At 43.0% G+C, this 55,089-nt stretch carries 68 protein-coding genes (2 of these 68 running past the window's edge); 39 read left to right on the forward strand and 29 right to left on the reverse strand.

Translation table 11 applies throughout. From position 1 onward, the window contains the following. Positions 1–236 carry the 3' portion of a DUF2753 domain-containing protein gene (locus L1076_RS06645; RefSeq protein WP_005439686.1) on the forward strand. The gene continues 199 nt to the left of window position 1, outside the view, so the window shows 236 of its 435 coding nt (coding positions 200–435); its start codon lies off the left edge, out of view; its stop codon occupies positions 234–236. A 112-nt stretch (positions 237–348) separates the two neighbouring features. Here L1076_RS06645 and L1076_RS06650 read toward each other — a convergent pair whose 3' ends face one another. Continuing rightward, positions 349–1,230 carry an OmpA family protein gene (locus tag L1076_RS06650; RefSeq protein ID WP_237303403.1) on the reverse strand — a complete coding sequence of 294 codons (882 nt, stop codon included), beginning with the start codon at positions 1,228–1,230 and terminating at the stop codon, positions 349–351. 307 nt (positions 1,231–1,537) lie between these two features. Here L1076_RS06650 and rnt point away from each other — a divergent pair, with 307 nt between their 5' ends. Together rnt and L1076_RS06660 are read left to right on the forward strand one after the other, a co-directional pair. Continuing rightward, complete coding sequence (gene rnt / locus L1076_RS06655; RefSeq protein WP_038869335.1) at positions 1,538–2,182, forward strand: ribonuclease T; 645 nt, start codon at positions 1,538–1,540, stop codon at positions 2,180–2,182. Positions 2,183–2,210: 28 nt separating this feature from the next. Further along, positions 2,211–3,536 carry a Na+/H+ antiporter family protein gene (locus L1076_RS06660; RefSeq protein ID WP_038869333.1) on the forward strand — a complete coding sequence of 442 codons (1,326 nt, stop codon included), beginning with the start codon at positions 2,211–2,213 and terminating at the stop codon, positions 3,534–3,536. Positions 3,537–3,642: 106 nt separating this feature from the next. Here the strand turns inward: L1076_RS06660 and L1076_RS06665 are convergent, their stop codons facing one another. After that, positions 3,643–4,272, reverse strand: coding sequence for a DsbA family protein (locus tag L1076_RS06665; protein ID WP_038869332.1), 630 nt, complete (start codon positions 4,270–4,272; stop codon positions 3,643–3,645). Between the two features lie 891 nt (positions 4,273–5,163). Between L1076_RS06665 and L1076_RS06670 the strand changes: the two genes are divergently transcribed. The 19 genes from L1076_RS06670 to L1076_RS06760 all read left to right on the forward strand — a co-directional run bounded on the left by L1076_RS06670 (position 5,164) and on the right by L1076_RS06760 (position 20,684). After that, complete coding sequence (locus L1076_RS06670; protein ID WP_197072695.1) at positions 5,164–5,325, forward strand: hypothetical protein; 162 nt, start codon at positions 5,164–5,166, stop codon at positions 5,323–5,325. Between the two features lie 5 nt (positions 5,326–5,330). Then, a complete protein-coding gene (locus L1076_RS06675) occupies positions 5,331–5,513 on the forward strand; it encodes a TraY domain-containing protein (RefSeq protein WP_237303404.1) in 183 nt (60 codons plus the stop codon). A 48-nt stretch (positions 5,514–5,561) separates the two neighbouring features. Then, positions 5,562–5,921 carry a TraY domain-containing protein gene (locus L1076_RS06680; protein WP_237303405.1) on the forward strand — a complete coding sequence of 120 codons (360 nt, stop codon included), beginning with the start codon at positions 5,562–5,564 and terminating at the stop codon, positions 5,919–5,921. Beyond that, positions 5,911–6,513, forward strand: coding sequence for a lytic transglycosylase domain-containing protein (locus L1076_RS06685; protein ID WP_237303406.1), 603 nt, complete (start codon positions 5,911–5,913; stop codon positions 6,511–6,513). The genes L1076_RS06680 and L1076_RS06685 overlap by 11 nt, the downstream gene beginning before the upstream one ends. Before the next feature lie 14 nt (positions 6,514–6,527). Continuing rightward, positions 6,528–6,845, forward strand: coding sequence for a conjugal transfer protein (locus L1076_RS06690; protein ID WP_237303407.1), 318 nt, complete (start codon positions 6,528–6,530; stop codon positions 6,843–6,845). A gap of 2 nt (positions 6,846–6,847) precedes the next feature. Next, complete coding sequence (locus L1076_RS06695; RefSeq protein ID WP_237303408.1) at positions 6,848–7,219, forward strand: conjugal transfer protein TraD; 372 nt, start codon at positions 6,848–6,850, stop codon at positions 7,217–7,219. Then, positions 7,182–9,512 carry a conjugal transfer protein TraE gene (locus tag L1076_RS06700; protein ID WP_237303409.1) on the forward strand — a complete coding sequence of 777 codons (2,331 nt, stop codon included), beginning with the start codon at positions 7,182–7,184 and terminating at the stop codon, positions 9,510–9,512. The genes L1076_RS06695 and L1076_RS06700 overlap by 38 nt, the downstream gene beginning before the upstream one ends. Positions 9,513–9,514: 2 nt before the next feature. Then, positions 9,515–10,162, forward strand: a complete 648-nt coding sequence (locus tag L1076_RS06705; protein WP_237303410.1) for a type IV secretion system protein — start codon at positions 9,515–9,517, stop codon at positions 10,160–10,162. A 19-nt stretch (positions 10,163–10,181) separates the two neighbouring features. Beyond that, a complete protein-coding gene (locus tag L1076_RS06710; RefSeq protein WP_045368028.1) occupies positions 10,182–10,409 on the forward strand; it encodes an EexN family lipoprotein in 228 nt (75 codons plus the stop codon). A gap of 13 nt (positions 10,410–10,422) precedes the next feature. Then, positions 10,423–11,379 (forward strand): type IV secretion system protein, encoded by a 957-nt coding sequence (locus L1076_RS06715; protein ID WP_237303411.1) that lies wholly within the window; start codon positions 10,423–10,425, stop codon positions 11,377–11,379. Between the two features lie 74 nt (positions 11,380–11,453). Then, positions 11,454–11,606 carry a hypothetical protein gene (locus L1076_RS06720; RefSeq protein ID WP_193291642.1) on the forward strand — a complete coding sequence of 51 codons (153 nt, stop codon included), beginning with the start codon at positions 11,454–11,456 and terminating at the stop codon, positions 11,604–11,606. Beyond that, positions 11,603–12,358 (forward strand): VirB8/TrbF family protein, encoded by a 756-nt coding sequence (locus L1076_RS06725; RefSeq protein WP_237303412.1) that lies wholly within the window; start codon positions 11,603–11,605, stop codon positions 12,356–12,358. The genes L1076_RS06720 and L1076_RS06725 overlap by 4 nt, the downstream gene beginning before the upstream one ends. Next, positions 12,355–13,122 carry a TrbG/VirB9 family P-type conjugative transfer protein gene (locus L1076_RS06730; RefSeq protein ID WP_237303413.1) on the forward strand — a complete coding sequence of 256 codons (768 nt, stop codon included), beginning with the start codon at positions 12,355–12,357 and terminating at the stop codon, positions 13,120–13,122. Before L1076_RS06725 ends, L1076_RS06730 begins: the two co-directional genes overlap by 4 nt. After that, positions 13,115–14,308, forward strand: a complete 1,194-nt coding sequence (gene virB10, locus L1076_RS06735; RefSeq protein ID WP_237303414.1) for a type IV secretion system protein VirB10 — start codon at positions 13,115–13,117, stop codon at positions 14,306–14,308. The genes L1076_RS06730 and virB10 overlap by 8 nt, the downstream gene beginning before the upstream one ends. A gap of 353 nt (positions 14,309–14,661) precedes the next feature. Continuing rightward, positions 14,662–15,678, forward strand: a complete 1,017-nt coding sequence (virB11, locus tag L1076_RS06740) for a P-type DNA transfer ATPase VirB11 (protein ID WP_237303415.1) — start codon at positions 14,662–14,664, stop codon at positions 15,676–15,678. A 42-nt stretch (positions 15,679–15,720) separates the two neighbouring features. Next, on the forward strand, positions 15,721–17,460 hold the full coding sequence (locus tag L1076_RS06745; protein ID WP_237303416.1) for a type IV secretory system conjugative DNA transfer family protein: 1,740 nt from the start codon (positions 15,721–15,723) through the stop codon (positions 17,458–17,460). Positions 17,461–17,470: 10 nt separating this feature from the next. Continuing rightward, positions 17,471–18,007 carry a conjugal transfer protein TraL gene (locus tag L1076_RS06750; protein ID WP_237303417.1) on the forward strand — a complete coding sequence of 179 codons (537 nt, stop codon included), beginning with the start codon at positions 17,471–17,473 and terminating at the stop codon, positions 18,005–18,007. Positions 18,008–18,015: 8 nt separating this feature from the next. After that, positions 18,016–20,220, forward strand: coding sequence for a DNA topoisomerase III (topB, locus tag L1076_RS06755; RefSeq protein WP_237303418.1), 2,205 nt, complete (start codon positions 18,016–18,018; stop codon positions 20,218–20,220). A gap of 212 nt (positions 20,221–20,432) precedes the next feature. After that, entirely contained in the window at positions 20,433–20,684 is a 252-nt protein-coding gene (locus L1076_RS06760) for a hypothetical protein (RefSeq protein WP_038892876.1), read from the forward strand. A gap of 9 nt (positions 20,685–20,693) precedes the next feature. Here the strand turns inward: L1076_RS06760 and L1076_RS06765 are convergent, their stop codons facing one another. From L1076_RS06765 to mobC, 3 genes are all read right to left on the reverse strand, one after another. Then, on the reverse strand, positions 20,694–21,017 hold the full coding sequence (locus tag L1076_RS06765) for a hypothetical protein (protein WP_237303419.1): 324 nt from the start codon (positions 21,015–21,017) through the stop codon (positions 20,694–20,696). A gap of 184 nt (positions 21,018–21,201) precedes the next feature. Beyond that, the gene (locus tag L1076_RS06770; RefSeq protein WP_237303420.1) at positions 21,202–23,922 is read right to left on the reverse strand and encodes an LPD7 domain-containing protein; all 2,721 of its coding nucleotides are present in this window, start codon (positions 23,920–23,922) and stop codon (positions 21,202–21,204) included. Beyond that, positions 23,916–24,269 (reverse strand): plasmid mobilization relaxosome protein MobC, encoded by a 354-nt coding sequence (gene mobC, locus L1076_RS06775; RefSeq protein WP_017819266.1) that lies wholly within the window; start codon positions 24,267–24,269, stop codon positions 23,916–23,918. The genes L1076_RS06770 and mobC overlap by 7 nt, the downstream gene beginning before the upstream one ends. 230 nt (positions 24,270–24,499) lie before the next feature. On the opposite strand from mobC, the gene L1076_RS06780 reads away from it, so the two are divergent. The 3 genes from L1076_RS06780 to L1076_RS06790 are packed head-to-tail and all read left to right on the forward strand — an operon-like array spanning position 24,500 to position 26,101. Further along, on the forward strand, positions 24,500–24,976 hold the full coding sequence (locus tag L1076_RS06780) for a hypothetical protein (protein ID WP_038869284.1): 477 nt from the start codon (positions 24,500–24,502) through the stop codon (positions 24,974–24,976). A gap of 2 nt (positions 24,977–24,978) precedes the next feature. After that, positions 24,979–25,677 (forward strand): StbB family protein, encoded by a 699-nt coding sequence (gene stbB, locus L1076_RS06785; protein WP_237303421.1) that lies wholly within the window; start codon positions 24,979–24,981, stop codon positions 25,675–25,677. A 10-nt stretch (positions 25,678–25,687) separates the two neighbouring features. Beyond that, the gene (locus tag L1076_RS06790; RefSeq protein ID WP_237303422.1) at positions 25,688–26,101 is read left to right on the forward strand and encodes a hypothetical protein; all 414 of its coding nucleotides are present in this window, start codon (positions 25,688–25,690) and stop codon (positions 26,099–26,101) included. Positions 26,102–26,831: 730 nt separating this feature from the next. Here L1076_RS06790 and L1076_RS26970 read toward each other — a convergent pair. Next, positions 26,832–28,109 carry a PAS domain-containing methyl-accepting chemotaxis protein gene (locus tag L1076_RS26970; protein ID WP_275424152.1) on the reverse strand — a complete coding sequence of 426 codons (1,278 nt, stop codon included), beginning with the start codon at positions 28,107–28,109 and terminating at the stop codon, positions 26,832–26,834. A gap of 330 nt (positions 28,110–28,439) precedes the next feature. On the opposite strand from L1076_RS26970, the gene L1076_RS06805 reads away from it, so the two are divergent. The 5 genes from L1076_RS06805 to L1076_RS06825 all read left to right on the forward strand — a co-directional run bounded on the left by L1076_RS06805 (position 28,440) and on the right by L1076_RS06825 (position 32,260). Next, positions 28,440–29,018: a glycine-rich domain-containing protein-like gene (locus L1076_RS06805; RefSeq protein WP_052437620.1), complete on the forward strand. Its 579-nt coding sequence runs from the start codon at positions 28,440–28,442 to the stop codon at positions 29,016–29,018. Positions 29,019–29,491: 473 nt separating this feature from the next. After that, a complete protein-coding gene (locus L1076_RS06810) occupies positions 29,492–29,650 on the forward strand; it encodes a Hok/Gef family protein (RefSeq protein WP_038869278.1) in 159 nt (52 codons plus the stop codon). Positions 29,651–29,766: 116 nt separating this feature from the next. Beyond that, positions 29,767–30,174: a hypothetical protein gene (locus L1076_RS06815; RefSeq protein WP_045423212.1), complete on the forward strand. Its 408-nt coding sequence runs from the start codon at positions 29,767–29,769 to the stop codon at positions 30,172–30,174. 341 nt (positions 30,175–30,515) lie between these two features. Continuing rightward, entirely contained in the window at positions 30,516–31,163 is a 648-nt protein-coding gene (locus L1076_RS06820; RefSeq protein WP_038869274.1) for a hypothetical protein, read from the forward strand. 140 nt (positions 31,164–31,303) lie between these two features. Continuing rightward, complete coding sequence (locus L1076_RS06825; RefSeq protein ID WP_231570852.1) at positions 31,304–32,260, forward strand: phosphatidylinositol-specific phospholipase C; 957 nt, start codon at positions 31,304–31,306, stop codon at positions 32,258–32,260. Positions 32,261–32,655: 395 nt separating this feature from the next. On the opposite strand, the gene L1076_RS06830 is transcribed toward L1076_RS06825, so the two are convergent. From L1076_RS06830 to L1076_RS06870, 10 genes are all read right to left on the reverse strand, one after another. Next, positions 32,656–33,849, reverse strand: coding sequence for an MFS transporter (locus L1076_RS06830; RefSeq protein ID WP_045423207.1), 1,194 nt, complete (start codon positions 33,847–33,849; stop codon positions 32,656–32,658). Positions 33,850–34,169: 320 nt separating this feature from the next. Further along, a complete protein-coding gene (locus L1076_RS26975) occupies positions 34,170–34,301 on the reverse strand; it encodes a hypothetical protein (RefSeq protein ID WP_275424154.1) in 132 nt (43 codons plus the stop codon). 50 nt (positions 34,302–34,351) lie between these two features. Next, on the reverse strand, positions 34,352–34,666 hold the full coding sequence (locus tag L1076_RS06835) for a hypothetical protein (protein WP_038869267.1): 315 nt from the start codon (positions 34,664–34,666) through the stop codon (positions 34,352–34,354). 83 nt (positions 34,667–34,749) lie between these two features. Further along, a complete protein-coding gene (locus tag L1076_RS06840; RefSeq protein ID WP_045423204.1) occupies positions 34,750–35,034 on the reverse strand; it encodes a hypothetical protein in 285 nt (94 codons plus the stop codon). A gap of 528 nt (positions 35,035–35,562) precedes the next feature. Then, complete coding sequence (gene radC / locus L1076_RS06845; protein WP_038869263.1) at positions 35,563–36,051, reverse strand: DNA repair protein RadC; 489 nt, start codon at positions 36,049–36,051, stop codon at positions 35,563–35,565. A 213-nt stretch (positions 36,052–36,264) separates the two neighbouring features. Then, positions 36,265–36,741, reverse strand: coding sequence for a hypothetical protein (locus L1076_RS06850; protein WP_237303423.1), 477 nt, complete (start codon positions 36,739–36,741; stop codon positions 36,265–36,267). Positions 36,742–37,453: 712 nt separating this feature from the next. Next, complete coding sequence (locus L1076_RS06855; protein WP_237303424.1) at positions 37,454–37,789, reverse strand: hypothetical protein; 336 nt, start codon at positions 37,787–37,789, stop codon at positions 37,454–37,456. After that, complete coding sequence (locus L1076_RS06860) at positions 37,786–38,001, reverse strand: hypothetical protein (RefSeq protein WP_038869260.1); 216 nt, start codon at positions 37,999–38,001, stop codon at positions 37,786–37,788. The genes L1076_RS06855 and L1076_RS06860 overlap by 4 nt, the downstream gene beginning before the upstream one ends. 27 nt (positions 38,002–38,028) lie before the next feature. Then, positions 38,029–38,316 carry a helix-turn-helix domain-containing protein gene (locus L1076_RS06865; protein WP_038869258.1) on the reverse strand — a complete coding sequence of 96 codons (288 nt, stop codon included), beginning with the start codon at positions 38,314–38,316 and terminating at the stop codon, positions 38,029–38,031. Positions 38,317–38,399: 83 nt separating this feature from the next. Then, the gene (locus tag L1076_RS06870; protein ID WP_237303425.1) at positions 38,400–38,861 is read right to left on the reverse strand and encodes a YrhA family protein; all 462 of its coding nucleotides are present in this window, start codon (positions 38,859–38,861) and stop codon (positions 38,400–38,402) included. A 220-nt stretch (positions 38,862–39,081) separates the two neighbouring features. On the opposite strand from L1076_RS06870, the gene L1076_RS06875 reads away from it, so the two are divergent. From L1076_RS06875 to L1076_RS06890, 4 genes are all read left to right on the forward strand, one after another. Beyond that, a complete protein-coding gene (locus tag L1076_RS06875) occupies positions 39,082–39,516 on the forward strand; it encodes a hypothetical protein (protein WP_237303426.1) in 435 nt (144 codons plus the stop codon). Positions 39,517–39,518: 2 nt separating this feature from the next. Next, positions 39,519–40,178, forward strand: coding sequence for a hypothetical protein (locus L1076_RS06880; protein WP_237303427.1), 660 nt, complete (start codon positions 39,519–39,521; stop codon positions 40,176–40,178). After that, a complete protein-coding gene (locus L1076_RS06885) occupies positions 40,171–40,551 on the forward strand; it encodes a hypothetical protein (RefSeq protein WP_237303428.1) in 381 nt (126 codons plus the stop codon). The genes L1076_RS06880 and L1076_RS06885 overlap by 8 nt, the downstream gene beginning before the upstream one ends. Positions 40,552–40,811: 260 nt before the next feature. Beyond that, complete coding sequence (locus tag L1076_RS06890) at positions 40,812–41,255, forward strand: hypothetical protein (protein ID WP_237303429.1); 444 nt, start codon at positions 40,812–40,814, stop codon at positions 41,253–41,255. A gap of 102 nt (positions 41,256–41,357) precedes the next feature. Here L1076_RS06890 and L1076_RS06895 read toward each other — a convergent pair whose 3' ends face one another. The 9 genes from L1076_RS06895 to L1076_RS06935 form a co-directional block, all read right to left on the reverse strand. Next, positions 41,358–41,789: a hypothetical protein gene (locus L1076_RS06895; RefSeq protein ID WP_237303430.1), complete on the reverse strand. Its 432-nt coding sequence runs from the start codon at positions 41,787–41,789 to the stop codon at positions 41,358–41,360. Between the two features lie 253 nt (positions 41,790–42,042). Next, positions 42,043–42,663: a hypothetical protein gene (locus tag L1076_RS06900; protein ID WP_038869244.1), complete on the reverse strand. Its 621-nt coding sequence runs from the start codon at positions 42,661–42,663 to the stop codon at positions 42,043–42,045. 299 nt (positions 42,664–42,962) lie between these two features. Next, positions 42,963–43,163 carry a hypothetical protein gene (locus L1076_RS06905; RefSeq protein WP_038869242.1) on the reverse strand — a complete coding sequence of 67 codons (201 nt, stop codon included), beginning with the start codon at positions 43,161–43,163 and terminating at the stop codon, positions 42,963–42,965. Positions 43,164–43,377: 214 nt separating this feature from the next. After that, entirely contained in the window at positions 43,378–43,950 is a 573-nt protein-coding gene (locus tag L1076_RS06910) for a hypothetical protein (protein ID WP_038869241.1), read from the reverse strand. After that, positions 43,950–44,681 (reverse strand): AHH domain-containing protein, encoded by a 732-nt coding sequence (locus L1076_RS06915; protein ID WP_237303431.1) that lies wholly within the window; start codon positions 44,679–44,681, stop codon positions 43,950–43,952. Before L1076_RS06915 ends, L1076_RS06910 begins: the two co-directional genes overlap by 1 nt. 156 nt (positions 44,682–44,837) lie before the next feature. After that, positions 44,838–46,046: a replication initiation protein gene (locus L1076_RS06920; protein ID WP_237303432.1), complete on the reverse strand. Its 1,209-nt coding sequence runs from the start codon at positions 46,044–46,046 to the stop codon at positions 44,838–44,840. Between the two features lie 221 nt (positions 46,047–46,267). Beyond that, positions 46,268–46,477, reverse strand: a complete 210-nt coding sequence (locus L1076_RS06925; RefSeq protein WP_237303433.1) for a hypothetical protein — start codon at positions 46,475–46,477, stop codon at positions 46,268–46,270. Next, positions 46,474–46,884, reverse strand: coding sequence for a hypothetical protein (locus tag L1076_RS06930; protein WP_237303434.1), 411 nt, complete (start codon positions 46,882–46,884; stop codon positions 46,474–46,476). Before L1076_RS06930 ends, L1076_RS06925 begins: the two co-directional genes overlap by 4 nt. Positions 46,885–46,942: 58 nt before the next feature. Next, a complete protein-coding gene (locus tag L1076_RS06935) occupies positions 46,943–47,155 on the reverse strand; it encodes a hypothetical protein (RefSeq protein ID WP_005430833.1) in 213 nt (70 codons plus the stop codon). A gap of 95 nt (positions 47,156–47,250) precedes the next feature. On the opposite strand from L1076_RS06935, the gene L1076_RS06940 reads away from it, so the two are divergent. Genes L1076_RS06940 through L1076_RS06950 form a run of 3 tightly spaced genes read left to right on the forward strand, consistent with a single transcriptional unit; the run spans position 47,251 to position 49,420 of the window. Beyond that, the gene (locus L1076_RS06940; protein ID WP_237303435.1) at positions 47,251–47,919 is read left to right on the forward strand and encodes a phage repressor protein CI; all 669 of its coding nucleotides are present in this window, start codon (positions 47,251–47,253) and stop codon (positions 47,917–47,919) included. Further along, complete coding sequence (locus tag L1076_RS06945) at positions 47,919–48,947, forward strand: hypothetical protein (protein ID WP_237303436.1); 1,029 nt, start codon at positions 47,919–47,921, stop codon at positions 48,945–48,947. The genes L1076_RS06940 and L1076_RS06945 overlap by 1 nt, the downstream gene beginning before the upstream one ends. After that, the gene (locus L1076_RS06950) at positions 48,944–49,420 is read left to right on the forward strand and encodes a Panacea domain-containing protein (RefSeq protein WP_237303437.1); all 477 of its coding nucleotides are present in this window, start codon (positions 48,944–48,946) and stop codon (positions 49,418–49,420) included. Before L1076_RS06945 ends, L1076_RS06950 begins: the two co-directional genes overlap by 4 nt. A gap of 34 nt (positions 49,421–49,454) precedes the next feature. Here L1076_RS06950 and L1076_RS06955 read toward each other — a convergent pair whose 3' ends face one another. From L1076_RS06955 to L1076_RS06965, 3 genes are all read right to left on the reverse strand, one after another. Beyond that, positions 49,455–50,342 (reverse strand): DNA adenine methylase, encoded by an 888-nt coding sequence (locus L1076_RS06955; RefSeq protein ID WP_237303438.1) that lies wholly within the window; start codon positions 50,340–50,342, stop codon positions 49,455–49,457. Continuing rightward, entirely contained in the window at positions 50,342–51,895 is a 1,554-nt protein-coding gene (locus L1076_RS06960) for a ParB/RepB/Spo0J family partition protein (protein ID WP_237303439.1), read from the reverse strand. Before L1076_RS06960 ends, L1076_RS06955 begins: the two co-directional genes overlap by 1 nt. Positions 51,896–52,267: 372 nt before the next feature. Beyond that, positions 52,268–52,705, reverse strand: coding sequence for a hypothetical protein (locus tag L1076_RS06965; RefSeq protein ID WP_237303440.1), 438 nt, complete (start codon positions 52,703–52,705; stop codon positions 52,268–52,270). A 429-nt stretch (positions 52,706–53,134) separates the two neighbouring features. Between L1076_RS06965 and L1076_RS06970 the strand changes: the two genes are divergently transcribed. Then, entirely contained in the window at positions 53,135–54,157 is a 1,023-nt protein-coding gene (locus tag L1076_RS06970; RefSeq protein ID WP_237303441.1) for a tyrosine-type recombinase/integrase, read from the forward strand. Positions 54,158–54,394: 237 nt separating this feature from the next. Here L1076_RS06970 and L1076_RS06975 read toward each other — a convergent pair whose 3' ends face one another. Then, the gene (locus L1076_RS06975) at positions 54,395–54,730 is read right to left on the reverse strand and encodes a Grx4 family monothiol glutaredoxin (protein ID WP_038869223.1); all 336 of its coding nucleotides are present in this window, start codon (positions 54,728–54,730) and stop codon (positions 54,395–54,397) included. Between the two features lie 242 nt (positions 54,731–54,972). On the opposite strand from L1076_RS06975, the gene sodB reads away from it, so the two are divergent. Then, positions 54,973–55,089: the 5' end (the start) of a superoxide dismutase [Fe] gene (gene sodB / locus L1076_RS06980; RefSeq protein WP_005439697.1), read on the forward strand. The gene runs 468 nt beyond the window's last position; 117 of the gene's 585 nt are visible here — the first part of the coding sequence; it begins with the start codon at positions 54,973–54,975; the stop codon falls past the right edge of the window.

Below are 55,089 nucleotides of genomic sequence, written 5' to 3' on the forward strand. Positions count from 1 at the left end.
CTGGCGATACCGAGTATGAACTCAAATATCTGCAACTCGCATCTGAAAAAGTACTCACACTGATTCCTCAGTGCCCAAACAAAGATTGCGCGAGCTTTATTGATTCGATTGGCTGCTGTACAAAAGCACTGATTGATTTTATGAAACGACATCCGAATCCAGCGATTGCAAAACAAGTCGAAAAGATTGATACGGCTACGAATTGCGAAATCATTGCTAAATTTCGCTTAAACTAGCTGAAGTGACATGAAGGTAGCAACACAAGCGCATAAGTACTTTCAACAAGAACACAGTGATATAAAAACGCCAGAGTCTGACTCTGGCGTTTTTATTTGGTTAGCATTTCAATTAAACCTGAGTTCGTCCTAGCGAAATCACCACACGGCGATTCTTATCTTTACCAATTGGTGAGCCATTATCAGCAATTGGTCGACGCTTGCCGTAGCCCTGCACTTGAATACGATCACCCGATAAACCCAGAGATTCGAAATACGCTCTAAGTGACTCTGCTCTTCTTTCTGAAAGACTTTGACTCGCACTCTTGCCATCCGTTGAATCTGTGTAGGTTGCAACAAGGACTAAATCGATATCTTGGTTGTGACGAACATAATCAGCAATTTGAGCCAAACGCTTCTTCGACGCTTTTGTTAGCTGATCGCCCTGCCACTCGTAATGAAGAATCGTAAAGGCAATATCTTCAAAGCTGTATTTCAACAAGTTGGCAATGCAGTTACTGAAGGCATTGTATTTGCTCTGAAAAAGCACCGAAGACAAGGCAACTTCAATACGTTGGTCACGACTTTGCCAATCTTGGTAGCTAAATGTCGGATAGCGCCCTTTTTCTAGCTCAGACAAAATGCCCCATGCCGTTTGACCACCCACGTAACCATCGAACTGCTTAAAGAACCTAAGATTAGTGATTCGGTCCGCATGCTCTCCCGGACGCCAAGGAGGCGGCATTGAAATCAAACTCACGTTGCGTGTTTCACCCATTGGGCGGCGCATTTTCAGTTCGAAATCCAAATTGATCTTTTTGCTCGCACGAGACGAAAATACCGCGTCACCAAATCCAGGAATAGGATGCACAAGTTGGCATTCCAATGGCGTATTCATCACCATTTCCCATTGTGACTGTTGCGGAGTGGCAACGTAGCGTTTACCCATTGATGCAAAACTATGTGCACTGAGTAAAGATAACGCGACACCACTGGTTACAAGCCATTTATTCATCTAGGTACTATCTCTCAAACGGCACTCTATTGCCGCTTATTCGCCTGAATTAAAAACACGTGAAAGAATGCAAAAATCCCGCCAACATAAAAATAGCAACTTGATAGAAGGACTTAAGGGATGATTTGGCAAGCGCATAAAATGGGAAATAACATCACGAGAATAACAGGTGACCTTCCCCCTTATTTTTAGTTATAAGTCTCACCCAATACGGACGAAACAGAATTCTACATTTATCCAAATTGCGGTTTTTCTCATCGATAGAATCTGCAATAATGCAGCCTTCGTCACACAAAAATAAGCCAACATGACAATAGAAAATGAAGCTCTAACCCTGAAAAAGCGTTTTCGTGGTTATTTTCCAGTGGTAGTTGACGTTGAGACCGCAGGTTTCAATGCTCAAACTGATGCACTTTTAGAAATCTGTGCCGTTACGTTGAGCATGGATGAAAACGGCGATTTGCATCCTGCCTCCACCATTCATTTTCATATCGAACCTTTTGAAGGCGCGAATTTAGAAAAAGAAGCGCTAGAATTCAACGGCATTCGTGACCCTTTTAGCCCACTCCGTGGTGCTGTCTCTGAGCAAGAAGCGCTGAAAGAAATTTATAAGTTGATCCGTAAAGAGCAAAAAGCAGAAGATTGCTCGCGTGCAATCATGGTGGCGCATAACGCGGCTTTCGACTTAAGTTTTGTTAATGCAGCAAACGAACGCTGCAAACTAAAAAGAGTCCCTTTCCATCCATTTGCCACTTTTGATACCGCGACATTAAGTGGACTTGCTTATGGCCAAACTGTTCTGGCTAAAGCATGCAAAACAGCAGGGATGGACTTTGACAATCGTGAAGCACACTCTGCGCTTTACGATACACAAAAAACTGCAGAGCTATTCTGCGGCATCGTGAACAAATGGAAGGCCCTAGGCGGTTGGCCGCTTGTTAGCGAAGAATAATAAATAAACACAACATATTAGGAAAAGTATGAATCCTGTCGTTATATCTGTGTGCGTCATGCTCGTGTTAGCATTGATGCGCGTAAACGTGGTGGTTGCCCTCACGTTTAGTGCCATCGTTGGTGGCCTTGTTGCTGGTATGAGTCTTACCGATACTGTTTCTGCCTTTGAAAGCGGACTCGGCGGCGGTGCAACTATCGCATTAAGCTATGCAATGCTTGGTACATTTGCCGTTGCTATTTCTCGCTCTGGGATTACTGACCTACTTGCTAAAAGCGTTATCAAGCGCCTAAATGGCAAAGAAAGCTCTGCGTCGACTACTGGTCTTAAATACGCAGTATTGGTTGCGCTTGTCCTTGTCACCATGTCATCTCAAAACGTGATTCCGGTACACATCGCCTTTATTCCAATTTTGATTCCACCTCTTTTGGGCGTTTTCGCTAAGCTGAAGCTGGACCGTCGTTTGGTCGCTTGTGTGCTTACCTTCGGTTTGATCACGCCTTATATGATTCTACCAATCGGTTTTGGTGGCATCTTCCTAAACAACATCCTATTGAAGAACTTACATGACAATGGTCTAACAGATGTCGTGGCAAGCCAAGTACCGACAGCAATGCTGTTGCCGGGCGCAGGTATGTTGTTTGGCCTTCTGACGGCAATCTTCTTTAGCTACCGTAAACCTCGTGAATACAAAGAAACTGAACTGACCGTTGTTCAAGAATCTGAAGAGAAGCTAAATAAGAAACACATTTTGGTTGCTGGCTTGGGTATTCTTGCTGCGCTAAGCGTACAGCTATACACGGGCTCAATGATCATCGGTGCACTAGCTGGCTTTATGGTATTCACCTTCGGTGGTGTTATCGCATGGAAAGAGACGCACGATGTGTTCACTAAAGGTGTACACATGATGGCAATGATCGGCTTCATCATGATTGCAGCGGCAGGTTTTGCGGCGGTAATGAAGCAAACTGGCGGCGTTGAAACACTAGTACAATCACTATCAACAAGCATCGGCGATAACAAACCTCTAGCTGCTCTGCTTATGCTGATCGTTGGTCTATTGGTCACTATGGGCATTGGTTCATCGTTCTCTACGATTCCAATCCTTGCAACTATCTATGTCCCGCTATCACTAGCGTTCGGCTTCTCACCAATGGCAACTATCGCACTAGTCGGTACTGCTGCTGCGCTAGGTGATGCAGGCTCTCCAGCTTCTGATTCAACGTTAGGTCCAACATCGGGGCTAAATGCGGATGGCCAACACGAACACATTTGGGAAACCGTTGTTCCGACATTTATCCACTACAACATTCCACTGATCATCTTCGGTTGGATTGCTGCAATGGTGCTGTAATCGCATCATTTGAATGGATACAATTCGTTACGAAAAAGCCGCTCGAGTGAGCGGCTTTTTGTTAATTTGAATACCTACGAATAACGCTTTAGAGGCTTCAATTCAATCATTGAGCGGGCATATTATCAACGATGCGCTCTCGAATAAGCTTTAGCGTCGCCTCAGTCGATAGGTAATCAACTTCAATCGGGAAGTAAGCATCGTTGATTTGCAGTACCAAGCTTGGGTACCCGTTCACACCAAGGCTTTTTGCAAGACTCAACTGATCTTGGAACACGCCTTCTAACAAAGCGCCATCCATATCGTTTTTGAACTGTTGAACGTTCAAACCAATCTCTTTTGCCAATTGCAGGTGCGTTGCTTCTTCGTGAGGAGGAAGAGCTCGCAGGTAGTACGCATGCTGAATTGCTTCTAACATTTGCTCATAAGAATCTTGGAACCCCGCGGCGATAACCGCACGGCATGATTGGTATGTACTTCTTACTGGCGTACACAAGGTCCAGAAATCATAATTGAACTTTGTGCCAAGCTGGCGCTCGATCTGCTTCCAAATTTGTTCGATCTTTTGTTGCATTTCTGGAGGCATCGGCAGATTAGTATCTGGCGCAAGGCCACCCACCACATACTCAAACTGAATGACACCCGGCAGCTGTTGTTTCAATTTTTCAATGGTTGGTTTGTAACCCCAACACCAACTGCACATTGGGTCATGTACGTAGTAAAGCTTTATATCCACTTTAATTTTTAAACCTATAAAATCAATTAGTTAAATCAAACAATTTTAAATAGTGGCGATGATGTGGCGACGTATTTTGTTTTGTTTGCTTTGAAGTTACCTAAAGTTTAGGTGTTATCCGATAAATGATCAGCTCTTGGTACATACTCATCCAACACGAAATTTCCACCTTATACTTTATCGTTGAGAACGGTCTTGCAAGTTGTACCTCATGCTACCTCCCAAAATGAGGTTTTTACTGTATTTGTTTTGAATGTAATGCAGTCTTTAGCCTCGATTATACTTCCTAAAAAGTTGAAAAACTGCTTTATCTTAAGTATTCATCCTAAAGCCTGACAGCAAAGGCGCATACATCCATTTACCAATAGGTCGTGAGAAATACCACCGCTTAGCTTGAATTCAATTCATTCTTATCAAGGTCAGGATTATCTAAAGATTGGACTTACAACTAGTAATACACAACGCACACTCCCCCCTTCATAATCATACTTCCGACAATAGCCGACAAAGAACGACCTTAGCTTTTATTCTCATTTTATCCATAAAATACAGCAACTTAAGCAAAAACCAACACTAAAGACCGAATGTAAAAACTGTGAACTACTGTACACAAAATTGAAGTCCTTAACTTTGACACCAGCTCAAAAACATATGTATAAATATACATATAAATATCGCTCTTTATTAATTTGTGCCTAGGCAGATAAAACGCCGCAACAGAACGTTGGAAACGTGCTCCACTGCATCAGTTTTATCGACGGGGAAGCCCCACTAAAAACTTAGTGGAGAGAAATATTCCCCAAACACACCCGACGTTTCGCAAACGGGCTGGGTTCGGTTTTGCTCTGAGCCGATGAAAGTGAAAGAGCATTCTCGTAAGGAGAAAAAGTTATGACCAACAAACTTATACAGTTTCGTTCTTATCGCTACCTAAGAACTCAATCCAAGGTCGATAAAGCAATAAAAGAACGAACGCCACATGACATCGAACTAGAACGAACACGTAATCACTTCCGACGATTTCATGCTCGTGAGTTCTTAGCACTGAGGTAAATGAAATGCCACAAAACGCAGAAAAAGACACAACTGGAATTTGGTTAAAGATGGACTCTGAAACCAACCGAAAGCTAGAAGAATCTGCCGAGTTCAACAAGCGAACAAAACGGCAAGAAGCAAGCTTTCGTTTAAGTGACCATCTGACTAAGTTCGACCGACACATGACCCCTCGCGCTAAACCTTAGCGTTTTTTTAACCCAAAACATCCAATCTTGGGACGAAAGGAGTCTCACATGGATAATAAAGAGCTCATAGAGGGCAAACTTACCCTCGACCAACAAGCATACGATCTTCTCAACCAAGCTTCTCAACGTTCTTTTCGCTCCTTAAAAAAGGAAGCTTCCCTTCGCTTAATTGACCACGTACAACGATTTCATCACAGCCCACAAAACAAGCTTGATGAGATTGTGTTTAAAACGTCCATTAAGATCCCTATTAGGGTAAGAAAAAGCGTTATACCGTGTCTATATCGAGGCAAGTACAAGGTGAAAACCTTGGTTGATGAATATTCAATCCGCTTAAAAGACCACTTAAAACGATACCCAACCATATCAGCAGTTGGTGTCGTACAGGAGGAAGAACATGCTCCTTGAGTTGAGCGCGTTAATCCCTCTACTCAATACCTGCCAAAGCCAAGTTGACGCAAGCATCCTCAAACGTCTCATCGATAATGAAAGTTCTCGTAATCCCTACGCTATCGCCGTAGTCGGAGCTAAACCTGTCAATCAACCCAAGACTAAACTTGAAGCCATCCAAATTGCTACCAATTTGGAGAAGCAAGGCTTTAAGTACAGCTTGGGGTTGATGCAAATCTACAAAGAGAACTTCCCCGCCTATGGCATGACTATCGAAACCGCATTTGACGCTTGTAAAAGCATTGAGGTTGGAGCGGATATCTACGCGAAGTGTTACCACCGCGCAAAAGCGCAAGCACCAAACAAGGCACACCAACAACACCTTGATGATGCCGCCTCTTGTTATTACTCCAATAACTTCACACGAGGCTATCAAGGTGAAGGAGAAAAAGGACTGAGCTACGTTGAGAAATTCAACCGAGCAAAGAAGCTTCCCTCCAACACCATTTCTGAATCTTACGACTCAACCTCTGAGTCTTCTCAACCTTCAAAACCAACACCACCAAAGCAAGCCCAGTCATGGGATGTCTTTGGTGATTTCTCTTATTAACAAGGAAATATTCAATGAACACCCTTAATTCAAACACACAAGCATACAGCAACCTAACCGTGGCATTTATCGCCGTCATGCTGATTCTTTTTGGTCATCCAGCTATCGCCGCAGGTGGCTTAGATGAAGCAACGAACTGGGTAGACGAAATCGCGGATTGGGCATACAAACTCTTAGGCTCAGCCGTCGTTCTTTACAGTATCTATATGGTCTTAATGGCCTTGGCTGAGAAAAAAACATGGGGGGATGTGGGCATCAGTATCGCTAAAGCAGCAGCCGCTGGCGGTATCGGCGCGGCAGTCGCTTACGCTTGGTCTATTTGGGGAAGCTAATCATGCATGACGAAGAACGAGATCAATACGCCAGTTATAACTCGCTGGCACGCAAACCACTCATGCTTGGCATGCCTATCATCCCTCTCATTATAGGGATGTTGATGATGCTACTAACTGGTTGGCTCGGACTGAGTTTCTTCGGAGTAAAAGGGCTGGTTTTCCCAGCCTTTATTGCTTTAGGGCTACTGTATATCCGCGTTCGCAGCGAGGAAGACAGCCGAGCCATCGATGAAATGAAATGGGAGGCAAAAGGTTTCTTAACTCGCCTTCGCTGCCAGTCCAACACCATTTCATTCACTTCTATCGATAATCACCCATTCAGGAGAAAACAACATGTCAGCGAATGGTTTAAAAACAATACCCCTGACTGACCTTCCTGCTTATGGCTACCCAATCAATCGAACCATGCTCTCTTTGGATGATTCCAAAGTCATGGCAACCATAAGCCTTAACGGAATACCCTTCGAGTCAGAATCTTACAACACACTCAAACCTTCCTTTGAGCTCGTGAAAAACATCCTTAGCACCCTCGCCAGAAAGTACGGCAGTCAACTTGCCATTTGGACACACATCGTTAAACGTAAAGAACACTTTGAAGCCAACTACCGCTTCGAGAGCGACTTCATGCAGCGCTTTTCTGATCGTTACTTGCAAGACTTTTCCGGTGAGGACTTTTTCAGTGTCCGGTACTACATCACCTTTGTACTCAACTACAAAGGCACACTCACCGAAGGAGAAGATGAGCTTGGTGATATTCTCAAGACGGTTTCAGCCGCATTAAAGCGTTTTGATAGCAAAGTGCTTGAAGTCGGTGACGATCATCGCTGTGAACACGTTGAGTTTCTTTCTTACCTACTCAACTACAACGACCAACCTAAGCCACTTGCGTCAGAAAAAGTGCGCAATTATATCGGTCACAGTGATTGGCACTTCGGTCACGACTTGCTCGAAGTTCGCAACGCGAACAACGAGACCACCAAGTTCGCCACCTTCTTTGAGCTTGACGCCCTACCAATCGCAACGGAAATGGGGATGTGGGATTTTATCTTGAGTCAACCAACCGAGTTTATTCTGACTCAGTCCATGATCTTCATGCAGTCCCTCAAAGCTCAAAAGATGATTGATAGGCAAACCAACTTCATTGAGTCCAGTGACAACGCGGAACATGAATTAGAAGAACTGCAAGCAGCGCGAGATTATGTTGCCTCCGGTGCGGTCAGTTTTGGAGACTATCATGCATCACTGGCCGTCATTGGTGACTCACCAGACAAAGTGATCATAGATAGTGCTGACTTAAATGGTCAGTTCCTAGCCAAAGGCACGGTCTTAAAGCGTTCGAACCTCAAGTCTCAATTCTCGTTTTTAAGCGCCCTTCCCGCGTCAAAGATGCGCATCAAGCCCTCACCACGAACCATTGCTAACCTTGCCTCGACATGGTCACTGCACAACTACTCAACAGGCAAAGCGACAGGCAACCCAGTCGGTGATGGCAGTGCTATTATTCCTTTAAAAACGCTGTCTAACTCCCTGTTCCACTTTAACTTTCATGCATCTGAGATAGGAAAGGATGTAACGGGGGAGAAATACGCGGGACACACAATGTTCCTCGGTGCATCAGGCTCAGGTAAAACGACTTTATTAGCGACGATAACTGGCTTCTTGACTCGCTTTGATCAACAAATCTTTTGTATCGACTATAAACGCTCTACCGAATTGTTTATTCGAGCGTTTGGTGGTGAATACTTTTCGATTAAGGAAGGGGAAGATACGGGTATCAACCCTTTCCAATTAGAACAGTCGCCAAAACTCGTTAGCTTCTTGAACCGTCTTGTTTGCCGCTTGGCACAAGACTCACAAGGCCACATCAGCGCTCATGATGAGCAGGAAATCAAAGACGCGATAGACAGCGTGATGACCTTTGACGCGCCAATGCGCGGCCTCAGTATGATGCTGCAATCCATTCAAGACCCGAACTTGCGCATGAGGCTCAGCAAATGGTGTCGCAGTGAAAACGGTAAGCTCGCTTGGTGTTTGGACTCACCTCATAACCAGTTCAACCCGAAAGCAATGGATCGCATTGGCTTTGATTCCACTCTGCTACTAGAGAAGGATTCGAGCGGTCATGTTCACCCTGCTAGTGAGCCCGTTCTTGCCTGTTTGTTCTTCTTAAAAGAGCTGATGCAAGAGTCCGGCAAACTAATGCAAACCATTATTGAAGAGTTCTGGATGCCAGCGAACTTCCCTCTCACCCAAGCGGTAATGAAACGTGGACTTAAAACTGGGCGTCTGATGTATGAGTTTGATGTACTGTCTTCACAGTCACCAGAAGATGCGATTCATTGTGAAATATTCCCTGCCATCGTCCAACAAACAGCAACCAAAGTGTACTTGCCGAACCCTGATGCAGAGTATGACGCTTACCAGCAATGCAACCTAACCAAAGGCGAGTTCGACAAACTCAAGGCGCTCGATAAACAAAGCAGAACCATGCTCATAAAGCAGTCGAACACCAGTTGTTTTGCAAAGCTGGATTTAGGTGGCTTTGATGAGTTCCTACCGATTATCTCAGGCTCTACCGATGACATTGTGTTGTGTGAAACCATTCGCGCAGAGGTGGGCAATGATCCTGATTTGTGGATACCTGAACTACTGAAAAGGAGATAACCATGCTTAAACGAACCACACTTGCCCTATGCATTGCATTGGCATTGAACGCCACAACACAAGCATCGGGTATCCCCGTTGTTGACGTTGCGGGTATTACTCAAATGGTGGTTGATAGTGCGCAGCGAGCTCAAGAGTTTACGCAGTCAATAAGTGAAGCTCGCAACCGCCTTAATCAACTCAAAAGCCAAGCGGAGCATTATAAATCGATGGTTGAAGGCCACTATGGATTCGAAGAAATACTCAGTGACCCAAACCTAAATGATGTGATCGACCTCAGCACATACAGTGATTTGTATGACGCGATTGATGATATATCCGACTTACGTTCTGAATTTGGCCTTTATTCCGACGACCCCGTGATACAGAGGCGCTACGATATGCAACTGAAACAACTTCGTTTTCAGGAAATGCTTTATGAGCGCAGCACTGAACGCAACGAACGAATGAGTCGTCTACTTAGCCAGTTTGGCAGCGCAACAACGCCAGCGGCCAAAGAAGACTTAGCGAACAGCATCAACTTTGAAACCATGCAGATGCAAAACGAGCAACGCATGATGGATTCAATGTCTAACATGCTTCAACAACAGAGCCAGATAGAGATTCACCGAGAAGCTAAAGAGCGTATCAATAAGAGACTGGCACTATGACAAGATAAGGAATTTTATAATGAAAAAGCATTTTCTTTTCACTGCAATTGTTACTTTCGCAATGACCGGTTGCTCCGAAGGCGAGGTAAAAACTGTTGAATATTACCAAGAGCACAAACAAGAACGAGCTGAACTTTTAGATAAGTGTAAAAATGACGTTAGCGAGGAAATCAAAGCTAACTGCATTAACGCCACAAAAGCCCAAGCAAAGGACAGTATAAGCCGAAGGTTAAACACTTCATCATAGGGAGGTTGCAGTTATGTTTGATACATTATTTTCATTTGTTGAATCTGTCGTATTAAGCAACATTAGTAGCATGGTTGGGTTATTTGCTGATGTGATAACCCCCTTAATTGGTTCCTGCGTTACCCTTTATGCAATCTACCTTGCTTTTCAAGCGCTCTATGATGCTGAAAACATGATGATAATGGAATCCTTAAAGTTTATAGGCTCTCTCGCTCTATGCACCACAGTGGCATTTAACACATCTTGGTATTTGGCAAGCATTGTTCCAATGGTTCTTAATACCGGAGATAGTATCGCCAATATACTTTTAGGAACAGGAGGAACTAGCTCTATTCAAGCCATATTTGACTCTCTGGTGACTACTATTTCTGAGTTTTGGAGCTCTATTGATGTTAGTTTAGTTGATGGGACAACATGGATCGATGCTGCATTAGTGTTGTCGTTTTGCGCCCTTATTATTCTGGGCGGTCTTCCTTTTTTGGGTGTTGCAACCGCTTATTTATTGGTCGCCAAGGTGATGGTCGGTTTCTTGCTAATTCTCGGCCCCTTGTTCGTCATGTTTGCATTTTTCCCTTCGACGCGTTCGATGTTTCAATCTTGGACAGGCCAGTGTCTAAACTACATTTTGTTATCCATCTTGTACCCGATAGCATTCAGTATGTTTCAAACAACATTAGACATAGTTCTAGGAGATACCTTAAACGGTGAAATGGACATCATCACAAACCTAATGACATTCATCCTCTTCTTTGTGTTTGTTGTGTTATCAGTCCAAATACCTGTGTTCTGTTCATCCCTATCGGGTGGCGTTGGTATTAACGGCTTAGTCAGCAATATGGGGATGGGAATGCGAAGCCTAAGTAACGCCACTAAAGGTGGCGCAGGAGCCGCCACAAAAGCAGGAAAAAGCACATACAGTGGCGCCAAGTCATTAGGCGATAAGTTCAAAAACCGAATTAGACCAGGCTAACACCTTCCTCACACTCTCACCCTAGACACCGCGCCGCTTTACGCGGTTTTTTTGTATCTAAAAAAGGACATTTTATGAAGACGTTCACCCTGTTATTGGTGGCGTGTTTGACTGTGGGTTGCTCTAGCACTCCACCGCCGCCACCGGAGCCAAAAGGCAATATCACTCCGGTTAACCCTGCCAAAGTTAACCTCGCTGATTTGTACACCCAAGGAGATATGCAATGAGCACAACCATCGATTCTGCCTTGGAACACAATCATGCCAAGGCCGAGAAAAAACCAACCGCCAACCACCAAAAACAAGCCGATGTGTACCTCGAAGAGCTTAAGCAGTTCGAGCAAGACCGCGTCGAAATCGCCAAGAAAAACGCGAAGACCGCATGGAAAGTCGCAACGGGCTCTGGCGTTCTCGCGTTGGTGCTCGGTATTGCCATTGTTGTGATGATGCCACTAAAAACCGTGGACTATCGATTGCTCTACATCGATCCACAAACAGGCATGACTCAAATCATTCAACCACTCGCTGACGCAAGAGAAATCACTTACGGCGAAGCGTTAGATAAGCATTGGTTAAATCGCTATGTCATTACTCGTGGCTCTTACCAATGGCAAACCGTCCAAGACGCCTTTGACTACATCAAACTCACCAGTCGTCACGATGTATTCAGCGCTTACAGCACGCAGCTACGAGCCAAAAACTCCCCTGTTGAAGTGTTCAAAGACTATAAGAAAATCCGCTTAGAAGACGTTACCATTTCGTTCTTGCCAACCCGCCAAGACCAAATGCTCGCGCAAGTGTCCTTCACCAAAGTGGTACTCAATAGCGACGACACGCCAGACACCTCTTACCTACCGACCAAATGGAGCGCCACCGTTACCTTTGATTACCTCAAGGAAATCAAAAAGGAATCGGAGCGCCAACTTAACCCACTTGGTTTCCGAGTCACCAGTTATCAAGAAAACAGGGTGATCCAATGATGAAACAACTGATTGTCTCTTTGGCGTGTTTGATGGCGTTCTCCACCCACGCCTTAACCTTGCCAAAGCATCAAGGCAAAGACCGCCGTATTGTGTATGCAGAGTACGACCCAAGCGATGTGATTGCGATACGCACCAAAGTGGGCGTCGCCACCCTCATTCAGCTCGACAAGAATGAAACCATTGTTGGCGAGCACTCTGGTTTAGGGATGGGGGATGCGGCCGCATGGGGGTTTAATGTGCGTGGTAACAACGTGTTCTTTAAACCTCAAGCCAAGCAGCCCAATACCAACTTAACCATCGTGAGCGATTTGGGGCGCACTTACTCATTTGAACTGTTCACCAATAAACAGCCGTTCTACGTGGTGAAAATGCGCTACCCAACACCGAAGAAAGCCAACACAACCCCACTCAAAGCCCCTTGTACTGATGGAAAATACAATTTCCGTTACGTGAAGTGGGGCGATGACGAATTAGCCCCCGCTTACGCGTGGGACGATGGCCGTTTCACTTGCATGAAGTTTTCTAAAAACGCTGAACTGCCTGTGATTTACCAAATCAACGCCGATGGCAAAGAGTCGTTGGTGAACTATCACATTGAGCAAGACACCATCGTGATCCATTCGGTTGCCAACGAATACCGTTTGCGCCTTGGTGAACGTGTTTTAGGGGTGCTTTCTCACTTTGTCGAGTTCGCTGGCCACAACCAAAAAGCGAGCTCGATTAAAGCCACTCGCGTCATTAAGGAGGATGAACATGAGTGATGACAACACCATCCCAAGCGCTTATGAAAGTGCCAACCTCGACCGTGGCGAGCTCACGGTGAGTGGTCGTAAAAAGAAAAACAAAGCGGTCATTGTGATCGCTTTGGTGATACTCGCTTTGGTCGTCGTCGCGGTGGGGGTTCTGTTCGCGATTAATCAATTTCGTGAAGCGGAAGTGGAAACAAAGCCCCTACAGCCAGAGTCTACTGCCGAGGTGGTTGGCGTTGAAAAAGGCACGGTCGGTAACGACAGTGCTTGGTTTGAGAAAGCCAAACGTGACCATGAAAAAGACAAGGCGCAGCAAGAGCGCGCCGCACAGTGGAAGCGAGAGCAAGAGCTCAAGCAAGCCAAAGCGCAATCGATGCATCAGCAACCGGTCACCGTGCCTAAAACGGGCGTTCCTGAGCCCAATGTAGCAAAGCAACCTTCCACCGCATCGAAGCGAGACAAGAACGCGCCACCGACTCCGCAAGAGCGTCGCTTGATGGGTGGCCTTATGGTTAACGTTGAAAGTGGCAATGCCGCCAGTAGCCAAAGTACAGCTGAACCTGCCTCTTACGACAACAGCTATGACGCACCGACCTTCGCGATGGGTCACGCCTCCAAGCGCAAGCAAGGAGGGTTAGATTTTCTGCTGAAACATGGCTCTATCATTCCTTGCGCACTCTACAGTCAGGTCATTTCTGACTATCAGGGCATTGTGATGTGTCGCGTCACGCAAGATGTGTACAGCGCCAATGGTAAGGCATTATTGGTTGAGCGCGGCTCGCTGCTCACGGGGTCGCAAAATGTCCAGTTAGAAGCAGGGAAAAACCGAGTATTCACAACGTGGGCAGATATCGAGACACCGAACGGGATATCAATCCGTATCGATTCACTGGGTGCAGGTCGCCTAGGCGCAAGCGGTAACGAGGCTTGGGTCGATAATCACTTTAAAGAGCGCTTTGGTGGCGCAATTTTACTGTCCTTCCTTGATGATGCTTTTGGCGCACTCGCAGAAAAGGCCGCTTCATCGGATGGGGATATTACCTTTGATAGCTCAACCGAGAACGCCAGCAACATGGCAGAGAAGGCACTTGAGAGTAGCATCAACATTTCACCAACGGGTTACACCCAAATCGGTCAACGCATCAACATCATTGTTGCTCGCGACATTGATATGTCGAGTGTGTACGCCTTCGAGTAACCGCTAAATCTGGTTGGTCTGCGGGATTACATGAACGATCTATGTAAAATTTTAGACCCGACAGGCCAACCACCTTCTCACTTTCACGTCACTTCAATACAAGGCTCGCTTTTGGCTGCAATAACGGGCGTAGCGCTTGTTGAGACAAAAGGAGTAACACGCCACGCGTGGATAAAGACTTTGGAGAATTACCATGAGAAACATTTCTGAGTTTGATATTGAACTCGCACAACGCCTCAACATCATCACCCCCACCGCTCTTACTCATTCTTCACCGCAGTTCGTCAACTATTGGCTAGAGGTACAAAAGGAAATCGAGCAAAGAAGCATACTCCATAACACAGAGGATAATCATGAACACCATCGATAAGGCCGCCACGGTCAATCAATTACTCAACATGACCGGACTGCGGCACTACTTAGACTTAGAAGGACTCACCGAGATTGCCATCAACCAACCTAACGAGGTGTGGTTTGATCGTGGTAACGGTTGGGAACGCGACGCGCTTCCAAACTTGTCATTAAACATGTGCAGCAACCTCGCGAAAGCGTTAGCGACTTTCGCAGGGCTGACCATTCCTCTCGGTGAAGCCAACCCCGTAGCCTCGGTCATTTTCCCCGATGGAGAGCGTGGCCAAATTGCTATCCCTCCCGCCACTGAAAACGGCATTGTCAGCATGACCATCCGAAAGCCTTCCCTCACTCGGTTTGCGCTGTCGAGCTACCAAGAAAGCGGCCGCTTCTCTGGCTTTAGAGAAATGGATGTGAACCGTGTTGAATTAACACCGGTTCAAGAGCAGCTTCTCACGCTCAAACAAAATGGCGATATGTCGCAATTCTTTAGCATGGCAGTAAAAAGCAAGCTCAACATCTTGCTCGTCGGTGGTACTGGTTCGGGCAAAACCACAGTCATGAAAGCAATGGTGGACGAATACCCCACCGATAAGCGCCTTTTCACCATTGAAGATGTGCATGAGCTCGACTTACCCAACCATCCCAATCACCTTCATCTGTTTTACAAACAAGGCGGCTTAACCCCGAAACAAATCATTGAGTCGTGTATGCGGATGAAACCCGACCACGTGTTGCTGGCCGAGCTGCGCGGGGATGAGGCATGGACCTACCTTGAAATGCTCAACACCGGACACGAAGGCTCAATCACCACCATTCACGCCAACGACTGTTATTCCACACCCGCACGACTGGCGGGATTAGTGAAACAATCCGAAGTCGGCCAAACACTCGATTATCACCACATCATGCGAACCATTCGAACCAGCATCGATGTGATTGCCTTTTTCAAACACACTCACCTCGTCGAACTCTTTTACGACCCCGTCGAGAAGAATCGACTGTTAAGCGAGGGCTAAATCATGGCGCTATCGAAAAAGAAAAAAGGAATATTGTTCGCCATGTTCCTTTTTTTTACCCTGCTGTGTTTCATTGGTGGTTTGTACGGTGGCGGCGCTGCCTATTACAAGCTCACCAATATTTCGTTAGAGCACCTGACGTATCACAGTCTCTTTGACCAGTGGCAAGCCTACCGCCACAACCCTGACATCAAGAAGTTCTTGGTGATTGGGGTGGCCGTGAGTATCGCCATCACTTTGTTTCCGACGCTGATGGCTATCGTGATAGCCATTGCCAGCCAAGAAAAAGAAGAAATACACGGCAGTGCGAAGTTCGCGACCGACATGGACTTGGCGAACTCTGGTCTTTTCCCTAACCCGAAAGCCAAGAACAAGAAGCCAAGCATCTTGTTAGGCAAGATGCCCAAAGGCCGCTTTAAAGGCCGTTTCATCGAGCTAGAGAGCTCGCAGTTTGTTGAAGTCCCTGCCCCAACGCGAAGCGGTAAAGGGGTCGGCATCGTTATCCCTAACTGCGTGACCTATCCCGACTCGTTAGTTTGTGTCGATATTAAGTTCGAGAACTTAGTCAAAAGCGGCGGATTTCGTCAGCAGTGCGGCCAAGACGTTTTCTTGTTTGCGCCGGATGGGTATGCCATCGATGAGCAAGCGCGAGAGCGCGAAGAGCTTCGCACCCATCAATGGAATCCTTACGGCTACGTTCGCAGAAGCCCCGTATTTCGAGTGAGCGATGTGCTCAATATTGCTAACAGCTTATACCCAATTTCTGGGGATAAAGGCGATATTTGGAATGAGTTAGCGGGTAAGTTATTTAAAGGGCTCAGTTGTTGGATGCTCGATACCGAGTCTATTACAGGTATCACGCCCTCTTTGCCCTATGTTCTGAAACTTGGTGGCATCGAGGGTGGCCTAAGAGCGTGGATGCGCCGAGAAATCAAAAACGACTACGTCTCAGACGATGCGCGTTTTGAGTTCAATAACTGCTTATCGATGGCCGAAGACACCTATTCGAGCGTCGAAAGTAACTTACTCAGTCCATTGGCGATATTCAGCGACCGCGTCACCGCAGCTGCCGTCAGTGGCTCGGATTTTGATTTTCGTGAGCTGCGTAAAAAGCGCATGACCATCTACGTCGGCTGCCAACCCGCTAACCTCAAAAACTTTGGCAAGCTGTTCAACTTGTTTTTCGAGCAGCTTATTTCAGAAAACACCCGCACCCTCCCCGAACACGACGACACCCTGAAATACCAGTGTTTGGGTTTGCTCGATGAGTTCACCGCCCTTGGCCGAGTGAAGCAAATCGAAAAAGCGATCAGCTACACCGCTGGTTACAACCTGCGATTTTTGACCATCTACCAAGACGAAGGCCAGCTCGAAGAAGTGTATGGCCGAGAGAACGCGAAAAACATTCGTAAGAACCACGGTGTCAAGGTGGTGTACCCACCGAAAGAAGTGGACGACAACGTTCGCCGCCTCTCTGACACCTTGGGTACTAAAACAGTCAAAAAGCGCAAAGTCAGTCGCAGCACGGGCAAGGGTTCAAGCCGAACAACCAGTGAAGATGAGCTGAAACGCCCGTTAATGATGCCGCATGAAATTGTGGAGCTTGGCTTTGAGAAACACCCTGTAGCCAAAGAGCTCGGTATCAAAACCCTGATTTTGAAAGAGAACCAACGCCCCTTCATTGCAGAGAAAATCATCTACTTTGAAGAACCTGTGTTCGCAGAGCGAGTGAAATACTCCGAGGCGAATATCCCAAAAATCCCACGCCTTAAACTCCATTGAGGAACATCCCATGAAACACAAACTGTTTATGGCCGCTATCACAGCGGCTTTTTTATTGCCTGTTCAACCCGCTTTCGCTGCAAGCGATGATGAATGTGCTATTTGGCTTTGTCTTCCGACAGGCTTTCCAAGCGGTTGCAGTGGCGCCAAGAAAGCGTTCGTAAAGCGCATTAAGAAGTTCAAACCGCCCCTTCCAAGCTTTACGTCTTGTTTGTTTTCCGCCGATGTCCCTATTGGTACACCGTCGAATGATACCGACATGTTTGCTCGCGATGGCCGTGCCGCCTACATCCCACCACGCGTTGAATGCGTGAAGTGGGAAACCGGCAAAGACTGGAGCCGATGCAGTAAAACAGAGGTTCGACCGAGCCAAATCATTAAAGACCAGAGCTGCCATGTGAACCACAAAGAAGGGACTTCAAGCCCAAAATATTGCTCACATACCATCAGCTACGTTGAAACGTTCCAAGATGGCGAGCAGTACGGGGAAACCTATTACTTCGATAATGCAGGGAACACCTATATCGAAGGCTCAACCGAACACTAGGAGGCACTATGATCGTTTATATCGCAGAGAAACCCTCCCTTGCCAAAGCCATCTTCGAAGGGTTAGGTGGCAACCCGCAAACGCAGCGAGGAGAGGGGTTTTATCAGCACAAAGAGCATGTCGTGACGTATTGTGTTGGACACCTTTTAGAGACTTATGACCCTGACGACTACGACGAGAAGTATGCGAAGTGGACGTTTGATGACCTACCTATATCGACGGTCTACCCGCCAACCCTCAAACCCATCCCAGACACCAAAAGCCAACTTCAAACCGTACTTAACTTCATCAAGAAAGCCGACACCATTGTTCACGCTGGCGACCCTGACGACGAAGGGCAATTGTTGGTAGATGAAGTGCTTAACTACGCAGGAAACACAAAGCCTGTTCAGCGCTTATTGGTCGCTGACTTGAACCTTGCTCCGGTTCAAAAAGCACTGGCGCACATGGAGCCAAACGAGAAGTACATTCCCCTTGGTATGAGCGCTCTAGCGCGCTCTATTAGCGACAAGAGCTTTGGGTATAACCTAACGCGGGGTTGTACCTTAAAAGGTCGAGAGAAAGGCTTTCAGGGCGTGCTCAACGTAGGCCGCGTTAAAAGCGCGGTCATGGGTTTGGTGAACGAGAGAACGCTGGCAAACAAAAACCACCAAAAGAGCTTCTATTACGATATTTATGCGCAGTTTGAGTGTGGCGAAAATCGCATAAAAGCGAAGTACAACACCAAAGAGAGCGATCAGATTGATGATAAAAAGCGTTTAATTTCAGCATCTAACGCGAGCTTCATTCAAGACTCTGTGACCAATAGACCAGGACTGGTGACATTGGTCGTCACTAAGCCCGAAAAGAAGCACGCACCACAGCCATTAAATCTTTCTACGCTGCAACAGCTTTGCGCGAAAAGTTACGGCTACAGTGCTGAAAAAACGCTGAGCATTGCCCAAAGCTTGTATGAGACGCACAAGCTCTTAACCTACCCTCGAACGGACAATCGCTTTCTTTCCGACGAACACTACTATCAAAGCAGTGATATCCTCGTCGCCATCGGCGCGACCTGCCCTACCCTGACCGACTCGATTACCAATACCAATGTTGATATGACGCGCAAGCACAAAGCATTCAACACCGATAAAATCGAGGCGCACCACGCCATCATTCCAACCACCAAACACGGAAACCAAGCCAGCCTAAACAAAGAAGAGCGACAGGTTTATGAGTTGGTTTCTCGTTACTTCATCGGTTTGTTTTATCCAGAGTCCATTCGAGATAAAACCAAAGCCATGTTTGAAGTCGAAAGCTACCAGTTCAGCGCAACGCAAAGCGTACTCGTTGAACAGGGATGGGAAGTGCTGCACAGCGAAGAGAAGGAAACCGAAAGCGGTCATGATGGATTTGACTTAGCCACGCTTAAATCGAACACAGCAACCACCTGTGTCGAAAGTGAGGTTGAACAAAAGGAAACCAAACCACCGAAATTGTTTACGGAATCAACACTGTTGGCCGCAATGACCCGCGCCGCCAGTTTCATTGATGATCCAGACCTTCGCGCCAAACTGGAAGCTAAGGACAAAGACAGCAATGACCGAGGCAGTATCGGAACAGAGGCAACCCGCGCCAGCATCTTGAGCCAGCTTGCCGCAAACACCGAACTCATCTCGATTGGCGAAGAAAAAGGTTACAAGGAGAAGGTTTGGAGAACCACCAAGCAAGGTCAAGAGCTTTGTGCTGCCCTTCCTAACGAAATCATCAAACCCGATATCTCTGCGATATGGGCAGAGAAGCAAGCCTTCGTTAAGGCGGGTGAAATGTCGGTTGAGGACTTCATTGCTGATGTGGACAGCTACATTACGGAGCGCATCGATGACTTAGACAAGAACGGTATTAACATCACTTCAAACACCGTCCCTTGCCCTAGTTGCGGCAAACCCTTGTACAGACGCAAAGGGCGAAATGGTTGGTTTTGGTCGTGTTCTGGTTATCCAGAATGCGATAAGGCTTACCCTGACATACAAGGCAAACCTGACTTTAGGCCAAGGGTTAAACCAGTTGTCAGTGATCACAAATGCCCGACTTGCAGCAAAGGTCTAATACGCCGCAAATCACCAAAAGGAAAAGGCAAATACTTTTGGGCATGCTCTGGCTATCCAGACTGCACAACCACGCTCTTTGATCGCAAAGGCCGCCCTAACTATGAAAGTGCTAAAAGCAGCTAAAAGAAAGCCCCGTTACCAATTGGTGACGGGGCTTTTGGCTTAGTATTTAGCACCCCGCTATTAACCGGTGTAAAAATTTGCTTCCAACTTTTTACCATAAACTACTTTGAAGCGTTGTGGGGTAAAATCCATCTGAACTCGTGGTATTAGCTTTTAAAGGTAGATTAATTGTCTATAATTTCTTTGAGTTAATATGATACTAGGCGCAATCAATGAAAATAAACTTTTTCCAGTTAGATACCGATTTACAGGATGAATGGGATGCTACTTTAAACGAACCTTTGCTTGTGATGGTAGACACAGAAAGTAAAGACATCCCCTACACCGGTGAGTTTGTAGTGCTCCCTGTTGGCACTTTCTTATATAAGGTAATTAAAATTATCAGAAAAGTTAATGAGGTGACTGAAGGTCACTTTGCAACTACGGAAATAGATATAGTGTTAACTCCTGCGCTTATTGATTAAACTATGAAATTACATCGCGAATGTAAGGAGTACTAAGCAAAAAATCAGCGTACAAGAAGCTGCTAGGATCAGGTTATTAGTATGTAGTTGAAGTTCAATTATTCGAGTTTGGGTAATCAGCAAATTGGACTTTGCTTTATCTTCATCATTCCAATGATGAGAAACATCAACTGGTTGACTGTCCAAGTGCTCACTTAACAACTTGGACATCTTTTCAAGCTTAGTTAATGGATTGCCGTACAGAACGTTTAGAGGAGTAATTTTCGCTTCTAAAGAATATTGCATTAAACGTTTAGAGTATTCGAGTACTCCCAACTTATCTATTGTATTCATGCTTCCCCCCTCTTTTGAAAAATGAGCTCTTGTACATTATAGTCACCAAGTGAGCACTGTTGCACATTAACTCATAAAGAACTTTTTATAGTTGGGAGCTCAAGCCGCTCATGCTGCATAATAGAGCTTTCCCAACTATTACAAACACTCAAAATTAATCAACAAGATTCCACAGCATAAGTTACTATTTCATGCGACGACTTCGTTGTTGGTCATTCGCTTTTTCGATGGTTTTAGCTTGAGCATCATAGGTCTTAGGCACAGGTTGAACACCATCCGCTTTCTTTTGGTCTATCAAACCAAACTGCACCTCTTTAACGGTGTAGTGTTTCAAGAAAGTATCTTTCTTCACAATTTGCTCAACCGTGGATTGTTCAAAACGGTTTGGCGACTTCCCGTTTATCGTTACTTGCAGCTTACCACTGAGCTTATCCCACTGATATTCGACTTCAAACTTAGCAGGTTTAAGCACCTCTTCTTTAAGCTGCGTATTCGCTGCTTCATGAGGCATGTGCTCTTTCGGCTCAGTTGCCACTTCGCTTTTCGAGCGAGCGTTATCCATCGTTTCAACAATGACGTCACGCTTCAACTCTTCCTTGCGACGAACAAAATCCGCTTCCATCTTCTTATCAGCAAACACAATGTTTAAGTCCTTGCTTACAGCCACATCAATGACTTGATCTTTAAACTCCTTCGTACCATTGATTTTCACCACCCCAAACTTTTCAGCGGCCAGCGTTAGAGCAGCTGCGGTATGGTTAATGTCCACTTGTTTGCTGTGCATAACGATCTTTTCACCGTCATCACGAAATACTTTATCTCCTGTGTTCTTGTCAGAGAAGTCTACATAACGTTTTGTGTCGTTCTTGCTCGCGACTAGGTCGTTCATGGTCAACGTGATCTGCGCGGCAGTCTCTCTCGCCTTCATGATGCGCTTCGCGCTCTCGACGGCGCTAAAGTTCTCGTTAGCTGAAACGATAGCATTATCTTTTGTTTCTGGTGCGCGGTGGCGCTCTAGTTCATGTAGTGCCATAGGTAACTCTCCAATGTGCTCTTTGCGTTGCAAGTGTTTGAGCAATCGGATGGACTCATCGAGCGGGTTCTTTTTACCCCAACCTTGAGTAACTCTATTGCTGACAAACACGATGGAATTGACGGCTTGCTGCTCTTGGCGAACTCGTTGCTGTTGCGCGAGTTGCTGCCTCTGCTTGCCGTAAGTCGTCTTTAAAATTTCTTTGGTTTCATCCCAACTCAGCCCCATGTATTTCGTGCAAAAGTCACTGACGTTATAAGCTCGCGTTTCAGCTTTTATCCGCACAGAGCCATCTTTGGCCTTAAAGTGGCTGTACTGGTCTTTGACTAAGCCATGAGAGTCGGAAAGGTGAGAAAGTAGGCTCTCGGCTTTTAGGTTTTGCCTGATAGTGCGAAAGCGACCGAGTTCGCTTTGCTCTTGCTTATTTTCTTGGAAGGTGTCGAACAATTGCGTCACGTAGCTCTCGCTATGTTGCGCCTTGGCTTTGATGCGCTTGATAGTTGCCAGTGTCGCGTTCGGGGAAGGCTTTCGGTAAACCGAAAGTCGAACTACTCGTCGTCGAGGTTCATAACCAGCCCGTCGCAATTGAGGACTTCGACTGGTTTGTTTGACTGCCAAATGATCCGATGCATTATCATGCAATAGTTCTGTAGGACGACTTCCCCGTTGTCGTCCTCTTGTAGCCACATTGAGTTCGGACATACTTGGCAAGCCGTTGGGGATGTCGGTAAATCCTCTTGGGATGCCTCGTTCAACACCAAGCTTTCGATCACGCGCCCGTCTGCTCGTTGGAATATTCCGCTGGCTTGCTCCGGCGCCTCGTTCTGAAAGTCCGGTTCCGGTGCTTCGTTTAGAAAGTCGGGCTCCGGTGCTAAGGTTGTATTGTCGGTAATATCGCTCTCGTTGCTCATTTAAAAACTCCCCTTTTAGTTGGGTTGGCAGCGCCTTGTATTGCTCGCGCAATTTGGGGGCTGCTTGGTGAATGTACTTAACCTCATGTGACTTGCTGTTGACCCACTCATTAACCAAGCGGTTCACTTGCTTTTCGCTCGGCTTTTCCCGTTTAAGTGTTCGATGCTCGATAAACTCAGGGCGAAAACAACTGTCCGTTAAACGAACATTACGCGTTGAGCCGTGAGGTTTGATTTTGAGGTATTCGTCCGGCTTTCCGACCTTACCTATCGAGACTCCACCATACTTCGCAAGCTCTTCTTTGAAAGCGGCCATAGTGGTGATGTTTTTGTCTTGGATAACGTCAAACAGCTCAGACTTGAGTTTGGCGTTCGCGCCTTTGAAGTTGTCACCTTTGTAACGCGCCAATAGTTTCGATTGGTCGATTTTAAATACACGCTGATTATCAAATGGTGATACCAAGTTAAACTTTGAATTAATACGCTCTTGGATAGCGTCAAAATATTCCAAGTTTGTTTTGTAGAAACCATAAGGATTCAGGTTTTTATCATCGAGTAGATTTTTCTTAGGTATTACAACATGAACATGAGGAAAGCGCTCTACTACTTCCCCTGTACTCTTATCTTTGTATGACTTAATTTTGGGAACATGAATCTCAGCATAAATATTAAATTCTTCCTCTGTGTAAGAAGACATAATATTTCGCTTATATTCCTCATATACTTCACAAATCTTTTCTTCTGAAATATCCCTTTCAGCAAAGCTCAAAGTGACATGAAAATAATTTTCAGGTTTATCTGTTTTCGCCATTGTTTTAATAATGGTATCAGTAATAGATAAATCCCCATCAATACAAATACGTTTATCTAATTGGTCACGGTGCATTTCTCGGTCGGACTTCATTCCATCGCGCAAATACTCTGCAATGCCATCCTTACCACCACGAACTCGAACTAACATTTATCCATGCCTTTTTCAAAAGCCGAGCGAACACCAATCAACTCATTCATGATCTTGAGGTAGTTTCGCTCACTAACCACTTCGCCACGGTAAGCTTGGTTTAGCTTCTTGGCGATTTGGTTAATGTTATTCGAGGTTTTATTGGCTAGAAAAATCATGCGTTTTTGAGCATCAGTTTCCTCAACTGAACCGCTCACTTCCACCATATTTTTCTCGTTTGATAAAATAACTTTTCGAAAAAGCTCAGCCTTTTTTATATCAAAGTTTTCTATAACGGTTTTAAACGGTTCATATTCAGAAGGTGTTAGTCTTGTTTGAATATGAATAGTGGCACTTTCTTTTTCCATAATTAAACTCGTAGAGTTTCAGGGGTTCAAGGGGATGTTATCCCCTTGGCACGCGAATGTATACATTCGACAGCGTGCCTATGGAAATATAAAAGACCCGAAACGGGTCTTTTATTTTCACACATTCACTAGTCTTTTTTCACATATTAAGTTAGAACTATCACAAGACAAGCATTTAATTACCACTGTCTAATCATACTTATATCACTGTTTTATCATAGAGAGGACTTATGTACTCAGAAGAAACGCTTAATAGGCTTGTGCAGGATATTAAAAATGACTTGGATAGCAAACTCATGACTACGCAAGGTGTATTCTACAAGTACATTCCCAAATTAATTGCGTTTAAACGAAACGGGTTTAGTTATTCAAAAATATATGAGCACGGTCAGTTCAGCATTGGTAAATCACATTTCTACAATTTACTTCATAAAGCCACGATGCAGACAATCGAAAGCAATGAAGTTCAACAACAACCAGACACAGCGAGCGAAGACATTAAGCGAAGCACGCTGAAGTCAAAACCACGAACTAACTTCTCTGATTCAGACTGGAAAGCAATTGGCATTCACAATGAATATTTAATCAGCGTCTTGCAAGAAACCGACCTCACTCCAGAAGAAGTAAAAAGCTGGAACTGCCCTAACCAAATTCAACTGAGTACTCGAATCAATGAATATCGTATGCGTAAAATGAAGAGGAAATAAACATGTACTTAAATATTGCTGTCATTAACAACTCTGGCAACGTAGGTAAATCTACCATCTGTGACATCCTATTAAAACCAAGACTAGAAGGTGCACAGGTTGTCAAAGTAGAAACTATTAATTCAGATGGCACGAACGACGAAAAAATTTCAGCTGAGCAGTTCGAAGACGTACTCAATAAAATGGATGAACATGATTGCTCGATCATTGATGTTGGCTCTTCCAACATAGAAAACTTTTTATTGAAGATGCAGGAGTTCAAAAGCAGTCATGAAGATATTGATTACTTTGTAGTCCCTGTTACTCCATCCAACAAACAACAAGTGGACTCTGCTACTACTATTCAAAATCTAATGACTCTTGGTATAGAGCCTGAACGCGTTAAAGTTGTCTTCAATATGGCAAATAAAAAACTGGCCGTCAGCAAAGAGTATGCAGAATTTTTAGGTGGTATACCTTCTGGTATTTCATTATCAGAATATCCTGTCGTATTCGAATCCACCGTGTTTGATTTGCTCGCCAAAATTGATCGCCCATTTTTGGACGTATTAAATGACAAAAGAGATTACCGTTCATTAATTCGCCAAAGTGAATCAAAAGAAGAACGCAGCATTCTCTCGTTTGAGCGTTCGGCGCATCGCCTCGTCAATGGGTTTAATGACGAGTTAGACCAAGCATTTTCTGCGTTAAAGCTAATCTAAGAGAGACAACATGAACAACCTTGCCCAAATAACTAAAGAGCTCACCCTTGATGAGCTCCACGAACTCCGAGAAGCGGTTCTTGCGTTAAGTGAAGCCATGAAGCTCGTCCCGAGTGAGTTTGATATCTCATTCCAGCAAAAAATCAATCGCGTCCTCGATATCACCAGTGAAGTTGAACACCACAGCAGGCAACTAAGAACTGACATCGAGAAGTCTCAGCAAACATTTTACAACTCATTCAAACAAGACTTGAGAAAGGAATACGACCAACAATTGGTATCCATCAACAAACTAATCTCGGGTAAGTTGAGTGGCTACATTCCAGTGAATAAAGGGTTCTTCTTCACTGCCTTACTCGTCAATGCGGTGTTTGTTGGCAGTCTTTTAGGCGGGGTGTTCTATCTATTGGCATTCAGACTATGAGAGCGCTAACTGCTTAACACATATCCACAATCGGCAGGAGATTTTTCCTAGCGGTCTCCTGTCCTCCTCATATGGATATATGTTAAGCAAAACTACACAAGATTCATTAGTTATGGCTCTTGATACCTTGAAAATACCACTTAAGCACAAAAAGGTTTCCATTGATGCACTTCGCATAGTTTACGCAAGCTCTTTATAAGCTAATTTTGGGATAAATCGCATAGAACCCCCACAGCAGCAACCCTACAGATACTGCGATCAACAAAGTCACCTTTTTTATTTTTCGGCAAGCGGTATACCTCTGAGGCTCTTCTTTTAGACAATCAAAGCAACTGGCACTTCGCCATGTCAAACGCGAGCTGCAAAACAGTATTGCTAATTTCATATCTTCACCCTCCTTTAGTTGTACTAACTGGAAAAACGTACAATAGATACACCTCTAGCAAGGGCATACACCTGGTGCATTTAATTTCTGAGTGAAGCTTCACTAAAGCCATCGATGTAAGCATCAGAAAAACGACAACTTTATTCTACTTAGACATATCTGACTTTCTTTTCAGATTTTTCTCAATTTCCACAACTAGCTATTAACCTTATTATCAATTTCGTTAAGCATGAGTAATTCAACCACATGTTTGCGCAGCAATGGAATGCACCTTAAAGCCGGCGTCTTTATTTTGGCGTCGGCTTTTTGTTGTTAAGTTTTGTACATCAAAGTACTTGCAGAAATTTACGTTAAACTAGACATGCTTTTTGCGACGTTCTCCGCTCCTTTTTGTATCTCATCAATAACTGAAGAAACGAGTAGCAATTGCTCATCGGTCTGAATAGAAGACTGACGAATTGAGTGCATTGACGCTGATATCTGACTAGTAAGGGTAAGATTGTCTGAAACGACCTTGCTGATTTCATTCGTCGAGCTTGTTGTTTTCGAGGCAAGAACTCGTACTTCATCAGCAACCACAGCAAAACCACGCCCATGCTCTCCAGCTCTCGCAGCTTCAATCGCTGCGTTTAATGCAAGCAAATTAGTTTGATCTGCAATACTGCCTATAACTTGGACAATATTTTCTATGCTTGCTGAAAGCTCATTCAACTTGTCAATCAAAGCAACCGAGTTTTCCACTTGTTCAACGACAGCAGAGGATTGTTTTTGAGCTTGATAGATTGAGGTCTTCCCATCGGTCGCAACTTGTTCTGTTTCAACAGAGGTACTACATGCAATCGACAATGCATCTTTTGATTCGTTTTCCCTCATCACTTCTGAGGTGATATCCGTAGCAAACTTAACAACCTTATATACCTCATTCCTCTCATTAAGAATTGGATTGTAAGATGCTTGGATCCAGACCTTCTCACCAACAAACGACTTTCTCAAAAAACGCCCACTAAAGGCTCTCCCATTCTGCAAGTCTTTCCAAAAGTCAGGGTTATCCTTGTAAAAGTCCTCAAAACAAAACATTCGGTGATGCTTCGAAACCACCTGCTCCTTTGAGTAACCTAAGGTATCCATAAACGCTTGATTAGCATCTATAACCTCCCCTGAAGGGGTAAAAGCTATCACTGCAAATGTTTTATCCAATGCTGACAAAAGATCTCTATTGTTCAAACTCGCTGTATGAGCTTCAGTGATATCTGAGGCTATTTTAGCGACTCTATCAACCCGACCTTGAGAAAAGATCGGGAAGTATGTTGCCTCTATAAATACCTCATTTCCTCTCTCATCTATTCGAGAGAATACGCCGCATTTCTCTCTTCCAGCCCTTAAGTCATCCCAGAACTTTGAATAGCTGTCGGATGAAACTAACTCTTGAGAGCAAAATACAGAATGATGCTTCCCAATAACCTCTGATTTTTCATATCCCATACAAGTTAGGAAACCGTCGCTTGCATCTAACACATTGCCTTGAAGATCAAATTCGATGACTGCAGTTGATGAATATAACGACCTAACAAAATCCTTATTCACATCGACAATGTTCTTTTCTTCTTTTTTTTTGAAAAACATAGGAGATAACTCGCTCAATGTAGTTGTAATAGTGAGTTAACGAAGCAGTCATCAACACCGGAAAGGGTATTGACTCCAATGATGAAGTTTAATCACATCCTTGTTCATTAACTCTTTTTACCGTACTGAATTTGATCGTGGAGCAACATCAGGTTAGGTGTAGATAACCGTCAGTTAATTCTTACCTTGCTGGTTATTTGATTTATTTTCCAAATTGATTATTTAGAGTAAGAAATTATTATTTTGTTAAGTTCATCAATAAACAACGCACTTAGTAGCGATATAAGTTTTATATGCAATGTCTCTTTCACTACGTTAGGAGATACCAAAATGAACGTAATTCAACTAAGACTACCGAATGAGTTAAACACTTCGAACAACAAGAGTTTTGCAAAATCTGTCATAGAGCTTGACTTGGGACCAATAAAATACAAATTAAAGCACCCTGACACTGGAGATGGCTGGTCTCAAAAAGAGTTAGATACCGTAGAAGCCCGTTACAAGGTCTTTCTACTACTTCTAGGGCTTTATCCTGAAAAAACGATTGTTCCAACAAGGGACATAGATTTGTTTTGGCATGCGCATATTCTGGATACGCACAAATATCGAGATGATTGCCAGCATTTATTTGGAAAGTTCATCGACCACTTCCCTTATTTTGGTCTTAGAGGAGAAGAGGACAGAAAGCGGCTGAATGACACTTTTGATGAGACATTAGAGTTGTTTAGAGTGTTTCTTCCTGAGTTTGGCCATAACGAATATCCAAAAGCTTGTGGTGCGGGGTGTGGTAGTTCTCTTTGTGAACCTCAACATTGCAACAGTAGCGCCTGTAGGCCTTACCTACTAAGGCTGATGGAACAACGTCCAACACTAGGGCATGAGTTTGTCAAACTAGAGTTGGTAGACTAAACCAACTCGTACAAAGCTTATTCTTATCGCCTTATTCGTCGATGTGGCACTTATTGGCAATCTTTCTTTTAGGTGGGGACGATCAATTGACATTCAGGCCGTGACGGTGTCTATCGGCCTGTTACAGACCCACAATCGGCAGAAGGTATTCCTATAAGCCTCCTGCCTCCCTCGTGTGGATATGTGTGAGCCTTAGCATCAGAGCTCAACAAACACCCTCTAGATAACCAATAGCATTTACATAAATGACGATACCCGCACGATTTTAAAACCACATGAATAGATATTTAGAAAGGGAAAGCTTTAAAATAGTCTCGGGTGCTCTTGGCTTGCTGCTATGAGCATTTCTCTGAGTAGTATTTGCGAATGGTAGAAAGTACAAAGCCCCGAATGAACTATAAATTCAAACGAGGCCGTGTATGTATCTGAACAGTACAAATACTAGCCTCTTTGCCACAAGGAGGCAACGAAAAATGCCAAAAAGTAAAACCGCCTTAGCGGGATTAACGGTAATTTGTATCACCGCGTTGGTGGGACTATGGATAGTCCGAGATTCACTGTGTGAAGTGCAATACAAGGATGAGAACACCAACTTTCTGGCCCGCTTCGTTGTCTACGAAACGGTGAAGTAAGCTCGACAGAGAGAGGGGTTACAGGAGCCCTTCTCTCTGGTTCAGTGCTGTCTAGATGCAGGTCAAAGAGCACCCATGTAATTTATTTCCTTCATGAAACCTATACAGGGATAACCATGGATACTGTTTTGCAAGTCAAAGTTACAGATATAGTTTTGGGTGTGATATCACTAATTGCAGCCATTGCCGCGGTCATAAGTGCCATTCCAACCGTGAAAGATTGGCTCCCCCCGAAGCTTGCGAAAAAAGAAAAAGACATCCTGCTGCTCGCTATAGACGATAGCTTTCCTAATACGATCTGTTTTGTTTGTGGTGCTGGGAAAGCGTATGTCCAAACACCTTATAAAAATCACTCGAATATTCCAGTTGAAAGTGAAATTTCAACATTGGTAAGTAAAGAGTTACTCATTCACATTGATTCTGAGCTAATACAAGGACTACTGAACCATAAAGTCATTTGGCTAATGTTGACGGAAAAAGGGATCAGAACGGCAAAGCGTATTCAGCATAAAGCCCAATCTTGATAATTGTGGAAACATTACTAGCAAAGAAGCCCTACTAATGGCCCCTCTTCCTAATAAGCCAACTCCAGTAGCACTGACTACAAGCCCATAAAAGAATTTAACCTCTAGTAGCGCCGCAAATAAGAAAGTACACAACCTATTCTTCTCTTGTATTTTCTCATTCAACATTCCTATCTCCTCACGTCAACAGTCACGCTTGGCGTTCAAATTCCAAATGACACCAGTTGCACATAAGTAAATTGAACACTACCTTTTTATAGCCAGAAAGAACAAATTCCGGCCAATTCATTAGTTTTATATATAAGAAATGCAACGACACCGTTGGACTAGGAGAAAAACACATGACAAAAATTCACAACAATGAATTCACCTTCAATATTGAAGGGCTCTCGGAGATTTCTTTTATCGAAAAAGAGCACAAGATAACAAAAGGTCAGCCGTATGAAGGGGTTAGCTGTAAAGGGAACACGCTTGTCGTGAAAGCAGGGCGACACAACTCAGGTGATGTTGCGAAATGGTTTCTAAATAGCGCTAAAGAGCGCGGGGTAATAGCGAAAACATTCAATGACGAGAAGCCAGAAGCTCTAAACTTTGCAGTGCGTGGAACACTATTACTTCATATAAAAGGGGTTACATACACTTTCGATGACTTCGTTATAGGCCAAGGGCATTTTGAGTTTAACAACAACTGGTGGATTGGCTCTAAAGAAATGTTTGGTGTTACATGGGACAACGTAAACCAACAATATGCTGAGCAGCTAGTTCAAGACTCGTTAAGTGTAGCATCCAGCATCATTTCTGAAGACCCAGTAGGTAGCGTTATTGATAGTGCGAAGCTCATCGTAGACGTGCTGAACAAACGTAAAGTGGGCTCTGGAAGCATAGCGGCACGAACGAGTGAATCAACGACTGCTGTTGGGCTATTCTTGTTCCAAATGGACAATTCTCAAACCAATGTAACCATGACTGGCCGCTATTCACACCCTTAGTTCCTCTTCTTGTAGAGTGGTGCTTAGCGGTTACTACTGCTAGCCATACTCACTCAGACACACAAACCAAAGACGAATAAATGAGCTTTGGTGACTGGTTCATAACCAAAGCTCAAAAACATTCTATATCGGAGAACAACATGGCTGACGTAAGCACAAAAAACTGGATGAGTGCACTAGATAAAAACTTAACACTGGACAGTATTTCCATGCCGGGGACTCATGATTCAGGGACTCAAAAAGCCCTTAAAGGGGGAGCTAGAACACAAAACTTTGGCATTTATGATCAACTATCGGATGGCATTCGTTTCCTCGACATTCGTGTGAAACCAAACGGTCCAGAACTTGACCCTCTAAATATTTACCATGGTGACTTTAGTTGCGGCATTTCTTTCGGTGATGTTCTAAATGATTGTTTAAAGTTTCTCTCAGAAAACCCAAGTGAATCCGTCGTTATGCTTATGAACGCCGCGACAAACAGTGATAAAGACATTCAAACAAAATTCGATGAATACCTTAAACAAGAGAAGTACAAACATCTATTTTACTTGGAGCCACGAATACCAACATTGCATGAAGTCCAGAGCAACATTGTTTTGTTAAGACGTTTTGATGGCGATGAAGGTATCGATCTATCCAATGGGTGGGAAAAGAATGCAACCTTCACTCTGACGACACCGGAAAACCAAGTGTTCCAAATAGAAGATGAATACCAGCAGCACGATACTCACAAGAAAATGGCTACCGTACACTCCTCAATAAACAGAGCCATGGAGACACCAAATGATAACGCTGTGCATATTACATACAATAGCATCTCAGTTGGGGGGCACTCACCTTACCAATACGCTTGGGGTGGCGGTTTCGGTAAAGTAGATCCGAAGATGAATCCAGGACTAACGGAATTCTTGGCTGAGCAACAAAAGGGAAAAAGGTTTGGTATTGTTGTTCTAGACTTTTACAACAACGAAGAAGGTCATATAGATAACAGAAGTACCGAGCTGATTATCAACGCCAACTCGGGAGTTGACTTGAAAAATAGCGAGTATGCAAGAAGTTCATCTACCATTAAAGAAGACCATTCTTACCTAGTTTAAAGAATGTATGTCAACTACCTAGGCGGCAACAAACACCTTATCCATCTCGCATTCTTCTGTTCACCTAAGATGTCACATCAAGGCGGGGCTTGACCAATATGAATCACATCAACACGATTTAAATCATCAGTATATGTTAAGGCACCCATATAACATTTCGATACAGCTCGAGAATAACACTCTAGTGTCTGACTAATTATTGGACAAAAGCTTCTTAGGTTGGTTGATATTAGGAATAATTAGGGTGATGTTTTATTTTTAATCATCTCCCTAATGATATTGAAAATATTTTCTTATACCAGATTTTAATATTGGCGTGATCTGATCCAACACATTAGATAAATGTTACCTGAATACGAACAACAGCATAAAAACGACCCAAACCGAACATGTTCCTATAATTTTTTTACTATTAAAATCAGCCTTTCTTTAAATATTGGAATAACCATAACCAATGTAGAGACGGAAAGTGAATATTTCAGACCAAATATATCTGTCATCTGACCAAAAAAGAAAGATCCTATCGTCATAGCTAAGTACATAAAAGTGTATGATATCGATATAGTTAAACCTATGTTTTTTCTATCTCTACCCATACGTTGAATTTCTCTATTAATAATAGTCACCTTTATCGACCATAAGAAACCGAAGATAGCGATAGAAAAGGATGTGATTATATTTGAGTAACTCACAAATAAGTTAGTTATTAAGATAGTTAAAGACAAGATAATTGTTATGAACTCATAATTAAAGCTATTCATTTTAATCGATGATACTTTCTCCTTAATTAAAAATGCGGGTATTGCACCAAGAATCATGAGAGACATAAGTAATGATTGGTATGACTTATTTAAGCCTAGTTCATGTGATGATATATAAGGCATTAATGACCATAAAGCACTACCACTTAAAAAGAGCATCACAGAATCAAATAAACAATTTTTATACTCATGACTCATGATGTTTTTATTATAAACACTTCTATTTTTTTCCTTTATCCTCACCCTTTCCATTTTGCAATTGATTGATTTGATTGATATTATTATCGTTATTGCCACTGGTATCGTAATTATTAATAATGACTCAAAAAATCCTAAAATAGAATATAAGTATCCAGATATTAACGTTCCTAGTATTCTTACAATAGCAAGTGATATGCTATTTATACTTGCTGAGGTATTAAGCTGACTCGCATCGATAATACTGGCAATATATGATTGCATTGCAATCACTCTTACTGCTGTAACCGAAGAAATGAAAAAAGTTATTATTAAAATAAATTGTATAGATTGGAAAAATTGCATTAAATAAATAAAAAAAGCGATAGATAAATTTGATATGAGTATTATTTTATCCTTATCGTATTTATCGCTAATGATACCTGATGCAATACTAAATAAAGCTATTGGAGCGTTAATAGATATAAATGCCATCACGCCAATTGAAGCTGAGTTTGAATATTCAACAAGCAACAGCATTATCGAGGTATTAAAAAACCATATCGAAAAGTTACCAACTATATTATTAATAACGGCTAACTTATATTTTTTATTCTGCTGTAAAGGTGTAACTAATAAACAATCATTCATTTGGTATTCCTTGAACACTGATTTGTCACGAAGCCCTATAGTCTATGCTGAAGGTGCTTTCTTAGTGATCAGGCTTACCTAAATTCACTCAGCAATAGCTACCTCCAGCCAAATATGAGATGACTGATGGTTGCTATGAGATGAGATTAAATTAAAAATTACCATAGACTACATATACCTTTTTGGCATGCCTCCGTCAATATTTAAATGAGGTATTAAAACAGTAAATGAAACTAATCTAAAATCATGTAAATAGGAAATGAATGAGTAATAGATCTAACTTAAAACGGCGCAAAAATTCGCTAGAGCCTCCCACCTTTTTAAGCACATTCCCAAATGATTTCTTCCCCACGGTCTTTTTCATATTGTAAGTCCTCTTCATTCAGGTAACCCGTTTGCCAATCGTCCCAACGACAGAAATACGCATCTTCACGCTCACACCACCATTTCACTACAATCATGCTTTATATCAGGGCATCGTTACCGATGCCCTGCCTGCCTTTTAATGCTCGCTAACGAGTGAAAATCTCGTCTCACTGCGGTCGGCATTTGTGACCACTCGAACTCGTTCACCTGCTATATTGTACTCAGAGCAGATACTAAGCCCCTCGCGTGTTGCCTTGTCGTTGGCGACCTTCCTCTCGATGCTGACGTTACCCCAATCCCCGTTTTTATGACGGGTTTCACTAGGGAACAAAAAGAAAGTTGAACCGCCAATCAAGACACCTAAGCCTTTACTAATAACAATCAGACCGAGCTCAAACTCTACAGCAGTGCAAGTGTAGATTTGAGTTGGCTTTTCATTTAATGTAGTCATGTTAATTTCCTCGTGAACGGTAGTTAACGGAATGCCTTAGCTTTTCTGTCGCAAGTGGAGCTAAGGCGTTTTTCTATCTGCCGTTAGTACGGCAGACGCTCAAACCGAAAGACCTTTTCACAAGCAGTCGATTCGTCAGTCACAACACAGTCGCTTAGACGTTTCACCACCTCTTCAAGATCAGCCGGAAAGAATCGAAAACCCTTCATAGCTAACCCCGCGTTAGCAAGCTCGCTAGGGCGCACATCACTTCCCATTGCCACCTTAAAAAACTCATCTTTAGAGGCAGCCTGCGATTCCAAGTTCGAGAACTTGGTCGGTTCTGGTTGCTTAGTGATGGTTGAGCGGATTACGTTTGAGTCAGTCATGGCTAGGTTTCCTTATGGAGTGAATTTTCATCTTCGTCGTTGCCTGACTGTCCAACCCTCAAACATGGTTCTAACCTGCAAGGGCGCGAAGCGGCTCTGCCCAACCTTGCCGGTTAGGTTCTGGGTGAGGATGGTTACAGGAAGTTGCAGGGCGATAGGGAAAATCACTAAGAAACCAATGATTGGCGAGAAGGGAGGACGCGATTTACCAGCCACTTGGCAGACATAATCGAAATGGCATTGTGACTATGGCACTGCCATAGGAATACTTTTGCGTTGGGTGATTGTTCACAGGAACTAAACCGAACAGAAAGAGAGATGGCACCAAGTGAGGAACGAACCTGGTGTAAAGACCGATTTCGTTCTGAGGCTAGTTATCGTTGGAGGAGTGAAACGACGGAATGAACCGAGCGCAGCGAGAACGCCAATCTAATTCATTTAAAGGTAATACACCTGTATTGCACAACAATCTATCCACTACTCCATTGATACTTATAACAAAAATAAAAGGCGGCCGAAGCCGCCCTTTTAAATCCAGCCTCGCTCAGCGAATGAAACTGCACCTTCAAAGGAGACTACGAAATGGTCAAGAACCTTAACATCGATAAGCGCTAGTGCATCGATTAAGCGGCGCGTAATGCGACGGTCAGCTTGGCTAGGCTCAGCAACGCCCGAAGGGTGGTTGTGGTAGAAAATCACTGCGGCAGCGTTTTCAGCAAGTGCCTTTTTGACGACTTCGCGAGGATACACCGAAGCTGCGTCAACCGTGCCAGTGAACAGCTCAGCAGAAGAGCGAGCTCGATGCTGGTTATCAAGGAAGATTACGCCGAACACTTCGTGTTCTTTGGCAGCTAATGAGTTTCGACAAAACAGCTTTACCATCTCCGGAGATGTGAGAGCTGGCTGCTCACTGACAAACATTTTCGACTTTAGTATTTCGGCTGCATGAGACAATACTTCCTGCTCCTGCGCTGTGAATAGTGAAGTGTCTGAGTAGTTAAAGGTTGATTCAGTCATGGCTCATTTCCTTGTGTTCATGTTGTTGTCGCCTGACTGTCCGGCCTACTGTCATGGTTCTGGTCTGCAAGGGCGCGAAGCGTTCATATACCCTTGCTGACAAGGTTCTGATGGTAGACGGTTTAAAGGAATGCGATTAATAACTGAACACGATTAGCGCCGTGACTTGCCAACTACACGAACTGACCTTACGGCCAGTCCGTGCAAGACCACTTATACCGCCGTAGCCTTGTTGAGGTTTGCTCGGATAGTTCGCAACACTGTTGATGGTTTACGAGTGCTGTTAATAACCATGACTTGAACGCTTGGTTTCGCCTCTTCTAACGTCAAACCCAAGCCACTCACAACAACTTCATACTGATCACAAAGGTTTTCGATTTGTGGCTCTGTCAGCTCAGTCCATTTGGTGCGAACCATATCAGCATAACTATGTACACAATGCGTTTCCTCGGAACTTTCAAAGAGTTCGTTCAGTGGGGCATCTTCACTTGCTATTTCACACTCAGATACCGAAGGGAACTCAGGATCAACAGGACAACCCACATGACAAAGCATCTTAATAGCCGTCAGCTCGATAGCGGTAGAACCGGTCAGCATGTTACCTGTGACAGTATCGATGCATCGACCGATAAATTCGTCGCTGTCACGGCGAATATTAAGCGAAGCCAAGCTTGAGCCTGCGAGCGCCATCAAATGATGCGAGTCGAAAGGATTATCGACGCCGACAAAATCGTCTCTTACTCGCTCTTATCGGAGGCAGCGGAAGGCAATGAGGAAGAATGACGAAGCGCAGCTACACAGTAGCGGAGGCATTGGGTGATTGTTCACAGGAACTAAGCCAAACAGAAAGAGGGATGGCACCAAGTGAGGAACGAACCTGGTGCAAAGACCAATTTCGTTTTGAGGCTAGTTATCGTGGGAGGAACACAGTGACGGAATGAACCGAGCGCAGCGGTGTGCCGCCTAGCGAGAACGCCCAATGTTTTGTGTAAATAGACTATGTTTGTAAGAATACAAAATAGAGAAAACGGGAAATGAAAAAGTGATGAGTAAGGCTTCAGAAAAACGCCACTACCATGAAGTAAACGGCATAGAACGGGTAGAATATCCCTGTAAATGTGGTCAAGGTTTCTATCGATATGATCCAGACGGAGAACGCTCAACTCATAACCAATTGCCACATCGATGCACCAAATGTAATGAGTTAGTATTCTTTAGCATCCCCTACCCTGCACTTCGCTATAAGGGACGTATATTTGTAGATTGGGAAACAGTGAGAGGACTTGGCGCTTAACTTTGCTTTTTAGGGAGAACAATCCCACGCCCCTTCCCGTGCCCCCCAGAACTGGAGAACTTACACGCTTAAACGCTTTGTTTTTCTCATATCCTAAATACAAATTTCCTACCGTGACCCCTTATTCAGTCTTTGGTTTTGTGTGTATTGACTTGGCATTGAAAACAACGAAGGAAGTATGCATATAAACAAAATAACTCCAACGGCAGCCAAATCACCAACTACAAAGTAAAACACCCCAGCTATAGCCATGACCACTGGAGCTAAAAAGGGGACTTGTTCATTGAACCATTTACTCATAAAGCGCAACTTCACTGTTAAGCTGCGTTTGCTTTTTATTACTGGCCTAAAAACTGTTTTGGTTGTTGTTGGCTTAAATGCAAATGAAATTAAGACCATACAAAGAAACAAAAGGGCGTTGAAAGGCTCAAAAAGTATTTTCATCCAAACACCCTCCAAGAAAATGCAAGCCAAAACACCATCACGACCACCACTGCGTAGCTCAGAGCTCCAAATAGCGCCTCAACCACAGCAGCATCATAAGCTTTAACATCGCCCTTCAATTTCAACAGTCGTAGTAACCAGAAAACTTGCAACCCTCTCCGTACCCCATAAACAAGCAATATAGCGCCAATTAAAAATACGAAATAACCCACTCTAAACCTCCTTGTGATTAACCACTGTTAATAAATACAACGATAGTTTAGCACGCTACAGACGTGCGAAAGGTTATTTTTAATCCAAGTGTGATTTACTGCACCCCAATTCATAATTCGATATTCGCCGCGCTTAAACTGTTCGACTTCGATTTCCAATTCATGCAGTGCTTTAACAGTGTCTTGTGCAGTTCTGCGAGGCATTCCGGTTGCCTCCATAATCAATGGAATGGTATTTCGGCCATTATCTATGAGATAGGCGACCAACAATCTTCGCAAGAACGACGTTTGAGTTTTACTAGGTTTTTCTGTCATTGAATTCATACCTATAATTTCTTGTGAGAATTAAAATAGCACGAACTAAACACATAAAAATACTCTCCGAAGGACGTCTTTGGTTAGAAGATACAGCTATTTTCTAGATTAAAGCTCAATGCTTCAAAAAAAGTAGTGAAGCTATAGAGCTCATCCCACGATACACTATCAACAATAACAAACGTCTTGTTATCAAGGTTGAACGCTATCCTAGTCATTGATTCTTCACTATACGCGAAGTACTTCCTTAACGACTCTTCTTCCCAAAATTCCAAATTCGCATCGATAATGCCATCCAAAAAATATGGTTCATTTTTTTGTTCATTTCCATATAAGTTAAAGCCATTACACGAGAAACCGTTTGTTTCCTTTAGGATTGACAGGTAATCACTATCTAGCTTCAGATTGAACAGCTCTTCCACTTTTCTTTTGCATTGTTCAACATCTGCGTCATTTGCAGAAGGAACGAAAAAACCAACACCGAACATCTGATGTTCTTTTTCATTTTGGAGCTTCAGCATCTCCAACGCATCTCTATCTGACATTTTCATCCCTACTTCTTGGGTAAATAGTCCCATCGAGCACAGGCCACTGAACTTCCACAATACTACCGATGATTTAGCAATATCATCTCACTTTGTATCTGTCGCAATTGGGAACGGATCCAGCAAAAATCATCTTTAATTTAAGTATTTAAATTATGAACAGTTATGCGCATTAGAAAAAGAAGATAGGATGCAATCAGTTTCTTAATGAGGGGAAGTGGTGAGTGATTATTTTGGGAAAAGAAGTAAGCTGGCTCGCTCTTTAGGAGGAGGATATAAACCTCTTCATGATGTTGAGAATGTAAAAAAGCCCGTGGAACGTATAGAGACCGCTCGAGAGCGCGCAGCGCAGCAATGTCGAAAACGTCAAGAGGAGTTGCGTTACACGAAAGAGGATGAAGCTCGGTGGGCACGAAATCGAGAGAGAGCACTCTCGAAACGTAAAGTAGACGAGGCATTTAATATTAAAGTAGCGTTGCAAACCAAAGATGGAATAGCTCTTCCTAATCAAGGATTTAAAGCCTTTTTTGAAGATGGTAGTGAGCAAGTATTTGAAACTGACGATAACGGCGTTTCAACTGAGTTTGCAGAGATGACAAGGGTACAGAAAGTCGTTATTTCATTGAATCACGGTTGGATTAAAAGGGACGTATAGCGATGACAGTTGAAATACAAACGACACCGACATCAAACCAAGAAGCAGTGGTTGTACATGTCAAGATCGAAGTGGGTGACTATGTTATCCCGATCGTCTACCCTGATTACCTCGTTGCCATCCCTCCTGAGTTCCAAGAATTATGGGGGGTTAAAATTCTGGATAAAAAAGAACAGTTTGGTCATGCTGGAGCATTAATCATTAATGGTAAAACTGGACTTTCAAAGTACTATGAATACGGTCGCTATGAACAGTTTGGAACTCTTGGTGGAGTGAACAAGGTTGGAATATCTGATGCCGTGATCGAAGATGGCAGAATAACAGAGTCAAGCTTGGCCAATATCATGAGTGAACTGTCACAAGATGCAGGACAAGGAGGGCGAATTGAAGCGGTCGTCTTCATCGGAGACTATTATGACAAAGCCTACGAATGGCTAACAGACCCAAAAGGCCCTTATAGGAGCCCTGATAGACAAGCTTATGATGTTACCGATTTTAATTGTATGCAGTTTGTCTTGGATTTACTGAACGCACTCGATATCGAAACACACTGGACAGGGTTTATTGTTAAGCCCGATGATGAAATGGAAGAACTTCAAGAAGACTACAAAGACCTTCGATATACCCCAGGCAACAGAACCTTGGAAATAGAAGATGAGTAAACTCCTCAAGATAATAATAGGGCTTATCAGCTCCGTTCTATTCATTGTCATAGCTGCAACAATGAGCTTCTACCTAAAGACTCAATCCGCTACATATATTGACGAGTTTGGGGAGACAAGATTGGAAAACCATCCCTCTGCAAAATTTGTGGGAGGTAAAGCTTTTGGTTGGTTTGTCGTGCAAGAACCAATACAAAGCGCCGTCATTATTAATGTGTTCTCAGAGAGCGGTAACCTCCAAGGACGCTATGAACTACTACTTCCAGAATCGCAACGTAGCAGTTTCACTACGAGTGATATAACTTTTTTTAATAATGATACATTTACGCTTTCCGATGGAAATACAGTAAATAGTAGGTTGTTATCCAGATAGTAAAGGAAGCTGTAACTGACTTAAATTCCTGAGAACGAAAAAGATGGCCACAAGCAGAAGAGTTAGAGCTAACAAAAGCGACCTGTTTAAGTCAATGACTGTGTTAGCAGTAAGCACTCTTGCAGTCTCGTTGACAATAGCAATGGGGATCTCGATGCCAATTGTGGCTGGTGTTTTAGCATGGGTTGGAATTGAGATGCTTCTCGGTTCAATATTGGATGAATTTGAGGTTGACGACGCTATCGTGAACGGGTTAAAAAATGCAACCAATTAAGAACAAATACCTACTACTTTTGGGAGCGCTGGCCGTATCCTCACTGTACTTCATTTGGCTTTATGTCGTGATGAAAGACTTCTTCGACATAATCTATCTAAGAGCAGCACAACTAGAAGTTAGCTATAGCTTTGCGACCATACCAGTACAGCTATGGATCTTCTCCATATTCATCTTTGGTGGTTTGTTCGTGGCGAGCAACGGGAAGCTAAAACTACCGAATAGGATTAAACGCATCTACATGACTGTTATCCCAGTTGCCAGCCTCGCGATCTCTATCGGCTTGGGAGTAGTGCTGAAACCAATGCTGATCAAACACTTGACTAACAATGGCTATCAGCTGACCGAAACTATTCAAGCATCTAAACCTTGGTATTTCGATAAAGAGGTTTACGAACTAAACGTTACCAATATAAGTTCCGCTCATTAAGCCTTTCTGGCTTTGAAGTTTGCAAAAACTTCATATGACGTCGCAAATTGCATATTTGCTCCTATTAGACCAAGTCATAGGGTTATGCTCAGTATATTGAGCTCAATTTAGCTCAAGGAACCACAATATAAATTGATTGAAATCATTCCATTTATGCAGAAAATGCCCCTCTTTAAATGCAGAAAAAACATCACCAGCTTCAAGAAAAATAACACTTTGGTCTTTTTTATTATAAAAGTAGGTGCCATTTGAAAGGTCATTCAACGGAATGTAGTCTTCTGACAATTCGTAAGTATTTCTAACTGAAGAAAGAAGATCAAGATAGTCAGAATTAATGACAAACCAGCAAATTTGATATATTTCCTGATTCTTACTACGAAAAGTAGCCCCATCCTCTGCATGTAAATAAAACTGAGCGATATCACTATCCAAATCCAAGCCAACTGAACTCAAAGCTTGCTCATAAGGCGCAGTCACATCTTCAAACCATTGTTCTTTATCGTTTAAGTAATTGATTACTTTTGAATCTAACATAGCCTATCTCTTTTTCATCTCGTTGTTTGCTCGTTCTATCCAATAAGCTTCTCTGTCTAAGTCAAAGCTATCTCTATCTACTGGATTTATTGGGGGTCTATTCGGAAGGGACAGATGCAAACTGTTAGTACCATAATACTGTTGGTGTGTTTTAGCTGACAGTTCAAAAAGGGAGCCTTTCGAGTTTTGTTTAAATAGACTCAACGTCGACTCAGTTTGGTTAGAGTAGCTAATGTATATGCACTTTGCGATTTTAAAGCGATTTATCATCGCAAGCATCAAGAGCTTTATTTACGTGGTAGACCGAAAATAACACCCCACCTTCAGCTAGCATATTGAAACCAATTGGCATTGAAATAAGCCCCAAGAACAAGTAACTGACGTAAAACGTAGATGTCAAAGAGTACAACGACAATAAAAAACTCACGAAGCCAATCGTTGCAATAACAAGACCAAGCACAAGATTAAACACTCCGAACACTACATCAAATTTAAGTAATCGAACTCGGAAAGAAAGCGCTTCTATACCTGTAACATCAGGATACACACCTATCGTTTTCAAGATATGACGAAAGGCCACCTTGCTCCCAATGCGTTCATTCATAATCAAAGCCGCATTTAACATGGGAACACTAAGCCTCTTGCCGTGGATTTTCCGAAAGTGCTCTATGTTGAGTTCATTATTGAAATGAGCTTTTAGCTCAGTTGAGATGTTCGGGTCATCGAGAGCAGCTGTAATCGCGAGGTAACGTTGATTGCGGCTATGATGGTAAAAACCGGCTATCTTAGGAAAATGCCATGCTGCAAGCAAAACTAATATTGCTGCTGCAACCCAGTAATCTCCTTGCTTTAGTAGATCTGCAAATACTTCCATCTAGATAACTCTCCTTAGTTCTTACCTTATAGACATACCACAAATTGATATGCAATCGCATTACATCTTTTCACCTAATACTCTGATTAACAATCAAAATATTATTGAAAACAATGAAATATGTACCCACTAACGGTTGAATAAGTCGTTAGATATATCTAGAGAAGATCGAAGTCATCGAGGGTAATATGGAGCAACATAGGTTGAAGAGTAACAAGGGTAAGTAAGAGCTCTTTAGTACTGAACAGCAACTAAGGGTGAAGACACCCTTATTCTTAGAGCCTTTAAGGAGGCATGGACTAACGTTCGGCCATTTCAATGATACTTAGAACTGCCTTGCGCGTATCTTGTTCAAGCATGCCTTTTGTATCAGCGATGATTAAGCCGGCAATATATATACCCGCAGTTCGCATTTCTTCATTAGCCTCACTGCTCGACACACCATCGATAACGATATCTAGAGCAGATAAAACGATGTCCTTTTCTTTATGATTTAACATATCAACACCCTCGTGAGTCAACTGATTATGAATCACACCTTCTCTACTGCCGCTTTATCACGCAGCAATGATTCAAAGGTGTTGAATGTCTTGTTGGTTAAATCATCCTTTATCTGGACATGTAGCAAACCTAACAATAGTCCTTGTCACTTCAATAGCATCTTGCAACTAAATTAGACCTAAATGCTCCTTTCTTCCTTGTCCCTACCTGTTGTTAAAGTGACCCAACAAGTTCATCAGTGAAAGTGATGCCTCTCAAATCATTCTCTCGAAAAATCTCGACAAACCTCTGGTTACAAAACAAATTCGAGGATCCATCTAACCTCGACTTAAACAACACCTTTTTGTTGATGTCGCCCTCAACAAAAACAAGCTTCTCCACTCCAGCAGAAAAACCATATTCGATTTTCTCAACACACTGGTCCCGATCTTCCAGACCAAACTGAAAACATGAGTAAAGATACCAAGAATCACCATCAACATTTATTGGCAAGAACTCACCCATCAATTCAAGGTTTTCCTTCAACGCGCTGTGCGCTTTTGGTGATAGGACTAAATAAGTTCGTAGCCAAAGACTCACATCCGGTAGTTGAGAATTACTGTCGAGGACATCTTCAAAGCAGACATCGACTTGCTTCCAGATGTCTTGCAGAGAATCATTTTCGGTCGGTTGCCTTAAGATGCGTTCAAATAAATTGAAGTCTCCCAACTGCGTTGCCATCTCATCGGGTGTTGAACACATTGTTTGAAAGTGTTCGTGGTCATCACATATCCTGAAAACGTTCATTAACCTGTCCAACTATTGTCTTTACTGCCCATCACTTTCTCTGGATAGGTTCCTTTTTTCAAGTGCATTTTGACTTGAAAAAGCCTTGCTTCGAAGTGTTTTTTCTCAACCGTTGTTCGCGCAAACTTCGCACTGATCCAAGTTTCATAATTATATCGATGTAGTGAACGATGAGCAGGTGATTGTGGGTCTGCCCAATTGTATGTGGCATTGGATAAAAAGTTCATCAGCCACACACCGTTACGAGGGTCGTTGATACCCACTCGATGCAGGTGCATATTTAGTCGAGCGGCTCTCATATCCGCTTTACGAAATCGACCTTCACCCGGAATGATATGATGAGGCTCGTGGTTTTGTGTCGGTTGAGGCTCCCCTGCTGCCGTTAAGTTACCAGCAAGCCTTCCTGTTGGATGATGCTTTTCACGCAATAGATCCGAAGCATTTTTCTGTAAGTTTTCTCTGGTGTAGCTTTCAAGCTTATCTTCAAGGTCTTCGACTCTTGCATGGGCAATAAGCTCGATCCGTTTCAATTTCAGAAACTTCAGGTCTCGCGCTTCAGCAATAAGACGCTTGTCTCGTTGTGCTTTCGTTTCACTCTTAGAAGGCGTCGTACGATATTTCTCATAGAAATCAGCAACGAGTAGATCATACCTATCTAAAGCTAACTCCGCCGCTGAAGCCTCTTTGGGACGCCTCGATGCTTTACCAACAATACTCAAACCAGTCTGCATATCAATCTCCTATGTGCAAAACTAGTTGGATAACACTAGGAATTTAGGTGAGCAAATACTCAGTCTTTGGCTTTCGATTCAATAATCATTCATCGTGCAAGTTTTGATGGTATGCATCAGTATTGAGAACAAAATAGGCTTTGAACAATCCCAAAACTAACCATCAACAATATTCAGATAAGCCGCCCACTTCAGCGGGGAGCGAGTGAAACCAATGGTCTTGCCCTTCCCACCAGTAGCAAAATCAAGATCTTTCTCAGGGGCAGTTATCTGATGTACAGCATAAGGGCCACTTTGCTTCAAGCCTGACAACGATGAAATCGGAAGAATCCGGACATCTTCAGTAGGCTCAATCAAAGATTGAACTTCATAGAAATAGCGCCGCACAGTTTTTCGACAGAGACGAGCTGTTTTCGCAACTAACGTGATACTAAGTGATTCCCCCTTATTCAATAGATATCGACCGGCGTTTATAACGCGCTTTTTAGTTTTCTCACGCCTAACTTGATGTGTTCTCGCCGCCGCTAAGCTTTGCCTTTGCTTAATGTCTAGGTCACTCGACAGATCCATCACTCCGCGCCTTACACGCGAACAAGCGTAATACTTATCCCAAGTCCACCGAGCAACACTTTTAACCAAGGACTCGACTTCGCTATGCCTCAAAGGAGTCTGCGTATCAAATGAGTGGTTCTTGTATGCTGCAAAGTAACTGACACGACGTTTGAAATTCTCATAGCTCCCTTCCCGACGCTCAGCCTTTACAATCGAATAGGCATAGTGGCGAGCATATTCAAATAAAGTGCAATTACGGGAGTGAGACATGTCATCTAGATTTGAGGGTTCACGCCAATACAAAGCCGCTTCAACTACTACAGAATCAGCTAACTCACCAAGCTCATAAACTTGGGAATGAAGTTCTGTTGTTTGCCACCATGGATGAAAAGGTGTCTTAGCCACTGGCCCTGAATAAGCAAGATCTGCCTTGAGCCGCAAAGCCATAGCTTGATATACCGCCTTAAGGTATTGGATAGGTTTACTTCTCGCATTGTCACTATTACAAACCGGAACAATCGCATAGTAGAGGTGGGCTTTGTTACTGTGCCGATTTCGGACAATGAGATTAGGAGCGGGTACCCCTTCATCTTGCCAAATGTAAGGGTTAGGGATTGGCCTATCTTCATGGTCAATGTCGAACACTAACCAAGAAAGCATATCTTTACGGTTAACCTGCATATAAGGCCAGCGGATAGCATAATGCCTTGGTCGAACAAGCATTGCGGTTTTATTATCGCTGCATCTAGACAGATACGGGGCTTCATCGAGCAAACGCTGAAACGAATTGCTCGTTGTTTTTAGAGGGAGCATGGCAACCTGCCTAAAGTTATTTAGTCATGGTTAGGAAGCAATTGATAACCTTCACAGGCATACACTGACCAACACTATCAACAATCCCGATGCACACAGATGTAACCTTCGATATTGAATCAATTGTAGAAACAGGGTCATTATTAATGTTGAAGGGCTCAAGACTTAGAGGGGCTCTTAGTGTGAGAGCTCCCTCTAGTTTCTATGAACAAGGAGACATGTCATTCTTTCGTCTCGCTTGCAAATGTCTTAAGAGCGATACCAGCTTGGTTGTGTATATCACGCCAGATCCGAATCAAGTTACTTTGACACGCCTCTTGTCCCTCCACTTGGTTATCTCGATACTTAGCGATATTTAGTGATGCTACGTTCTGAAGGTGGAGTGCTTCATCAACGTTTGAGATAGGTATCTGAACGTTTAGATAACTCATACCCTGCCCCCCATAGCTTCTAAGCAATATTGTTCAAACTGGTAGAGGCCTTCATCGTCGAAATGGCCAAGATCTCTAAGCGCCAGCATTTCTACGAACAAACTGCGATTGCTGAAATCCAAATAAGACCAATGATGAAGTTGCGGTACGCACTTAGCATTTCCAGAGCGATACCAACTGACAAATGAATGGGAGAAGAAGACACGAGCGCGCTCTCCCTCCATCGCATCACGTATGTCAGCCAAAACGTTTGATTGAGGACGATGTACCTCGGGAGGAGGCAGTTTCTTTGCAATAGCCTCAAGGTATTGCAGTATTGTTTGCTGTTCTTCCATACCGCTTTGCCTAAAGCGTTTTTGTATCTGCTCTATTGACTGATTCAATAAAAATAGTTCTAAACTTTCCATACTAACCTCCAAGTCATAGCCACTAAGTGCGTATGTAAAAAACGTCCAATTGAATAACTCAACCTAAAGCAGTAATAGCTTCACGAGCCGCCATTTCATGCATGGCAACCATGTTAATCAGAGGCTTATCACGAGGTTTGTCTTTAGGTTTGATGATGACTCGCCCTTCCGTCACGAACTGGCGGATAGTGCCCATCGGCAGTCCAGTGATGCGAGAGTATTCTTCGTAAGTCACATAAGGGCTTAAGGGTGGTATCTTGTACGTTAACATAGTGATATCCTTGCATTTATGTCTATCTTCATCGGTTGTCTTTAGCTTTGGTCGGCGCGACAATCAACTTTCGAGTACAATATTGATCAATTATTATGGATAGTCAACAGCAGATATCAATTTTCGAGTACCTAAAAGGTGAGGATTTTACTCAAACCTTGAAGGAGTCTCTGGGTTTATCCACATTTGCAGAGCTCGCAGATGTGACGAACGTAAGTCGTCAGACAATTAGCACTTGGAATGCTCACAACAGGAACTCCCACGAGTTGGTTGTTCGTATTCATTTGAGGACAGGAATCCCCGTTCATGAATTAATTCTTCCGAAGGGCTACCCTCTAGTGGATCTCCATCATTCATTCTGGAACGACAAAAAGACTAACGAGGTTGTAGCTGGTCTATCTAGCCCAGAACTGTTGAATCCTCAACTCTCTGTAGTGGTAGTTAAGAGCTTCTGCCTCACGAACGGCCAGCTTGTCCCAACTGGAGAGATTCCATACGCACAGCGCATGTTTAACTCATGGGACTTAGATGCAGCTAACACAGTAGAAATAGAAACTAGCGAAGGCCGTTTTCTAATCGACAAGGGCCAAAATGACGCGGTTAGTGGAGATTACTTAATCGATATGAATGGGCGGCTATCCATTAACCATATTCAGCGACTACCAAATAAACTGGCGGTCGTATTTGGCAATTCGACAGTTGAAGTATCAGAAGAAGATATCAAAGTGATTGGCCGCGTAGCGGTGGCGTTAGAGAAGAAGTAATGGCTAAAGAGTCCAAATACCTTCATAGATTAAACTTCGGCTTTTCTAGCGAGAAAAAAACTTTTGAAGCATTAACAGATAAACTCGGGAAAATCTTTTATCTGGTCCTAACAGTAGCCGGCACAGTATCTCTTACTTATGCTGGAGGGTTCGTTGGAAGTGCCCTTTCGATACGTTCTTCAGAGAATGGGGGGGCATGGTATGGACTTGACGGAATCAGTGAATACTTGGGCGTTCTAATCTCGCACCCCACTCTTCACTTTGTATATGGCGCTTTATTATTAATCTTCGGACTTACAGGCACATACAAAGATTACGAGAATCTCGATAAAAGAAATCGAGAGCTGGAAAAGCAAGAAGATTGTAGTACCAGAAAACTGTCCGAGCTAAAATCATACCTTGAAGAATCAGAGGTAGAGAATGCGACCCTAAATGGACGGATGAAAGCTAAGCATGCGCAATTGGTCGAAACTTGGTTAAATGGGGCTTTTAGCCAACTATTAAAAGTAAATACTCACGCTAGAGTTTCAATCTACTACTACTATAATGACGCGTTTTTTATATTGGCTAGATATTCACCAAACGGACGAATAGGTAGAATCAACAAACAAAAGTTTGCGTTAAATCAAGGTGTTATCAGCAAAGTATATGAGCACCTTAAGTGTCATGAGTCCAATGCACCTAAGCACTCGGATGATCCAAATGCGTATAAGCAATACATGATGCAACATTACGGGTATAAGCAGGAGCAATTGGACACATTTAATATGAAGAGTTGCCGTTACTTCGGGGAAGCAATACGAGAAGCCGATTCAGTGATAGGAATAATCCTTTATGAAAGTGAAATCCCTGAAGATCTAACTGATAGCGAAACAATTGATAATATTAAGAGCTACCACAAAAATTATTGGAGTCATCTATGCCAGTTTGTTCGGCATGGGATTGAGCATGACTTATCCACAAAACAACACGATAATAGCATCAACGATAAAGATGCATTAGAGGCATTGGGAGGAAGGAAACGATGAACAACCTTCAGCGTATAGTTGCTTATTTATGTTGCAATTACCCTTATGGCTCAGAGCTGTCTAAAGCACGACTTACTAAACTAGTATATCTGGCCGATTGGTTCAGTGCTCTAGCTGATGAGAGAACATTGACAGATATTGAATGGGTGTTTAATCATTATGGTCCGTATGTAGATGATGTTGTAGACAGCGTGTCTCGCCATAACAGCTTCAATATTGAAAGAACTCAAACGATGTATGGTTCTGATAAATGGGTCATATCTTACGATGGTGATCGGGAAGAACTAGACTCATTGGATGAGCGAACTAAAGAGATATTAAACTTAGTCATAACCAACACCCAGACTATGTATTTCAATAGCTTTATTGATTATGTTTATTCAACTTACCCAGTAAGGGCACAAAACAGATATGCTCATTTAGATCTCGTTGAGCTAGCAAACGAGTACCTTGCTCAAGAAACAGAAGCATAGATTATATGAAAAGGCTCCTATCGGAGCCTTTTCATTACTTTAGTGGTTTACCAAGATTTTTTAACTTTCTTAGTTCATTAAATGAGATATCAGGTTTAAATAGTACCTTATGGATATTTGGATTATGAATTATAAGTTCAGAGCCTTTACGTTTGGTCTGCGCTGTATATGTTAGGCCAAATGGTTGTGGCTCAAACTCTGCATATATACCAGCAATCTCAGGAGTATCATCATAGGTAACAATCCAAGGATGCTGAATATTTCTCACACTACGGTAAAGACGGTAGTGGTCATTATGCTCAAAGAAGTTTTGGTAAAGACCTTTGCCTTTAATATAGTAGGGCGGGTCGATATTAACGAGGCATGGGCCTTCAATGTCAGGTAGGTATTCATCAATAAACAATGTGGCATCGACATTGGTTAAAACTATATTTTCTCTACGTGCTGCAATAGCCCTAATTTGCTCAATCAGTCTTTCTTTGTTGTATCGACAGTCTAGTAGGTAGTTACCATTTTGCTCTAGGCCACCGATCACACCCGCTTTAATGATCCCTGAACGGTTTGTTCTATTTAAGAAAAACGTTGCAAACCCCAGTTGAAGAGAGTTGGTCTTGTCATTGGAATAAACTTCCTTTTGTCTGTACCACTCTTCTATTGTAACGTCGGTGTTTTCTATCAACTGACAAAGCTCATCAGTGCGATTTAGCACGCTATACCAAAAAGCATGAATTGCGGGATCTAAATCGTTAACCCATACATTTTCAACATGCCCCTCTAAAAGTAGATACCATGCGATTGCGCACCCACCGGCGAATGGCTCCACGTACGCTCCACCCTCAAGCCTATTTAGCTTAAGAGTTTCCACGACATATGCAGTAAGTTTGGACTTACCACCAGGATACCTTAGCGGTGAATAAAACATTATCTTTCCTTCAATTCAATCAGGACTTTCAGCAGGGGCGTAAGCATATCCCAAAAGCCATTTACAAATCTATAATCAATTTTATGGGTTTCGTGCCCATGCATGTAACTGTTCAACGTATCCAAACTATGTTCATTGTTTGGTTGAAGTAGCTTGCTGATAACTTTGTTTGCTTGAGATTCGTTCACATGGCTATCGCACAAAAACTTAAGACGTTGCTGCAAGATAGTGTGATTGTAGTCTTTGCTATATTGTTTGGCCACAAGCTTTTCTAATTTATTTCGACGAATAAAATCATCGACTGACAGATCAAGAAACACGCGAAGAGTTATAGATGCCGAATGAGTATAAAGATGCACTGGCACTTTTTTTAGCTCGGAAAACAGGCTATTAAGCTTAGCACTTTGTACTTTAATCGTCGTTTGGGGGATAACCATTCGAAGTCGATTACCCTTATGCTTAACTGGTGCGTCTACCTTAATTTGAGCGGAGTCAGGTACACCATTTTGCTCATTAACGTTATTTGTTGTGTCAGCTTTAGGTTCCGCATCATTGTCAGAGCTGTTCGATTCAACTTTTTCTGGGGAGTCTATTGATGTTGAAAGAACTTTTTCTTTGCCATCCTCAGGGAAAGTAACTTCTGGAAGTACAGCAAATATACTTTCGTTCTTTTCTGGTATCGAACGGGTGTTTACTACGAAGTCTAAGTCATTAGGTTCGATATTGAACATCAGTTTAAGAAATTTACCATACGCATGAAGGAAGCTATCTTCGTTCGAGGTAATTTTTACTTTCATTCCATCAAACTGAACCCCCCAACGATCTCGGACGGACTCGCTCGCAAACCAACGCTCGAGTATAGTCATAGATATGCGGTTGCTATCAATTAGCTCTTTTTCTTCCTCGCTCATCAAGTCTGTAACTTGCTTACGAGTGGCTAAGTCACGCAATTGAACATATCGAAGTGCTTGAATTATCTCAGAACGAGTGAAGCCTGTTACTGCGATAATTTTATCAATCTCGTGATCGTACTCATCATACAAACTCACAATGAATCGCTGTTGCTGCAAACGCTGCCACGGTTTCTGAATAGAGCTAGTCGAATGACGCTGTAAAACATACCAGCGTGTTCCTTCTAGGCTTGGTGCTACACATACTTGCACTTTTTCAATGTCGTTTCGGTCAATGAGCTTTGACTGCTGCAAAATGAACTTACGAATTGACTTAGGTGCTTTCTCTGGATTTCGCAGCAGCTTGAGAGCCAAAATACGGCGATTTCCTTCTGCAACAATATAGCGATCGGTTTCGTCTTTCCAAACAACAATAGGCTCAAAATCCATAAATCCGAGTTTGATAATCGATTTAATTAGCTCAAAAAAGCTCGCTTTGTCTGAAGGCTCACTGATAATTTCTTCTGCAAAATCAGCTAACTTTATTCTCGACTGACTCTCTGCTGTGTCAAAACGGGGGTTTTCTTTCCAGAGTTTCAGATAGTCAACCGAACGGGGAGTACGCTTTTCCCACCATTTATTTTTGTTACCAACCACTGCCATTAAACCTCAAGCTATATGTCTACGGGTATAATATTCATATAAAACGAGTATGTTAAGCACCTTAATGCTCATTTGAGTAGGATTGCTTATATTTGGAGCAAAACTTGACTATCATCAAAGACTAATAACTGTATATAAGAACAGTTTTGGTACAAGTATCGAGTCAAGCTAGAGAGCATGCCCTAACTTGACTTACCTCTGTCGTTCAATTGTAGAAATGTCCCCCTTGTCTTGAACAAACTTAACTACAATTGCTTGTTTTTGACGTACTCTTCTAGTTCACCACGTATCCGCACATTCAAACTTAGAGCAGCGAATGCGTTAGAAAATTTCTCTGTCGTCAATTTACAATCAGAAAATGGCTCCTCACCTCTAGCAAAGCCCCCCATCCACCAATACTTGAAGCTCCGCTAATGAATATAAACATGACTTTCTATATGAAGGATTACCAACCCCTTCAGTCTTAATTACCTGCATTCTTGCATCATGTATCTGTAGTAACATTAAAATTTTTGCCAAATATTCAGCTACATCCGGCGTTGCCGATTTTATACATTCTTTGAAAGCAGGGATATGGCGCTCAGGTGTGTCTGGTATTTCAGTCTTTAGAGCATTTCTCTTGTGCCGAGGTTCTTTAGAGCTTTCATATGCCTCACTCAGTACCTTTGCGCTTTTTCTAAAGTGGTCACATAATTCATTGAGCGCCTGTGGCACGAAAGCCTTAGCTACTATAAATTCTCTTTCCAGTTGTTTGGTGACGTGATATCGAGATATGTTAAATGCTATTAAAGCCAGCCATGAGTACCACACGCCATGTACATACTACCAACTCCACTTTCCTTCAATAAACGGGTGGATAAACATCGAATATAAATAGACAAGAGTTACAACGACACTAAAAAAGTTCAGCGACCGAATTGGATTTTCAACCTCAAATAAGTATCGATACGGTTTCAACATTCCTCCAACCGAAAACGGTTCTTGTTCAACATTCACTTTCTAACTCCAAACATCATATAACCCTCGACAGCCTTCAAAATGATCGATTTACGCCTTCATAATGCTATTTTTTCATAGACATACAATTCATAAGAAAAACTAAGACACACAACTTCTTTAATCACATCTAATAGAACCAACCATATTTCTGTCATTCCTGTTCATTCATTATCAACTTAAACATTGCAAAAACCTCCACATAGAAATACTGTATATAAAAACAGCCACATTTATCTCGCTATGACGATACGAAATCTAAAAGATGGCAGTAAAAACCCTTGGCTGTGTGAGTGCTATCCAACTGGCCGCTCAGGTAAACGAGTCCGTAAAAAATTTGCTACTAAAGGCGAAGCTGCTGCTTTCGAGCTCCACATAATGAAAGAGGTGGACGATAAACCTTGGCTTGGAGCAAAGCCCGATCACCGCCGACTTTCTGACTTGGTTGCGCTTTGGTTTAAGTTACATGGCAAGAATCTAAAATCCGGTGACCATTCTCGCTTGCGTTTGGAAATCATGGTTGCTGATCTCGATAATCCAATCGCTGCTCATCTGAACTCGCAACAATTGGCATTGTACAGAGCCAACCGCTCAAACAAGGGGAGAGGCAAACAACACAAGGAGTTGTCGATCGCCTCTAATAATACTGACTTCGGCTTGCTGAAATCTGTGTTCAACAAGTTGATAAAGCTTGGTGAGTGGAAACTACCCAATCCGGTGAACGGTATTGATGCCATCAAAAAGCCACAAACTGAACTGGCGTTTTTATCCGATCAGGAAATTCAGCATTTATTCGAAGTGGCAAGGCAAAGCCCAGTTGGTGACGAGATTATTAAGATATACAAGATTTGTTTATCAACTGGTGCGCGTGTAAGGGAAGCGATATTTCTAAAAGGCTCCAACTTAACGAAGTACCGAATCACGTATAGCAACACCAAAGGCAAACGCAACCGAACGGTGCCCATTTCGGAAGACTTATATAACCAGATTTATAAGCCAACCAATGATCGCCTTTTTACTTGCAGTTACAGAGTTGTGTATAAATGGCTTAGGGTAGCATTGCCACACTTACCTGAAGGGCAAGCAACTCACGTTCTGCGCCATACCTTTGCAAGTCACTTTATGTCAAATGGCGGCAACATACTTGTTCTAAAGGAAATCCTCGGTCACAAGATGATTGACCACACTATGATTTACGCCCATTTCTCACCAAGCCATTTGAGTGATGCGGTGCGCTTCAACCCTCTCGTAAACCTCAATATCTAGCCGCCACAAATGGCGACAAGATGGCGGCAGCCGTCATTAAACATCGGTATTTATAGGCATTCATCAGAACGGGATACTTTTCAAACACTTGAAATAGCGAGGGATTACTAGGTTTTGCGAGGGTTATAGAAAGAATATAACATAATAAAGCTTTATGTTCATTCCACTAACCTAAAAAAGAAAAAGGAGCCAATGCGGCTCCTTTGTATTCTATCGCCAAATTTGAGTATTTACGAATTACTCAGCGTCACCTTCAACGCGTGCTGCCGCTTCTTTGATAAGAGGCTGAAGCTCACCTTTCTGGAACATTTCCAAAATGATGTCACAACCACCGATCAGTTCGCCTTCAATCCATAGTTGTGGGAATGTTGGCCATTGAGCGTATTTTGGTAGCTCAGCACGGATGTCTGGGTTTTGTAGAATGTCTACGTAAGCGAACTTCTCGCCACAAGCCATTAGCGCCTGTGCAGCTTGAGAAGAGAAACCACAGCTAGGCAGTTTCGGTGATCCTTTCATGTACAGCAAGATTGTGTTTTCAGAGATCTGCTGTTTGATTTTATCGATAGTTTCCATCGCTTCCTCATTCATGGATGTGAACTTTAATTATTGCCACATTTTACTCAATAACCACAGAATAAAAACCATATAATTAGTAAGTCTTTGTGGGTTTTATCTTAAAATATTTTCATATCGGGGTTTTAATAAAGTAAAAACTTGCTAAAATACTTTTCAAGTCAGTCGTAAAGACTACATATAAATAAAAACACTGGAAGCAATCGAAAGGTAACCCTTTCATATCTATGGAGAATTGAGCAATGGCATTTGAACTACCAGCTCTACCTTACGCGAAAGACGCACTAGAACCACACATCTCTGCTGAAACTCTAGATTTCCACCACGGTAAACACCACAACACTTACGTAGTTAAGCTA

The sequence above is a fragment of the Vibrio sp. MMG023 genome, assembly GCF_021654215.1.
Lineage (GTDB): Bacteria > Pseudomonadota > Gammaproteobacteria > Enterobacterales > Vibrionaceae > Vibrio > Vibrio jasicida.

Excerpts from the sequence above, each read along its gene's own strand:
- L1076_RS06700 (WP_237303409.1), top strand. The coding sequence starts at position 7,182 with ATGTCAGCGAATGGTTTAAAAACAATACCCCTGACTGACCTTCCTGCT.
- L1076_RS06790 (WP_237303422.1), top strand. The coding sequence starts at position 25,688 with ATGAACAACCTTGCCCAAATAACTAAAGAGCTCACCCTTGATGAGCTC.
- L1076_RS06840 (WP_045423204.1), bottom strand. The coding sequence starts at position 35,034 with ATGACTGACTCAAACGTAATCCGCTCAACCATCACTAAGCAACCAGAA.
- L1076_RS06885 (WP_237303428.1), top strand. The coding sequence starts at position 40,171 with ATGAGTAAACTCCTCAAGATAATAATAGGGCTTATCAGCTCCGTTCTA.
- L1076_RS06895 (WP_237303430.1), bottom strand. The coding sequence starts at position 41,789 with ATGTTAGATTCAAAAGTAATCAATTACTTAAACGATAAAGAACAATGG.
- L1076_RS06675 (WP_237303404.1), top strand. The coding sequence starts at position 5,331 with ATGCCACAAAACGCAGAAAAAGACACAACTGGAATTTGGTTAAAGATG.
- L1076_RS06725 (WP_237303412.1), top strand. The coding sequence starts at position 11,603 with ATGAGCACAACCATCGATTCTGCCTTGGAACACAATCATGCCAAGGCC.
- L1076_RS06830 (WP_045423207.1), bottom strand. The coding sequence starts at position 33,849 with ATGAATGATTGTTTATTAGTTACACCTTTACAGCAGAATAAAAAATAT.
- L1076_RS06915 (WP_237303431.1), bottom strand. The coding sequence starts at position 44,681 with ATGCAGACTGGTTTGAGTATTGTTGGTAAAGCATCGAGGCGTCCCAAA.
- L1076_RS06685 (WP_237303406.1), top strand. The coding sequence starts at position 5,911 with ATGCTCCTTGAGTTGAGCGCGTTAATCCCTCTACTCAATACCTGCCAA.
- L1076_RS06805 (WP_052437620.1), top strand. The coding sequence starts at position 28,440 with ATGAACGTAATTCAACTAAGACTACCGAATGAGTTAAACACTTCGAAC.
- L1076_RS06865 (WP_038869258.1), bottom strand. The coding sequence starts at position 38,316 with ATGACAGAAAAACCTAGTAAAACTCAAACGTCGTTCTTGCGAAGATTG.
- L1076_RS06855 (WP_237303424.1), bottom strand. The coding sequence starts at position 37,789 with ATGAAAATACTTTTTGAGCCTTTCAACGCCCTTTTGTTTCTTTGTATG.
- L1076_RS06970 (WP_237303441.1), top strand. The coding sequence starts at position 53,135 with ATGACGATACGAAATCTAAAAGATGGCAGTAAAAACCCTTGGCTGTGT.
- L1076_RS06905 (WP_038869242.1), bottom strand. The coding sequence starts at position 43,163 with ATGTTAAATCATAAAGAAAAGGACATCGTTTTATCTGCTCTAGATATC.
- rnt (WP_038869335.1), top strand. The coding sequence starts at position 1,538 with ATGACAATAGAAAATGAAGCTCTAACCCTGAAAAAGCGTTTTCGTGGT.
- L1076_RS06950 (WP_237303437.1), top strand. The coding sequence starts at position 48,944 with ATGAACAACCTTCAGCGTATAGTTGCTTATTTATGTTGCAATTACCCT.
- L1076_RS06835 (WP_038869267.1), bottom strand. The coding sequence starts at position 34,666 with ATGACTACATTAAATGAAAAGCCAACTCAAATCTACACTTGCACTGCT.
- stbB (WP_237303421.1), top strand. The coding sequence starts at position 24,979 with ATGTACTTAAATATTGCTGTCATTAACAACTCTGGCAACGTAGGTAAA.
- L1076_RS06815 (WP_045423212.1), top strand. The coding sequence starts at position 29,767 with ATGGATACTGTTTTGCAAGTCAAAGTTACAGATATAGTTTTGGGTGTG.
- L1076_RS06945 (WP_237303436.1), top strand. The coding sequence starts at position 47,919 with ATGGCTAAAGAGTCCAAATACCTTCATAGATTAAACTTCGGCTTTTCT.
- L1076_RS06975 (WP_038869223.1), bottom strand. The coding sequence starts at position 54,730 with ATGGAAACTATCGATAAAATCAAACAGCAGATCTCTGAAAACACAATC.
- L1076_RS06920 (WP_237303432.1), bottom strand. The coding sequence starts at position 46,046 with ATGCTCCCTCTAAAAACAACGAGCAATTCGTTTCAGCGTTTGCTCGAT.
- L1076_RS06850 (WP_237303423.1), bottom strand. The coding sequence starts at position 36,741 with ATGGCGCTCGCAGGCTCAAGCTTGGCTTCGCTTAATATTCGCCGTGAC.
- L1076_RS06760 (WP_038892876.1), top strand. The coding sequence starts at position 20,433 with ATGAAAATAAACTTTTTCCAGTTAGATACCGATTTACAGGATGAATGG.
- topB (WP_237303418.1), top strand. The coding sequence starts at position 18,016 with ATGATCGTTTATATCGCAGAGAAACCCTCCCTTGCCAAAGCCATCTTC.
- L1076_RS06695 (WP_237303408.1), top strand. The coding sequence starts at position 6,848 with ATGCATGACGAAGAACGAGATCAATACGCCAGTTATAACTCGCTGGCA.
- L1076_RS06960 (WP_237303439.1), bottom strand. The coding sequence starts at position 51,895 with ATGGCAGTGGTTGGTAACAAAAATAAATGGTGGGAAAAGCGTACTCCC.
- L1076_RS06930 (WP_237303434.1), bottom strand. The coding sequence starts at position 46,884 with ATGGAAAGTTTAGAACTATTTTTATTGAATCAGTCAATAGAGCAGATA.
- radC (WP_038869263.1), bottom strand. The coding sequence starts at position 36,051 with ATGACTGAATCAACCTTTAACTACTCAGACACTTCACTATTCACAGCG.
- L1076_RS06825 (WP_231570852.1), top strand. The coding sequence starts at position 31,304 with ATGGCTGACGTAAGCACAAAAAACTGGATGAGTGCACTAGATAAAAAC.
- virB10 (WP_237303414.1), top strand. The coding sequence starts at position 13,115 with ATGAGTGATGACAACACCATCCCAAGCGCTTATGAAAGTGCCAACCTC.
- L1076_RS06650 (WP_237303403.1), bottom strand. The coding sequence starts at position 1,230 with ATGAATAAATGGCTTGTAACCAGTGGTGTCGCGTTATCTTTACTCAGT.
- L1076_RS06910 (WP_038869241.1), bottom strand. The coding sequence starts at position 43,950 with ATGAACGTTTTCAGGATATGTGATGACCACGAACACTTTCAAACAATG.
- L1076_RS06935 (WP_005430833.1), bottom strand. The coding sequence starts at position 47,155 with ATGTTAACGTACAAGATACCACCCTTAAGCCCTTATGTGACTTACGAA.
- L1076_RS06870 (WP_237303425.1), bottom strand. The coding sequence starts at position 38,861 with ATGTCAGATAGAGATGCGTTGGAGATGCTGAAGCTCCAAAATGAAAAA.
- L1076_RS06780 (WP_038869284.1), top strand. The coding sequence starts at position 24,500 with ATGTACTCAGAAGAAACGCTTAATAGGCTTGTGCAGGATATTAAAAAT.
- L1076_RS06715 (WP_237303411.1), top strand. The coding sequence starts at position 10,423 with ATGTTTGATACATTATTTTCATTTGTTGAATCTGTCGTATTAAGCAAC.
- L1076_RS06940 (WP_237303435.1), top strand. The coding sequence starts at position 47,251 with ATGGATAGTCAACAGCAGATATCAATTTTCGAGTACCTAAAAGGTGAG.
- L1076_RS06680 (WP_237303405.1), top strand. The coding sequence starts at position 5,562 with ATGGATAATAAAGAGCTCATAGAGGGCAAACTTACCCTCGACCAACAA.
- L1076_RS06820 (WP_038869274.1), top strand. The coding sequence starts at position 30,516 with ATGACAAAAATTCACAACAATGAATTCACCTTCAATATTGAAGGGCTC.
- L1076_RS06690 (WP_237303407.1), top strand. The coding sequence starts at position 6,528 with ATGAACACCCTTAATTCAAACACACAAGCATACAGCAACCTAACCGTG.
- L1076_RS06670 (WP_197072695.1), top strand. The coding sequence starts at position 5,164 with ATGACCAACAAACTTATACAGTTTCGTTCTTATCGCTACCTAAGAACT.
- L1076_RS06765 (WP_237303419.1), bottom strand. The coding sequence starts at position 21,017 with ATGAATACAATAGATAAGTTGGGAGTACTCGAATACTCTAAACGTTTA.
- L1076_RS26970 (WP_275424152.1), bottom strand. The coding sequence starts at position 28,109 with ATGTTTTTCAAAAAAAAAGAAGAAAAGAACATTGTCGATGTGAATAAG.
- L1076_RS06660 (WP_038869333.1), top strand. The coding sequence starts at position 2,211 with ATGAATCCTGTCGTTATATCTGTGTGCGTCATGCTCGTGTTAGCATTG.
- L1076_RS06900 (WP_038869244.1), bottom strand. The coding sequence starts at position 42,663 with ATGGAAGTATTTGCAGATCTACTAAAGCAAGGAGATTACTGGGTTGCA.
- L1076_RS06745 (WP_237303416.1), top strand. The coding sequence starts at position 15,721 with ATGTTCCTTTTTTTTACCCTGCTGTGTTTCATTGGTGGTTTGTACGGT.
- L1076_RS06710 (WP_045368028.1), top strand. The coding sequence starts at position 10,182 with ATGAAAAAGCATTTTCTTTTCACTGCAATTGTTACTTTCGCAATGACC.
- L1076_RS06880 (WP_237303427.1), top strand. The coding sequence starts at position 39,519 with ATGACAGTTGAAATACAAACGACACCGACATCAAACCAAGAAGCAGTG.
- L1076_RS06720 (WP_193291642.1), top strand. The coding sequence starts at position 11,454 with ATGAAGACGTTCACCCTGTTATTGGTGGCGTGTTTGACTGTGGGTTGC.
- virB11 (WP_237303415.1), top strand. The coding sequence starts at position 14,662 with ATGAACACCATCGATAAGGCCGCCACGGTCAATCAATTACTCAACATG.
- L1076_RS06925 (WP_237303433.1), bottom strand. The coding sequence starts at position 46,477 with ATGAGTTATCTAAACGTTCAGATACCTATCTCAAACGTTGATGAAGCA.
- L1076_RS06810 (WP_038869278.1), top strand. The coding sequence starts at position 29,492 with ATGCCAAAAAGTAAAACCGCCTTAGCGGGATTAACGGTAATTTGTATC.
- L1076_RS06890 (WP_237303429.1), top strand. The coding sequence starts at position 40,812 with ATGCAACCAATTAAGAACAAATACCTACTACTTTTGGGAGCGCTGGCC.
- L1076_RS06770 (WP_237303420.1), bottom strand. The coding sequence starts at position 23,922 with ATGTTAGTTCGAGTTCGTGGTGGTAAGGATGGCATTGCAGAGTATTTG.
- mobC (WP_017819266.1), bottom strand. The coding sequence starts at position 24,269 with ATGGAAAAAGAAAGTGCCACTATTCATATTCAAACAAGACTAACACCT.
- L1076_RS06705 (WP_237303410.1), top strand. The coding sequence starts at position 9,515 with ATGCTTAAACGAACCACACTTGCCCTATGCATTGCATTGGCATTGAAC.
- L1076_RS06750 (WP_237303417.1), top strand. The coding sequence starts at position 17,471 with ATGAAACACAAACTGTTTATGGCCGCTATCACAGCGGCTTTTTTATTG.
- L1076_RS06730 (WP_237303413.1), top strand. The coding sequence starts at position 12,355 with ATGATGAAACAACTGATTGTCTCTTTGGCGTGTTTGATGGCGTTCTCC.
- L1076_RS06955 (WP_237303438.1), bottom strand. The coding sequence starts at position 50,342 with ATGTTTTATTCACCGCTAAGGTATCCTGGTGGTAAGTCCAAACTTACT.